This window comes from Micromonospora okii (genome assembly GCF_020884795.1).
In the GTDB taxonomy this organism is placed as follows: Bacteria; Actinomycetota; Actinomycetes; order Mycobacteriales; family Micromonosporaceae; genus Micromonospora; species Micromonospora okii.
This window is the reverse complement of the sequence record NZ_BBZF01000013.1, coordinates 375,791-433,218: the sequence shown is the minus strand read 5'-3', so window position 1 is coordinate 433,218 and position 57,428 is coordinate 375,791. Positions and strand designations below refer to the sequence as shown.

The window sequence follows — 57,428 nt, the reverse complement described above, 5'->3', positions numbered from 1 at the left end:
GGTTGTCAGCGCGGTGCCGTCCTTCTCGGCTTGGCATGGTTGTCCCCCTTTCCGTGGCGACTGGAGAGGGGGCCGCCCGCGCTTCGTGCGCAGGACCGACCGGGCGGCCCCCTCGACGAGCACGGGCCGGGGCGTACCTTCCCCAGCCGACCCGCGCCGTCCTGAAAACCAACCTGCCGCATCGTGATGGGACGCAGACACAGCGTTAGGGTAGGACTTCGGGGCGTTCGGGACGTCAATGCAGGAGGACGCGGTGAATCACGGACTCATAGCGGCCATGGCTCAGGCTGGCGAAACTGCGGAGAGCCTCGCCGCTCAGGTGGGGGTGGATCCAAAGACCGCTCAGCGATGGGTGAGCCTGGGGCGTATACCGAGACCCCAACGCCGCTCGCAGCTCGCAGCGATCCTCAGGCGGGACGTAGAGGACCTTTGGCCGGACGTTCTGAAGCGACGTGAGCCGGCGTGGTTCCGGCCGTGGGTGGAGATCGAGCGCGAGGCCGTCGCGCTGCGCGGATTCGAGCTTGCGTGGGTGCCGGGACTCCTGCAGACCGAGGCGTATGCGCGGGCGACGGTCGAGGGTGAGGGCCTGTCGCCATCCGAGGTCGATGAGTTGGCGGCGACGCGGCTCGCCCGGCAGGCGATCCTGCGACGGCACGGGGGGCCGCTCTACGTCGCCGTCGTCGACGAGGGCGTCCTGCGCCGCGCCCGCCCCGGCGACCGCGCGTTGATGGCGGCGCAGACGCAACATCTGGTGGAGTGCGCGCAGCTTCCCTCGGTGCAGATTCACATCGTGCCGGCGTCCGCCGGGATGTACCCGGGCTTCGGCGGCCCGTTCACGCTTGCCGAGTTGCCTGGCGGGGCGCGCGTGGCGTATGTGGACAGTCAGGCGCAGGCGCAGATCCTGGAGCAAGGGGCGGATCTTGTTACCCTGGAGCGACGGTGGGAGCGCATCCGAGGCGAGGCCCTGTCTCGGTCGCAGTCCCTGGACCTTCTGCGGGAAGCGGCGGCAGCATGGACATGAGCGGCGCGCAGTGGCGCAAGTCAACGAAGAGCGGCAACAACCAGGGCAACTGCGTCGAGGTCGCTGACAATCTGCCCGGCGTCGTCCTCGTCCGTGACACGAAGGACCGCGACGGCGGAACCCTCTCCTTCTCGCCGGCCGCGTGGCGTGGCTTCCTCGACCTCGCGAAGACCGTCGGCTGACCGCACGCGCCCCGCAAGAACTTCCATCCCGCAGGCCCTCGGCATACGCCGGGGGCCTCGGCCCGACACGGGCGCGCTGGCGGCTGCGGCTTGGCGGCCGACTCGTGGATGGCGGGTCATTCGTGGTTTCCTTGCCTCCGTCCCACCTTTTGGACGCCGCTGGAGGAGAGCATGATCGATTCGCTGCTGGTCGCCAACCGGGGCGAGATCGCCCGCCGGATCATCCGCACCGCACGGCGGCTCGGGATCCGCGCGATCGCCGTGCACTCGGAGGCCGACGCTGGCCTGCCGTTCGTGACCGAGGCCGACGAGGCGATCTGCGTCGGGCCGGCGAACCCGGCCGAGAGCTACCGCAACGTTGACGCCGTCCTCGCCGCCGCCAAGTCGACCGGCGCGCAGGCGATCCACCCCGGGTACGGCTTCCTGTCGGAGAACGCCGAGTTCGCCCGTACCGTGGAGGAGGCCGGCCTGATCTGGGTCGGGCCCGGCGCGGAGGCCATCACCGCGATGGGCGACAAGATCAACGCCCGGAACCTGATGGCGGCGGCCGGCGTGCCGGTCGCGCCCGGCACCACCGAGCCGGCCGCCGACCTGGCCGCGGCGCTCGCCGCCGCCGGCGGGATCGGCTACCCGGTGATGGTCAAGGCCGCAGCCGGCGGCGGGGGCATGGGCATGGCCGTGGCCGCCGACGAGGCCGCTTTGCGCACCGAGTACGACAAGGTGCGCGCGTTCGCCGAGCGGATGTTCGGCGACGGCTCGGTGCTGATCGAGCGGTACTTCCCCCGGGTGCGCCACGTCGAGGTGCAGATCCTCGGCCTGGCCGACGGCCGGGTGGTGGCGCTCGGCGAGCGGGAGTGCTCGGTGCAGCGGCGCAACCAGAAGCTCGTCGAGGAGTCGCCGTCCCCGGCGGTCTCCCCGGAGCTGCGCGAGCGCCTCCTCGGCGCGGCCGTGCGCGCGGGCGAGGCGGTCGGCTACCGCAACGCGGGCACGGTCGAGTGCCTGCTCGACGTGGCGACGGGTGAGTTCTTCTTCCTGGAGATGAACACCCGGCTCCAGGTCGAGCACCCGGTCACCGAGTGCGTCTACGGCGTCGACCTGGTCGAGGAGCAGCTCCGGGTGGCCGCCGGCCTCGCCCCGACGTTCGACCCGGACGCGCTGACGCCGCGCGGGCACGCCATCGAGCTGCGGATCAACGCCGAGGACCCGAAGCGCTTCCTGCCCGGCCCGGGGACGATCACCACCTGGAACGAGCCGGCCGGCGAGGGCGTCCGGGTCGACTCGGGCTACGTCGACGGCAACCCGGTCACCCCGTTCTACGACAGCCTGATGGCGAAGCTGATCGTCAGCGGCAGGGACCGGGCGGAGGCCCTGGACCGGGCCCGCGCGGCGGTGGCGGCCTTCGAGGTGGCCGGCCCGAAGTGCAACCTCCCGTTCTTCGCCGAGCTGCTGGAGAACGAGGAGTTCCGCTCCGGCGACTACGACACCGGCATCGTCGGCCGGATGCGCTGACGTTCCGACCGGGAGTCGCGGCCGGGGCCGCCGCCCCGACAGGGGGTTCGCGGCTCGCCCGCCGACGCGAACCCCCTGGTCAGGCCCGGGGCACGCCGCCGGGGAGGTGCGTGCGCGCGTCCAGCCGGTAGGTCGGGGCCCGGGTGCCCGGGTCGAGCCAGACCTGGTCCAGCCGGGGCATCCGGGAAGCGGGGGCGGCGGCGAACCGGCCCGGGTTCCGTCCCACGCGGGGAGGCCCGCCGTGGGCCGAGGAGTCCCGTTGCCGGGGCATGTCCTTCGGGAGGGGGCCCTCACCGAGCGGCCGGTGCCGTGAGGGCCCCTGACCGGCCTGCCGGCCGGGCGCGCGTAGCTGCGCGCGCAGCCGGTCGGCCTCGGCGCGGGTGGCGGCCAGCTCCCGCTCCAACGCGGCGATCCGCTGCCGCGCCCGGCGATAGAGGGCATCGTCGACGGCCCCCGGGCGGTTGCCGACGCCGCCCTCGGTCGTTCCGCCGTCCCCGGTCGTTCCGTCGGCGTGCGAGGGGGGCTTCTCCAGCCGGGCCGCCTCGTACAGCAGCCCGAGGCGGCGCAGCGTCGCGGCGCGGTCGGGCTCCGGCACGGTGTGCTTCACGACCAGCTCCACCGTCTGCCACGGGGGGCCCTTCGACTCGGTGGTGAAGTGCCGGGACAGCCTCTTGCGCCAGTTTTTCCGGTCGCGCGCGGCCCGACCCCGGCAGATCCGCTGGGCCAACCTGCTCCACGTGTCGACCGGCCCGATCTCCGGGCACTGCTCGACGAGGTCGCGGACCGCCAGGGCGTAGTCGGCGACGGCCGCCGAGCCGTACTCCTTCTCGTAGTCGGCGGCCAGCGTCTCTCGGGGGACGAGCCGGTGCCGCTGGTGCTGTTCCCTCGCCGGGAAAGGCGAGGTTCGATTCGATGTCATCGTTCCTTCCAGGATCGGGGGCGGTCACAGGTCCTTCCAAGAGCTCCATGACGCGGAACAGTATTTGTACCCCCTCTGATCAACCCTGGACGGACTTTCCCTGCGCCGGTGGACGGTTTCTGGCCGGGTGCTTGTCCGGGTTGGACGGTCCTATTCCTCGTGGCCGCCCCGCCTCGATCCCTTTTCGGCTCCGGGCCGCGTCGCGCGGGCGTGGGCCGTCCACTCTGGCCGGCCACCCGGGCGGCTACCCGGCCAGAACGGCGCGCGCCCGGCCGGTCCGCGTCGTTGTTCCCGGCGCGTAACCGACACGGGGGCGGGCGATCGGTGCTTCCCATTGTCGGTGCGTGCAATCGGCCGGTGGAAATTCCACCGCTGCATCTTGCCGCACTGGTGGGTGGAAATGACAAGAGGAAGACAGATCGACGGCGCCCGGCGCCGGGCCGCGCGTCCCGGGGCGGCCCGGGGACTCCGGGCGGTGTCGGCGGGCGTCGACGGGGCGGCGGCCCTGGCCGTGCTCCTGGGCCGAGAGGACGCCGCCGCGTGCGCCGGCGTCCTCTCGGCGGCGCTCCGGAGCGCTGCGGAGCTCTTGGAAGGACCGTCGCAGCCCTGATCCCCGGAGGCGGTGGCGAGGTGTCGGGTCGGTGCCCGGCGCCTCGCCGCTGCGGCCCGCCCTGGCGGTTGGGCCGTCCTCAACGCAACGATCCGGCGGGACTCCCGATCGGCACGGCAGGGTGGTTCCGACCGTACGGACTCCCGGTGCGACCAACGTGCTTCCGCAGTCGGCCGGAAGGGCCACTGCGGCGAAAGGCGGACGCACAGCAGGTCCGATCCCCTGGTCGCGCGGCCGGGTAGGGGCCGCCGGGCCTCGGCCCTCGGCGCGCCCGGCCTCGCCGCTCGGCCCGGCCCTGGCGGGTCGCCCCGGGGTTCTGGTTCCCTGGGGGGACCACCGGCCGTCCGGCGTCGCACGCGGGCCGCCCCCACGAGGGGCGGCGGCGCGGCGGTACCCGGGCGGCCCGACGTCACAGCGAGGTGACCATGAGCCAGATGCCAGCGGCGGTCTCGATCCGGGAGGTCGGGCCCCGCGACGGGCTCCAGAACGAGGAGCCGATCCCGACCGACGCCAAGGTGCGGCTGATCGACGCCCTCTCCGGCACGGGGGTCGGCCGGATCGAGGCCGTGTCGTTCGTGCACCCCAGGGCCATCCCGCAGATGGCCGACGCCGACGAGGTGTGGCGGCGGGCCGCGAAGGCCCCCGGGGTGCGCTACTCGGCGCTGGTGCCGAACACCCGGGGCGCGCAGCGCGCCCTGGCGGCCGGGTTCACCGAGATCGAGGTGGTGGTCTCGGCCAGCGACACGCACAACCGGCGCAACGTCAACCGGTCGACCGCCGAGTCGCTCGACGACATCGCCGAGCTGATCGACCTGCTGCACGGCGCCGGCGCGACCGCCGAGGTGATCGTGGCGACCAGCTTCGGCTGCCCGTACGAGGGGGACGTCGACCCTGCGCGGGTCGCCGGCATCGTCGACCGGGTGGTCCGCGACGGCGCGGACCGGGTCGCGTTCGGCGACACCACGGGCATGGGCACGCCCCGCCGGGTCCGCGAGCTGGTCGGCGCGGTACGCGACCGCAACGCGCACGTCCCCGTGCTGCTGCACTTCCACAACACCCGGGGCGCGGCGCTGGCCAACCTGCTGACCGCGCTGGAGCTGGGGGTGACCGAGTTCGACGCCAGCGTCGGCGGCCTCGGCGGCTGCCCGTACGCGCCGGGGGCCAGCGGCAACCTGGCCACCGAGGAGGCGGTGCACATGCTGCACGACATGGGCATCGACACCGGCATCGACCTGGCGGCCCTCGTCGAGGCGGCGGAGCTGGCCGAGCACCTGCTCGGCAAGAAGCTCCCCTCCGGCGTCCTGCGGGCGGGCCCGCGCACCCGGCTGACGCCGCTGCCGGCCTGACGGTTCGGGAAGCGGTGGAGGGGCCGGCGGCGTGCCGGCCCCTCCACCGTCGCTACTGCGACCACCAGGTCGGCTGCCGCGACCAGCGGTGCCGACGCAGGGCCGCCAGCACGCCCGGGTCGAGCGGCTGCCCGTCGCTCACGGCGGTGTTGGCCTCGACGTGCGGAACCCGACGCATCCCGGGGATGGTGGTGCAGACCCTCGGGTCCGCCAGGACGAAGCGCAGCGCCGCCTCCGGCATCGACATCCCGGCGGGCAGGTCCGCGCGCAGCGCCTCCGCCCTGGCCACGCTCGCGGCAAGGTTCTCCGGCACGAAGTACGAGTTCCGCCAGTCGCCCTCCGGCCAGGTCGAGTCGAGGGTCAGCGTGCCGGTGAGGGTGCCCTCGTCGAAGGGGACCCGGGCGATGACCGCGACGTCGTGCTCCACCGCCGCCGGGAACAACTCGTCCTCCGGATCCTGGTCGAAGATGTTGTAGATGACCTGGACGGCGTCGACGAGACCGGTCCCGACCGCCCGTACGCCGTTCCACGGCTCCCAGCGGTTGACCGAGATGCCGATCCCGCCGATCAGGCCCTGGTCACGCAGCCCGGTGAGCGTCCGCTGCCAGCGCGGGTCGTCCGCCCACGAGTCCTCCCAGACGTGCAACTGGAGCAGGTCGATCGACTCCAGGCCCAGGTTGTCGAGGCTCCTGTGGACGTACTCCTCGATGTGGTCGGGCGGGAAGACGTCGTCCAGGGCCGACGCGCGGGTCGACGGCCAGCGCAGGTCCTTGGGCGGCACCTTGGTGGCCACGTGCAGCCGGGTGCCCGGGTTGGCCCGGACCAGCTCGCCCAACAGCCGCTCGCTGTGCCCGCGACCGTAGATCCAGGCCGTGTCGAAGAGGTTGCAGCCGAGGTCGACGGCCCGCTGGAGGGCGGCGAACTTCTCGTCCTCGTCGACGCCGGTCCAGCCGTGGAGGCCACCGCCGACCCCCCACATGCCGTACGAGACCTCGCTGATCTGCCAGCCCAACCGGCCGAACCTGCGGTAGCGCATGGGTCACCTCTCTGGTCGCGGGGCGGGGACGTCCTCTCCCCAGGTCCGCACCGCCTGCCGGTGGTCGGAGCCGGGAACGGCGAAGGCACGCGCCAGCTCGGCGGAGACGCCCACCGGCGGCCGGACCAGCCCCGCCGTCCAGCGCGGCTCGGCGCCCCGGGCGCGCTTCGCGCCGTAGGTGCCGGCCCCGAGGTGCACCGAGGCAAGCCCGCGCGCCGCCGCCAGCTCCCGGGGCCGGTACATCGTCAGGTTGAAGTACGAGTACGGAGCGGCCCGCTCGGTGAACCCGGCGGCGCGGACGTACACCCCGTCGTGCCACAGGTAGTTCAGGCTGAACCCCACGACGGCGTCGCCGGCGTACTCCAGGAGCACGTGGCTGTACGCGTCGAGCGCCGGCACCTGCGAGGCGAAGTAGTGGTGCATGGCGGCGTCGGTGTCCGGCCCGCCGTACTTGCGTTGGGTGGCACCGAGCAGCGGCGCGACCACGTCGACGCACTCGGAGAGCCGCGCCGTCTCGACCCGGTCCACCGTGGCGTCGTACCGCCGCTGTTCGCGCCGCCACTCCCGCCGCTGCGCGGCCTCGGCCGCCCGCTCGGAGGCTCCGCGCCCGGGCGCGGTCAGCACCGCCTCGGCGGAGAGCGGCGCGGCCACCGGGCCGCGGCCGGACGGGCCGACCGCCCGGTCCCAGGCGGCCCGGTAGGCCGGGGCGTTCGCGGCCGGGGTGTAGAGCAGGGCGACGCTGGCCGCGCCGAGCCGCGCGGCCAGCGCCTCCACCTCGGTGAAGATCGCGGTGAGCACCGCGTCCCGCCGGTCGGCGGTGAGCGCGGCGGAGATCGCGACGGCGCCGTGGTAGCCGGCCCGCGAGCCCACCAGCAGGGCCGGCAGGAAGGACGCGTGTTCATCGGGCGACAGCGGCCGGCCCAGGTTCTCCTCGCAGATGTGGCCCGGGCTGTACGCCAGGTTCATCGACGGCACGCTCACGCCGCCCCAGAGGTAGGTCGCCACCGCCGCCAGCACGGCTCCCGTGGCGTCCCGGGCGACCAGGTAGGTGGTGACGAACGACGGGTCGGTCTCGGCCCAGGCCATCCAGGGGTAGCCCAGGTAGAACCCGTTGCCCTCGGCGAGGCTGTTCCACTGGTCCTCGCCGATCTCGGCGACCGATCGCAGGGCCGTGACCGACACGTCGCCGTCCATCACCCGTCCCGGTGGTCGCTGGTGTCGAGCAGTTCCAGGGCCACCAGGTCGGCGTACGTCTCCCGCCGCCGGACCAGCGTCACCTGGTCGCCCTGGACCAGCACCTCGGCCGGCCGGAGCTGGCTGTTGTAGTTGCTGGTCATCGTCATGCCGTAGGCCCCGGCGGTGAAGATCGCCAGGTGGTCGCCGGCCGCCAGCACCGGCAGCGACCGGCCCCGGGCCAGGTAGTCGCTGGACTCGCAGATCGGGCCCACCACGTCGTACGCCGTCAGGCCCGCGAGGCCCGACACGTCGCGGGAGACCGGCACGGCCTCCGCCGGGGGCAGCACCGGCCACATGAAGTGGTAGCTGTCGTACATGGCCGCCCGGGCCAGGTGGGTCATGCCCGCGTCGATCACGGCGAGCTGCTGGTCGCCGGCCTGCTTGAGGTAGCGGACCGTGCTGAGCAGGATGCCGGCGTTGGCGGCGATGGTCCGCCCCGGCTCGAAGATCACCTGGCCGCCGCCGCGGCGGAACCCGGCGAGCCGGTGCACGATCACCTCGGCGAAGTCGTCCCAGCTCGGCGCGGTGCGGTCGACGTACTCGGCGGGGAAGCCGCCGCCGAGGTTGAGGGTGGTGATGCGGTGCCCCTCGGCCTCCAGCCGGGCCACGAGGCCGAGCAGGCGGTCCAGCGCGGTGGCGTACACCTGGGGGTCGAAGATCGGGCTGCCGAGGTGGACGTGGAAGCCCTCGATGCGTAGCGACCGGTCGGCGGCGGCGTGCGCGAAGAGCGCCGCGGCGCGCTCGATGTCCACGCCGAACTTGCCGCCCCGGGTGCCGGTGGTGGTCCGGGCCGGGGTGCGCTGGTCCGGAGCGACATCCGGGTTGACGCGGATCGCCAGCCGTGGGCGCTCGCCCTCCTCCCGCGCGATCCGGGACAGCAGTTCCACCTCCGCCTCGGACTCGACGTTGATGCAGCGGATCTTTCTGCGCACGGCGTCGCGAAGCTCGTCCTCGGATTTGCCCACCCCGGCCAGCACGGTGCGCTCGGGATCGATGCCCGCCACCGTGGCCCGGTGCAGTTCACCGCCGCTCACCGCGTCGATGCCGGCGCCCTCCTGGCCCAACAACCGCAGGAGATGCACGTTGCTCAGCGCCTTCGCCGAAAAGCAGATCAGCGGGTTGACCGCGTCGAAGGCCTTCGCGAAACGGCGGTAGTGGTCGATCAGGGTGTTCGCGGAGTACACGTACGTGGGGGTGCCGAACCGGTTGGCGACCGAGGTCAGCGATACCCCCTCGCACCACAGCGAGCCGTCGCGATAAGTGAATTCGTCCATTGGATCCTCATTCAGCAGATAAGCGATCAGGATATCGCCAACTCAACGAAGATCCACCGCTACCTGTACCCGTACAGGGCGTTCGTCTCCAGGGCGCGAATTCGCTGGTAGTCCTCCTCCAACCGGGCCGGATCGTCGGCGATCAGGTAGAGATGACCGGGCGAGGTGAACAGATCCACCGTCCTGCGCACCGGGGTGCCCGGCCGCAGGTCCAGCGCCGATCCGCAGAAGACCGACGGCAGGGCGGCCAGCCGTTCCGCCGCGCCGTCGGCGACGAGACCGTCGTGCGGCGCGACCAGGCAGACGACCGTCATGGCCCGCTGCCGCTGGTAACCCCGGCCGATCCGGCGGGCGAAGCGGTCCGGAGCGACGTAGCGTTCGACGGTCAGCGAGAGTTGGCTCTCGCCGGTCGCCCGCTCGGGGCCGGCCGGGGTGACGCCGCCCTCCAGCCGGGCCCCGGACTCGATCAGCACCGGGCCCCGGTCGTCGACGAGGAGTTCGGTGTGGGCCGGCCCGTTGCGCACCCCGAGCGCGTCCAGCACCTCCTCGACGAACCTGCCCAGCAGCTTCTGGGTGTCGCCGCTGCCGTCGAGCAGCACCTGGCGGTCGTACACGGGCCGCCCGTCGACGAAGAACCGGTCGTCCTGCCAAACCTCGTGGATGTGGTGCCGGCCGTCGAGGCTCACGCTGTTGACGAAGTACTGCTGACCGACGAGCTGCTCCTGCACCAGCACCGACTCGATGGGCTGACCCATGGCGTCCGTCGTGCCGAGCAGCCTCGCCGTGGCCGCCCGCGCCTGTTCCGCGTCCGCACAGAAGTGCACCCCCTCGGAGCCGGCGCTGGACACGGGCTTCACCACCACCGGCAGCACCCGCGTCGAGGCCAGCCAGTCGGCGAGCTCCGCCACGCTGCGCACCGGCGCGCCGAGCGGCACCCGCAGCCCCGCGCCGCCCACCGCCCTCATCATCGCGGGCTTGTCCCGCCGGGGGCGGTCGGCCGAACGGGCGTTGCCGGGCAGCCCCAGCGCGTCGGCGAGGTCGTCGGCCAGGTTGACGCCCCACTCGCTTCCCGCGAGCACCTCGGCGGGGCGCGCCGGGGCGAGGAGCTCGGCGAGGTGACGGACGGCGTGCGGGGAGTCGCCCGGAGCGGTCAGCACGGTCAGGAAGTCGTCCGCGCGGAGACCGGCGGCGTACCTCTCGTTGATCGTGCCGCTGAGCACCGCGACGCAGCGCCGGCCGTGCCGGGCGAACGCGGGTGCCAGCAGGGCGCCGGTCGAGAACGGGTCGACGATCACGACGACCTCTCCCGCGTCGTCCGCCCGGTGCCGGCCCAGCGCTTCCGGCGCGGTCACCCCCGTGCTGCGAGCGCCGTGGTAGTCGCTCACTGATCCCCCCCCGTCGTCTCACCTCCCGCCCCGCCGGCCGGCGGGGCGGAACGTCACTGTCGGCTCTCCGCGCCGACCAGGTCGTCGACGCGGCTCAGCGTGCCCCGCACCAGCAGGACGGCCGCGAATGCGACGAACGCGGCCACCGGAGACAGCACGCGCGCCGTCATGGGACCGATTTCGCCCAGGACGGCACCGGCCGCCAGCGTTCCGGCGGCGCTGCCCACCGCCATCATCGTCGCGGCCAGCGCGAACGACTCGTTGATCACGGATTTGGGCACCAGGCTGCCGAGCAACCCGAACTCCTCCGAGCTGAGCGCCGCCAGCGGCAGGCCCGCGAGGAACAGACACGCGGCGAGCACCGCGACCGAGCTGGCGAAGACCAGCGGAACCATGCAGGCGAACGCCACCGCCAGCAGCACGAGGTACCGGTGGATCGGCAGCCGGGTGTGCCGCCGGGCCCCGTAGACCAGGCCGCCGAGGACGCTGGCCGCCGGCGGTATCGACAGCAGCGCCACGCCCGTCGCGGCCGAGTCGCCGCGCGCCGCGACGCTCGCGGGCACCGTGACCTCGAGTACGGCGAAGGCCGCGGCCGCACCGCCGGCGGCCACCATGATCGCCACGACGCCGGGAACCCGCCAGGGGCGCACGTCGCCCCGACCGCGCTCGGCTCCGCGCGCCGGGCCGGCCGGCCCGGACCGGCCGGCCTCCGGGCGTCGCGTCGAGAGCGCCGGCGCGGTGCCGTACAGGAGGGAGCCGACGACCAGCATGCCGCCGGCCAGCAGCGTGGTGGTGAGGGCGCTGAAGGAGCCGGTCAGCAGGCCGGTCGCTGCCGGCCCGATCACGAAGAAGACCTCGACCAGCACCGCCTCCAGGGCGTTGGCGGTGTTCAGCGCCGGCCCGGGCGGGAGGATCAGCGCCCAGGCCGCGCGGACGGTCGAGCCGACCGGGGCCAGGGTGAGCGCCACGGGCGCCACCGACGCCACCAGCAGCCAGGCCGGGCCGTCACGCACGGCGACGAACCCGGCCAGCGCCGCCGAGTGCAGGGCCGCCAGCGCCAGCAGCACGCCCCGCAGCCCGCGCCGGTCGATGAGCCGGCCGTGCAGCGGCCAGGCGACCGCGAGCGCGGCGGAGAACACGCCGAGGGCCGTCGCGCCGGCCGGGTAGGAGCCGGTCTCGGCGCTGATGTGCAGGAAGATCGCGAGCGGTTCGATGGCCACCGGCAGCCGGGCGAGCATGGCGGGCAACATCACCCGGGGAACGCCGGGCGTGCGCCAGAGCGCGGCGTAGCGCCCGACGGCTTCACCCAGCGACACTGGTGCCCAGCTCAGACAACGGGGACGGACTCCTTCTGCGTGGTTCCCGGTCGGTAGATCCCGTCGTACTGGTCGATCAGCGAACCGTTCAGCGCCTCGGTGAGGCGGAGGCGTTGCTCGAACAGCTCATAGTACGACAGGTGTTTCGAGGGCATCGGCGAGAGATAGACGCTGATCACCTCCGGCGTTTCCTCGATGTCGAACGATAGCCGATCGGCCTTCTTGCGGAAGTCCGCTGTTCCCGGCAGCAGTGTCCGGTTGAAGACATTGAAGTAGTTGATCGCCTCGGAGCTGGTCTCGGTGAGCCTCTCCTTGAGCTCCAGGCACCGGTCGAGATACATGTCGATCATCGGCAGGTCGTCGTCGTCGTGCCCGATCAGCATGTTGAAGGTGAGGTACCGCACGCCGAGGTCCAGCATCGACGTGATGATCCGCATCTGCTCCTGGAACGGCCGCAGCTTGTTGAACTTCTTGGTGGGCTCGTCACCGAGGTATTCCAAAGGGATCTGCACCCGGTAGCAGCCGATCCAGCGGTCGCCGCTGGTGTCGTTCCAGAACAGGGTCTCCATCAGCTCCCGGTCGACCTCGCCCAGGTCGAGGAACTTGCCGAATTCGAGGCCGTTGGCGAACTCCCAGGAGAACCCCATCTCGCGGGCGATCCGGAAGATCTCCAGGGTGTCCTCCCGCCCGCTGTCGTGCAGCAGCGTGCCCCGCCCCGACCGTTGGATCCGGGACAGCGTGTTGTCCTCCTGGAAGAGGATGTTCGAGATGCCCATCGACCTGAGGTGCTCAAGGTGCCGGCGGACCACGTCCGGCTTCATGTAGCGGTAGTGCCCCCGCATCGGGGTCGCGCAGAACGAGCAGGTGCGGTAGCAGCCGCGCGAGGTCTCGAAGCAGGTGAAGGGCGCGCGCACGGTCGCCGGTGGCTGCCCCTCGCCGGTGTCGTCGTACACCGACAGGTCGTCGATCAGGTCGAGCGCCATGGGCGGCAGCTCGGCCAGGTTGAGCTGGGGGCCGCCCATGATCACCAAGCCGTCGCCGACCCGCCGGGTCAGCACCGTCTCCTCGACGGGCCTGCCGGTCGCCCGGGCCTGGATCAGCCGGGCGAAGGTCTGCTCGCCCTCGAGCTGGATCACCACGTCGAAGCCGTTGGCCAGGTACCACTCCGGCCGGGCGGTGACGTCCATCCCGCCGCCGACCATCAGCGCCTCCGGGTTGGCCTGCTTGAGGAACTTGGCGAAGTCGGTCACCACACGCGCCGAATTGGTGAAGTTGTTCGAGATCCCGATGACGTCGGCGGCGCGGGCCTCGTCGGCGTACGCCTCGAACGCGCCGCCGTAGCGGTGGCAGTCGACCGTGCGCGGTCCGTACCGGAACGAGGCGTAGTGCACCGGCTCGCCGGCGTCGACCTGGGTGTCGACGATCCTGAACTCCGCCTCGACCCCCCATTCCCGCAGGTAGGCGCGAGTGCCGGCGGCCAGCGTGACGAGGGCGCTCTTCGGGTTGCGGACGCGCACCGGGCTGATGGTGGTGTCCGCGTCGCGGAACGACTGCCCCGGGTACGGGGCGTAGAACAGGGTGACGCGCATGGCCGGAACCTTCCCGTCAGCCGGCGTAGATGCCGTCGTAGAGACGGTGCATCTCGCGGTCGTTGAGCATGGTCGTCATCTCGAGGCGCTTCTGGTAGATGTCCCAGTAGGTGAAGTGCTCGGTGTTGATGGCCGACAGGAAGATCCCGATCACCTCCGGGTTCTCGTCGATGTCGAACTGGAGCAGGTGGTGCAGGGTGGTCCAGTCCCGCGCGCCGGGCAGCAGCGACAGGTTGAAGACGTTGAAGTACGGCTGGTACCTGCCCCGCCCGACCGCCGTCAGCTCCTCCTTGAGCCGCAGGCAGTAGTCGGTGAACATGTCGATGCCCTCATGGTCGTGCTCGGGATAGCCGATGAACAGGTCGTACGTCTGGTGGCCGACGCCGTGGTCGGTGAGCATCGTGGCCAGGACGTCCACCTGCTCGTCGAAGCCGAGCAGCTTGGGGAACCGGCGCTTCTTCACGTTCATGTTGTCCAGCGGGATCTGCACCCGGTAGCAGCCGACCCACCGGCCGTCGACCATCTTGCTGCCGAGCAGGGCCTCGGCCAGTTCGTGGTCGAACGTGCCGCCCTGCATGAACTTGCCGAACTCGATGCCGTTGGCGAACTCCCAGGCGAAGCCGTGGTCGCGGAACATGTGGAACATCGCGAGGACCTCCTCGCGCCCGGAGTCGTACAGGTACCGCCCCGCGCCGTTCTGCTGGATGCGGGAGAGGGGGTTGTCCTCCTGCCAGACGATCGTCTTGATGCCGTACGCCTGGAAGGTCTTCAGGTGTTTCTCCATCGTCGGCAGGCTCATGTAGCGGTACCCGCCCCGGGACGGCGCGGTGCAGAACGAGCACCGCCACGCGCAGCCCCGCGACGTCTCCCAGCAGATGAAGCTGCCCTGCACGCCCTCCGGCGGCGGCCCCTCGGCGGTGTCGTCGTAGACCGCCAGGTCGGGGACCAGGTCCAGGGCCATCGGCTCGATCGAGTCCATCGGCACGGTCTCGGAGGTGTCCACCTTGGTGGGGATCAGCCGGCCCGGCAGCGAGATGTTCGGCACCGTGCCCAGGTCCCGGCGCCGGTTGACCGCGTCGACGACCCGCGCGAAGGTCAGCTCGCCCTCGCCGCGCACCACGACGTCGGCGCCCCGGGCCAGGTAGTACTGCGGGCGGGCGGTGCAGTCGACCCCGCCCACCACGACCAGTGCCTTCGGGTCGACCCGCTTGATGTGCCGGGCCAGGTCGGCGACGATCTGCGCGCTGTTGGTGAAGTTGCAGGTGATGCCGTGCACGTCGGCCGACCGGATCTTCTCGTCGGCCTCCTCGAACGGGGTGCCGTACCGGAAACAGTCCATGACGCGGGGGCCGTACGGCAGCGACTTGTACTTCACCCGCTCCCCGCCGAGCTGGAGATCGACGATCTCGATGTCGCAGGAGTAGCCGAAGTGCGACGCGTACGCGCGCAGGCCGGCGGCGATCGTGGTCAGTGCGCTCTTGGGGTTGTGCGGCCGCTCGGTGTTGATCGGCTCGCTCTCGCCCTGGAAGATCTGGGAGGGGTACGGGGCGTAGTAGAGGTTGACCTTCATGGCGTCTCCTGGACCGGTTGGCCGCGCTTCACTGGGCGGTCGCGCTGGACAGGTGCGAACGATCCACCGACAGGGGAGGCGTCCCGACGAGACGGTCGATCATCGTGTCGATCTCCCGGCCCCGGCCCGTGTCCCAGGCGAGCCCCAGCTCCCGGGCCAGCCGAGCGGCCCGGATCGTGTCGGTGCCGACCAGGGCGTCGTGGCACACCCCGGCCAGTGGGTCGGACTCCGCGGCGTTGCGGGGCCGAAGAACAGCGAGGCAGCGAGCCGTCTCGTCATCGCCGACCGCGTCGGCGGCCCGGTCGAGGAACCGGTCGTACGGCACTTCCGGCAGCGCCCCGGAACCGGTGCGGAGCCGGGAGAGCAGGTCGGCCACGGGCACCGAGCCGGGCGCCACCGCGTTCAGGACGCCGCCGGGCGGGACGGGACGGTGCGGTTCGGTGAGCGCGGCCACCATCCGGGCGACCACGTCGACAGGGGTCCAGTCGACGCGTAGGCACGTCGGTGGTCGCACGCCGAGGCGCAGACAGAGCCGCATGAGCATCGTCAGCGAGGAGCGCGGGTTGGCGTGGCCGGTGCGCGAGTGCGGGGCCACCTCGCCGAGCCGCACGACGGCGGCCGGGACACCCTGCTCGGCGGCAACCCGCACGAGCTGCTCGCCGACCCACTTGGACTGGCTGTAGCCGTCGGCGGGAAGCGTCGACCAGGGTGCCAGGAAGGACTCCGCGAGCGGCGTGCCCGCAGCGCCGCGCACCGTCGTCGTCGACAGGGAGATGAGCCTCTTGCGGATGTGCGTGCCGGCGAGCCGGACGAGGGTGCGCAGGCCGTGGACGTTCGTGGCCCGCAGGTCGGCGTAGTCGCGGAGGGTGTCGACGTGGCCGCCGGCGTCGACGATCGTGCCGACCTCCCGGTGGAGCCGTCGCCACTGGCGCGGGGTCAGCCCGAGCTGGGGTCGGGTCAGGTCACCGGCGAGGGCGGACCAACCGCACGTCTCCCCGCGCCGGTGGCCGGCCGCCGCGAGCGCGGTCGCCACCCGGTGCCGGGCGGCCTCGTCGTCGGTGGCGCGGACCAGGCAGACGACCGGTCGGTCACCCCGCGTCGCGAGGGCGGCGAGCACCTGCGAGCCGATGAAGCCGGTCGCGCCGACCAGCAGGATCGCGCCCGGGTCGCCGGCCCGCCGCGCGCGGGCCGGGCCCAGGTCGTCGAGCCGCAGGTCCCCGGCCGGTACGCCCGGCGCGGCGGTGGGCGGCGGCAGGGGCCCGCCCCGGCGGACCAGCGCGGCCTGCGCGGGGATGGTGGCGGCCCGGAGCAGGTCGCGCACGTCCAGCCGGACGCCGAAGGCGCGTTCGAACTCCACCGTCAGCCGGGCCGCGCCGAGCGACGTCCCGCCCAGGGTGGAGAAGCCGTCGTCGTACGTGCTGAGGCCAAGCACCCGCGTCCAGATCCCGGCGATCCGCGCCTCGACGCTCTCCGGCGGGTACGCCGCCCCGGCGTCGGCGGTCCGTCCGCCGACACCCGTCAGCCGGCGGCGCAGTCGTTCCTGATCCACCTTGCCGTTGGCGAGCAGCGGGAGGGCGGCGAGCCGGACGAACCGGGCCGGCACCAGCGCGCCGGGCAGGGTGGCACCGGCGTGCTCGCGCAGTGCCGCCTCGGTGACCCCACGGTCCGCCGAGTAGAAGCAGACCAGGGCGGCCGTGGCACCGGCCTCGTCGACGAGCACCTTCACCTGGCGCAGGCCGGGCAGCGTGGTGACCGCGTGCTCCACCTCGCCGAGGTCCACCCTGACCCCGGCGATCTGGACCTGGGCGTCCCGGCGGCCGCTGAACATCAACAGCCCGTCCTCGCGCACCCAGCCGAAGTCTCCGGTGCGGTAGAGCAGGTCGCCCGGCACGCCGGCGTACGTGTTCGGCACGAAGACCTGGGCGGTCCGCTCGGCGTCGCCGTGGTAGCCCGCGCCCAGGCAGACGCCGGCGAGGTGGATCTCCCCGACGACGCCGGGTGGGGTGGGGTCGCCGTGCTCGTCGAGCAGCAGGACGGACGTGTTGGGCAGGGGCAGGCCGAGCGGGATGGCCTGCCGGTCGGCGTCACCCACGGCGTGGAAGACCGATCCGATCGACGCCTCCGTCGGGCCGTAGGTGTTGGTCACCCGCAGGCCCGGCAGCATCCGTCGGAAGGCCTGCACGGTGTGCGGCTTCGCGGCCTCGCCACCGATGAAGACCTGACGCAGCGAGGCCAGCAGGTGCCGGTCCTGCGGCCGGCCTCGCAACCGCTCGACCAGCAGGTCGAGGATGCTCGGCACGAAGTCGGTCATGGTGACCCCGTGTCGGTGGATCTGGGCCAGGGTCGCGTCGAAGTCGAGGATTCCGCCGCGGTCGGGAATGACCACGGTGGCGCCGCGGGTCAGCGGCCACAGCAGTTGCCAGATCGACGAGTCGAAGGTGTGCGCCGAGTTCTGCAGGACGACGTCGCCGTCGGCGGCGAACCGTTCGGTCATCGACAGGAAGCGGTTGACCAGCCCCCGGTGCAGGTTGACCGCGCACTTCGGCAGGCCGGTGGAGCCGCTGGTGAAGAAGGCGTAGATCGGGTCCCCCGGCCGGGGCGGGGTGGCGGGCGGGCGCGCCCGCGCCGGGCCCGGCCCGATCCGTACGCCGATCACCGGCGCGGCGGACCCGCCCGGCGGCGGGTGGGGCCCGAGGACCGCCGCCGGGCCGAGGCCGGTGAGCATCCGTGCCTGCCGCTGGGCCGGCCAGGCGCGGTCGAACGGCACGAAGGCCGCGCCCGAGCGCATGGTGCCGAGCATGGCGACGAGGATCTCCACCGGGTCGTCGAGCAGGAGCACCACGAAGCCACCCCGGCCCGCGCCCACGGCGTGCAGGTCGGCGGCCACCGTGTCGGCGAGCCGGTCCACGTCCCGGTACGTCAACGCGCCGGCCGGGTGGACGACCGCGACGGCGTCGGGGTGTCGTCGGACGCTCCGGTCGACGAGGTCCACCACGGTCATGTCGACCGGACGTGGCCGGACGGGCCCGGTGAGGAGGGCGCCGACCTCGGCGGGGCTCCGGCTCGCGCCGTCGGTCGCGGAGATCTTCACCGTGTTGCTGAGGAGACCACGGGGGCACCTCTCCCGAGCAGTTCTCTGGCCTGCCGGCGCGAGGGGCGGCCGACAAGATCGGTAAGTCCCCATTGACTGCATCGGATGGTAATTATGATCTTGGTCAATTGTCTATGCATAGGCGTCGATCGTCTGTCGGCGATGAAAAGGGCATAGCGATAATGTCCGACTGCTTCGCGTTTAGTAATGGTGGTGTGTGGCGCTGCGGGTGGTCGTCCGGGTGCCCGTCGGGGTGGTGGCGAGGTTCTTGATCTGCGGTCAAGCGGATGGGGTCGGCGTGTCAGGAAGATTGGCGTCAGTCGGTGAATCTTCCACATTCGGGATGGGATTCCCGCAGATAGTTATTTCGCCTAGGTGTGGCTCGCCTGATCGGGTACGGTCCCCCTGTTGCGACCCTGACTGCCCGATCTGCGGGGGAATCGAAGGGACATCGCCGTGAATTGTCTCAGCCCGGCCCGGAAGGCCGGCTTCTTGGTGACGATGGTCGCCCTGGTCGCCATCGCGGGATGCGCCAAGAAGGACGAGAGCGAGGTTCAGGCAGGCGGGGTCAGGCTCGTGCAGAAGGGCACGCTGACCGTCTGCACCCACCTGCCGTACGCGCCGTTCCAGTCCAAGGACTCCACCGGCAAGGTCGTCGGGTTCGACGTCGACCTGATGGACCTGGTCGCCAAGGAGTTGGGCGTCCAGCAGGCGATCGTCGACACGCCGTTCGAGGGGATCAAGTCCGGGCAGGACCTGAACACGGGCAAGTGCGACGCGGCTGCCGCCGGCATGACGATCACCGCGGAGCGGCAGAAGGTGATGGACTTCTCCGCCCCCTACTTCGACGCCACCCAGGCGCTGCTGGTCAAGACCGGCAAGACGTACCGGTCGCTGGACGACCTCCGCGGCAGGAAGGTCGCCGTCCAGGCGGCCACGACGGGCCGTGACTACGCCCGCAGGTTCGCGAAGGAGAAGGGCCTGCGGCTCGTGGAGTTCGAGGATCTCGCCGCCGAGCAGCAGGCCCTCGCCAACGGCCAGGTGGAGGCCGCCATCAACGACCTGCCGGTCTGGGCGGAGTACATCCGGGAGAACCCCGGCGGCTTCGTGGTGGCGGCCGAGTTCGACACCGGCGAGCAGTACGGGTTCTCGGTGCGCAAGGACGGCAACCCGGAACTGCTCAGAAAGATCGACGAGGTGTTGGCCAGGGCCAGGCAGGACGGCACCTACGACTCGATCTACGAGAGGTGGATCGGCAGGCGACCGAACCGATGAGGCTCAGACGTCGCCAGCGCGAGCGGCTGTCCCTCGGGTTGCAGTACCTCGCCTTCCTCGCCGTCGTCGCCACGGTGCTCGTCGCCGCGGACTGGGGCCGGCTGAGAGCCGCGTTCTTCCGCGTCGACATCGTCGAGGCGATGTTCCCGACGATCATCACCGTCGCGCTGCGCAACACCATCCTCTACACGCTGGGGGCGTTCGCCTTCGGCCTCGTGCTCGGCACCCTCCTCGCGCTGATGCGGCTGTCCCGGGTGGCCCCCTACCGCTGGGTGGCGACGGCCTACGTCGAGCTGTTCCGGGGGCTGCCCGCGCTGCTGGTCCTCTTCCTCGTCGGGTACGGCATCCCGATCGCCTTCCCGGAGCGGGAGATTCCGGGGGGCGTGTTCGGCGCGATCGCGATCGGGCTCGGGCTGACCGCCTCGGCGTACATGGCCGAGACCATCCGGGCCGGCATCCAGGCGGTGCCGAAGGGGCAGATGGAGGCGGCGCGCACCCTCGGCATGTCGCACGTCACCGCGATGCGCACCATCGTCGTCCCGCAGGCGTTCCGGATCGTGATCCCGCCGCTGACGAACGAGCTCATCCTGCTCACCAAGGACTCGTCGCTGGCCTACGTGCTGGGCGTGACGGCGCAGACCATCGAGGTCACCAAGTTCGGCCGGGACATGCTCAACGACCGGGTGAACGCCACGCCACTGCTGGTGGCCGGCCTCGCCTACCTGGTCGTCACCCTCCCCCTGTCCCAGGTGGTACGCCGCCTCGAACTCCGCTACGCCAAGGCCCGGTGATCCGCATGACGACCGCCGCCCGCCCCGCCGTCGAACTCCGTGGCCTGCGCAAGTCCTTCGGCAGGCTCGACGTGCTCAGGGGCATCGACCTCGAGGTCGGGCACGGCGAGGTGGTCTGCGTCATCGGGCCGTCCGGCTCGGGCAAGTCGACGTTGCTGCGCTGCGTAAACCTGTTGGAGGAGCCGACCGCCGGCCAGGTCTGGGTGGACGGGGTCGAGCTGACCGATCCCGATGTCGAGATCGACGCCGTACGTCGGGGCATCGGCATGGTCTTCCAGTCGTTCAATCTCTTCCCGCACCTGACCGTGTCGGCCAACCTCACCATCGCCCAGCGCCGGGTGCTCCGGCGCGGTCGTGCCGAGGCCGAGCGGATCGCCCGGGCCAACCTGGACCGGGTCGGGCTGACCGACAAGGCCGACGCGTTTCCGGCGCAGCTCTCCGGCGGACAACAGCAGCGGGCGGCGATCGCCCGGTCGCTGTCGATGGAGCCCAAGCTCATGCTCTTCGACGAGCCGACCTCCGCGCTCGACCCGGAACTGGTCGGCGACGTACTCACCGTCATGCGCGGGCTGGCCGAGGAGGGCATGACGATGCTGGTGGTCACCCACGAGATGGCGTTCGCCCGAGAGGTCGCCGACCGGGTCGTGTTCATGGACGGCGGCGTCGTGGTCGAGCAGGGGCCGCCACGGGAGGTGCTCGGCGCGCCACGCCACGAGCGGACCAGGTCGTTCCTCTCCCGGATTCTCGACCCCACCACGTCGCGCGGGTGGGGCGGCCCGACGTTTCCCCCGGTGGTTCGCCGGAGCGTGCCCTGATACGTTAGCCTAACGATCGTTTAGGTCGGTCTGGCGAGGGAGTCGGCGTGACGCTCGACGGTGAGGCACTGGAGCAACTGCGTAAGCGGGCCCGGGCCGGCGGTGCGGACAAGTACCACGCGGCGAACGCCGCCAAGGGCAAGCTCTTCGCCCGGGAGCGGGTGGCGCTCCTGGTCGACGAGGGCTCGTTCGTCGAGGACGGCCTCTACGCCAACGCCCTGGCCGACGGCCTGCCCGCCGACGGCGTGGTCACCGGCACCGCCACCATCGACGGCCGGCAGGTCTGCCTGATGGCCAACGACTCCACGGTCAAGGCGGGAAGCTGGGGCGCGCGGACCGTCGAGAAGATCATCAGGATCATCGAGCGCGCGTACTCGACCGGCGTGCCGATGGTCTACCTGGTCGACTCGGCCGGCGCGCGGATCACCGACCAGGTCGACCTGTTCCCCGGCCGGCGCGGCGCCGGGAAGATCTTCTGGAACCAGGTCCGCGCCTCCGGCTCCGTCCCCCAGGTCTGCGCCCTGTTCGGCCCGAGCGCGGCCGGCGGGGCATACATCCCGGCGTTCTGCGACGTGGTCGCGATGGTCGACGGCAACGCGAGCATGTACCTCGGCTCGGACCGCATGGTCGAGATGGTCACCGGCGAGAAGACGACCCTGGAGGCGATGGGCGGGGCCAAGGTGCACTGCGCCGAGTCGGGCGTGGGGCACTTCCTCTGCAAGACCGAGGCCGACGCGCTCGACGTGGTCCGGCGCTACCTGTCCTACCTGCCGGCGAACTGGACGCAGCCGCCGCCCGCCGCCGAGGCCGTGGCCGCGCCGGAGAAGGCCGATCTGGCCGCGCTCGTCCCGGCCAGCGAGCGGCAGGCGTTCGACATGCGCCGGTACGTCAAGGGCCTGCTCGACGACGGGTCCTTCTTCGAGATCCAGGCGCTCTGGGCCAAGGAGCTGACCATCGGCTTCGGCCGGCTCAACGGTGAGGTCGTCGGCGTGGTCGGCAACAACTCGATGTTCAAGGGCGGGGTGCTCTTCGTCGACTCGGCCGACAAGGCGACCCGGTTCGTGCAGCTCTGCGACGCGTTCAACGTGCCGCTGCTGTTCCTCTCCGACGTGCCCGGCTTCATGGTCGGCAGCGCGGTGGAGAAGCAGGGCATCATCCGGCACGGGGCGAAGATGATCACGGCGATCTCCGAGGCGACCGTGCCGAAGATCTGCGTGGTGGTGCGCAAGGCGTACGGCGCGGGCCTCTACGCGATGGCCGGCCCCGGCTTCGAGCCGGACGCCACGATCGCCCTGCCCACCGCGAAGATCGCGGTGATGGGCGCGGAGGCCGCCGTCAACGCCGTCTACGCCAACAAGATCGCGGCCATCGCCGACGAGGCCGAGCGGGCCGCCTACGTCGCCGCCAAGCGCGAGGAGTACGAGCGGGACATCGACGTCGTGCGCCTCGCCAGCGAACTGGTGGTCGACGCGATCGTCGAACCGCACGAGCTGCGCGCCGAACTGGTCCGCCGGTTCGCCGCCGCCCGCACCAAGGACCGGCACTTCTCCCGCCGTCGGCACGGCGTCACCCCGGTCTGACCGGCGGGCGACCGCCCCCACCCCCGGGCGGCACCGGCACCCCGGATTCGAGAACCACCCCACCCGTCGGCGTCACGAGCGCCCGGCGGAGGAACCCGTACCAGGAGGAACCGATGGACTTCCGGCTCACCGACGAGCAAGAGGCGCTGCGGTCCAGCGTGCGGGACTTCGCCCGCGAGGTGGTCGCCCCGGTCATCGCCGAGCACTACGAGAAGCACACCTTCCCGTACGAGGTGATCCGGCAGATGGGCAAGATGGGCCTGTTCGGGCTGCCCTTCCCGGAGGAGCACGGCGGCATGGGCGGCGACTACTTCGCGCTCTGCCTGGCGCTGGAGGAGCTGGCCCGGGTCGACTCCAGCGTGGCGATCACCCTGGAGGCGGCGGTCTCCCTCGGCGCGATGCCGATCTTCCGCTTCGGCACGGCCGAGCAGAAGGCGCGCTGGCTGCCGAAGCTGGTCAGCGGCGAGGCCCTCGCCGGCTTCGGGCTCACCGAGCCGGGCACCGGCTCCGACGCCGGCGGCACCCAGACCCGGGCCGTGCTGGACGAGTCCACGGACGAGTGGGTGATCAACGGCTCGAAGGCGTTCATCACCAACTCGGGCACCGACATCACCGCCCTGGTGACGGTCACCGCGGTCACCGGCACTCGACCGGACGGCGGCAAGGAGCTGTCCACGATCATCGTGCCGTCCGGCACCCCCGGCTTCACCGTCGCGCCCGGCTACTCGAAGGTCGGCTGGAACGCCTCCGACACCCACGAGCTGACGTTCGACGACTGCCGGGTCCCGGCGGCCAACCTGCTCGGCGAGCGCGGCCGGGGCTTCGCCCAGTTCCTGCGCATCCTCGACGAGGGTCGGATCGCCATCGCCGCCCTCGCCGTCGGCCTCGCCCAGGGCTGCGTCGACGAGTCGATCGGGTACGCGAAGGAGCGTCAGGCGTTCGGCCAGCCGATCGGTGCCTACCAGGCGATCCAGTTCAAGATCGCCGACATGGAGATGAAGGCGCACACCGCCCGCCTGGCCTACTACGACGCGGCGGCCCGGATGCTGGCCGGCGAGCCGTTCAAGCGGCAGGCGGCCATCGCCAAGCTGCACGCCACCACCATCGCGGTGGACAACGCCCGCGAGGCCACCCAGATCCACGGCGGCTACGGCTTCATGAACGAGTACCCGGTGGCGCGGTTCTGGCGCGACTCCAAGATCCTGGAGATCGGCGAGGGCACCAGCGAGGTCCAGCGCATGATCATCGCCCGCGACCTCGGCCTGAGCTGAAAGGAAGGGCACCTTCTTAACGCCCCCGGTGGAGAAGGGAACCCCTGTCACGGGCGACCGCCGGGGGGCCCATTGTCGGATATCCGCGCCGTCGGACGTCGTCAGGGCGACGGTTGCCTGCCGGCCGTCGGACCCGATCCGTAACCTTCCTGCCCATGACTCCCGATCATGACCGTCCGGCGGGCGCGGACGGTCGTACCGGAATGTCTGACCTGCTGCGGGCGCACCGGCGCGCCGCCGGCCTGACCCAGGCCGAGCTGGCGTCCCGGGCGGGCATCGGCGTGCGGACCGTCCGTGACCTGGAGCGAGGTCGGTCCGCGCGCCCGCAGCGGACCACCGTCGACCTGCTGGCCGGTGCGCTGGGCCTCACCGGGCCGGCGCGGGCGGCGTTCGAGGCGGCGGCCCGCGGCCCGGTCCCGCCCGCCGGCCCGGCCCGCGCGGCGTCCGCGTCGCCGGGCTCCCCGCACGTCCCGCCCGCCGGGCCGCCGCCGGTCGCCCATTCCGGCGGCACGCCGGGGGCGCTCCCGCCCCCGGTCGAGCTGATCGGCCGGGAGCGGGACGTGGCCGAGCTGGTCGACCTGCTCACCGCCGAGCACGGTCCCCGGGTGGTCAGCCTGGTGGGGCTGGCCGGGGTGGGCAAGACCGCGCTGGCCCTCACCGTCGCCCACGCCGTCGCCGCCCGCACCCCGGGCGACGTGGCCGGGGTGCTCGTCGGGGAGGGCTCGGACGCGACCGACGTGCTCTCCGCCGTGGCGACGGCGTTCGGCGCGGTCCGCCCGCCCGACCTCACCGTCCGGCTCGCGGCCCGGCCGGCGCTGCTGCTGATCGACGCCGTGGAGCGCGCGCCCGACCCGGTGGCCGAGGCGCTGGACCGGCTCGCCGGGGCGGTGCCCACCCTGCGGGTGCTGGTCACCGGGCGGCACCCGGCCGGGGTGTCCGGCGAACGGGTCCGGCCGGTGGCCCCTTTGGAGGTGCCCCCGCCCGAACTCGACCCGGCAGAGCCGGACGTGCTGGCCGGCTACCCGGCGGTGGCGCTGTTCACCGCCCGCCTGGCCCAGGTGCGGCGCGAGCCGCCGGACCCGGCCGAGCTGCCCGCCCTCGCCGCGCTGGCCCGCCGGCTGGGCGGGCTGCCGCTGGCCATCGAGCTGATGGCCGCCCGCGGGCGCATCCTCGACCTCAACGAGCTTCTCGACCGGTACGGCGACCGCGTCCTCGACCTCGCCACCCCGCCCGTGGCGTCGCCCGGTCCGGGCTGGGCGGCGGCCGAGCCGGGCGGCCGGGCGGGGCACGCGTCCCGGGGTCACCGACCGGCCGGCACGACGGGGGACGGGGCGACCGTCACCCTGCGGGACGCGGTGGCGGCCAGCTACCGCCTCCTCGCCCCGCACGAGCGCGCCGCCCTGCGCCGGCTCTCCACGTTCCGCAACCGCTGGTCCGTGGAGCTGGCCGAGGAGATGCTGGCCGACGACGGCGACCCGGAGGGCACGGTGTCGGTCGACCCGGTGCCGCTGCTGGACCGGCTGCTCCAGCTCGGGCTGCTCAGCGTCCGGGGCACCGGCCCGCTCCGGTTCCGGCTGCTCGACGCGGTCCGGGAGTTCGCGGCCGAGCAGGCTACCGGGGCCGGGGAGCTGCCGGAGGTACGGCGCCGGCACGCCGAGGTCGTCGCGCGGCTGGTGGCCGTGACGGCCGCCGAGGTGGCCGGGGCCCAGCTCCTCCCGGCGCTGCGCCGGCTGGACGAGGCGACCGGCGACATCACCGCCGCGCTGGCCCACGCGGCCGTCGACGATCCGGTGACCGCGCTGCGGCTGGCCGCCGGCCTGGCCCGCTGGTGGCGGTTCCGGGGCCGGGATGTCGTCGGGCGGCAGTGGCTCCGCCGGTTGCTGGCCGACCCGCGTACCGCCGACGCCGACCCCCGGCTGCGTGCGTGGGCGGCGATCGGGGCGGCCCGGCTGGCGGTCGAGCACGGCGCGGCGGCGCAGGAGCTGCCGGCGGCGCGGGACGCCTTGGAGGTCTTCCACCGGGCCGGCGACGTGGCCGGGGAGCTGGAGGCGCGAACGGTGCTCTGCGCGCTGCTGATCGCCACCGGCGGGCACGGGGAGGCGCGCGACCAGGCCGCCGCCGTCCTCGCCCTGGCCACCCGGCATCACCGGGCACGCGACATGGCCGTGGCGCAGAACAACCTCGCCTGGCACGACATCCGGGTGGGGGACCTGGCCGGCGCCCGCCGCCGGCTGGCCGCCGTGGACCGGCTGGCCGCCCAGGCGGGCGAGCGGCGGCTGCGCGTGCTGGCCCGGGCGAACCTCGCCGAGGTGGCCCGGCTGGCGGGCCGGTACGCGGACGCGGTCGCGCAGGGCCGCCGCGTGGTCGCCGGCCTGGCGGAACTCGGCGATCCCGGCCAGCGACGCCGGGCCCTGGGCACGGTCGGGCTGGCGCTGGCCCAGGGCGGGCGTCCGGAGGAGGCGGCCGAGGTGCTGTCGAGCCTGCGTTCCCGCCCCACCTGTGCGGCGGCCCTCCGCTCCGAGCCGGCGCGCGGCTGCCCGGGGCGGCGGCGGGAGGAGGGGGCGTGCGCACTGATCGAGGCGAACATCGCCCTGCGCCGGGGCGACCGGGAGTTGGCCGCGGAGTGGTTCGCCGCCGCGGCCGAGGCGGCGGTCGACGGCCAGGACCGGCGGGACGTGGTGGAGGCCCTGGTCGGGCTCGCGGCGAGCACCGGCGACCCGGACGTGCTCGACCGGCTCGACCGGGCCTGCCGGGAGGGCGGGATCAGCCTGCTGCCCCGGGAGGCGGCCCTGCTGAGCCGCGTCCCCCCGGGTGCCGCGCGGCCCTGAGGTCGGGCGGGGAGAAGGCCGTGGGCCCGTCGGGAAGTTGTCGCAGAAGGGCGGCGGGAGGTTGCCGCGGGGGCGGCGCGAGCGAAGAAGCCCCCTGGCGTTACCCCTCGCTCATCGCTCGCGCCGGCACCCCCCGGTGCGCCCCCGCTGAGATCACAGTAGCCACCGTGGATAGGGCTTTCGTCCCATGCGCCCGGATAGCTGCCGCTGAATGGGTCGGTTCTGCCGGTCTTTCTGCCGGTGGGCGTCGCCACCCGGTCGGACTCCGGCGTCACTTGACGGCCGGCTGCTCCTCCGGGGCCGACTCGACGCTGCCGGCGGTCGCCCCCGGGTGCACCGCGTCGCGCACCTGGCGGAGGCCGTCGAGCAGGGCGCGCAGCGCCGCCGGCTCCAGTTGCCCGGTGAACCACTGCTCGATGATCCGCAGGTGCCCCGGGAGGGTCTCGTCGAGGCGCTTCAGCCCGGCGACGGTGACGCAGGCGTAGGAGCTGCGCCGGTCGGAGGGGCAGGCCCGGCGGCAGAGCAGGCCGTCGCGCTCCATCCGGTCCACCACCCGGGTCACCCCGCTGGTGGAGAGGGAGGTCTGGGCGGCCAGGTCGGTCATGCGCAGTTGGTTCTCGGGCGAGCGGGCGAGGCGGGTGAGCACCTCGAACTCGACCGCGGAGAGGCCATGCTCCTCGAACTGGGCGGCGAACCGGGCCGACAGGCCGGCGTGCGCCTCGAAGAGCAGGCCGACCGCGGTGATCCGGGGGTCGTCGAACACGTTCTGGTCCACGCCTCCATCGTAGCAGTGCTTGACACAGGGAATGTTGTTTCGCTTATAGTTGCTTAGTCAGTCGTTGGGTTCTTAAACGATCTACCCTGGAGGCAGCACCATGACCAGCAGCACCGGACCGGCCACCCGCGAGTGGGACGGTCTCACGATCCCGGCCCCCGGCACCTACCTGCTGGACCCGGCGCACAAGCGGGTCGGCTTCGTCGCCCGGCACATGATGGTCAGCAAGGTCCGGGGTGAGTTCGCGGACGCGACGGCCACGATCACCGTCGCGGAGGACCCGCTGGCCTCCTCGGTGACCGCCACCATCCAGGCCGCCAGCATCGACACCAAGCAGACCGACCGGGACAACCACCTGCGCAGCCCCGAGTTCCTCGACGCGGAGGCGTTCCCGACCCTGGAGTACCGCAGCACGGGCGTGAAGTCCCACGCGGGCAACGAGTTCGTCCTCACCGGCGAGCTGACGGTCAAGGGCGTCACCCGCCCGGTGGAGCTGGAGGTCGAGTTCGAGGGCGCCGGCCGCAGCCCCTTCGGCCAGGACATCTTCGGCTTCTCCGCCTCGGCGGAGATCGACCGCGAGGACTTCGGCCTGACCTGGAACGTCGCCCTGGAGACCGGCGGCGTGCTGGTCGGAAAGAAGATCAAGATCGAGATCGAGGGCGAGGCCGTCCGCCAGGGCTGACCCCGCGCATCCATCGGACCCCGGGCCCGCGCCGCACCAGTCGGCGCGGGCCCGGTGCCGTCCGCCCCTCGGGTGGTGCACCGGGCCGTCGTCCGCCTTCGAGCGTGTCTCGGGTCGCCCGTCCGCCTTCGGGCCATGTCTCGGGCCGCTGTCCGCCCTCGGACCGGTCTCGGGCCGTCGGCCCCGAAGGTGCGAATTGTCACGGGTCATTCTCGGTCGCAACGGGTCGACAGCCGTCCCACCTGGGTAGAGAGCCGGTCGGGAGCGCTTTTCCGGGCCGGTCGCGGTCGCCGACACGGTGATCGTCCGGCGTCGGCCTCTGGCCGGGCGCGGTAGGGCGCTTTTACCGTAGATGTTTCACAATGCGCGCTGCGGGGCGGGATGCCCCGTCGCGCCTCGCGCCGGGAGGACACATGGGCAGGGACGTCGAGCAGGGCGCCTTCTCCCGAGAGGACCGGGTCCGCTACCGGCAGAAGGTCCGGCGGTGCCTGGACGTCTTCGCACTGATGCTGGACGACTTCGGGTTCGACTCCGACCGGCCCATGACCGGCCTGGAGATCGAGCTGAACCTGGTGGACCCGGCCGCCGAGCCGGCGATGCGCAACGAGCAGATCCTCGCCGACATCGCCGACCCGCTGTTCCAGACGGAGCTGGGGCAGTTCAACCTGGAGCTGAACGCCCAGCCCCGGCTGATCGAGGGCGCCGGTTTCACCGACTACGAACGGGACCTGCGCGACAGCCTCAACCGGGCCGACGAGCGGGCGGCGACCTCCGACGCCCGCATCGTCCTGGTGGGCATCCTGCCCACCCTCACCGAGCGGCACCTGGTGGCCGACAACCTCTCCACCGCCGCGCGGTACCGGGTGCTCAACGACCAGATCGTGGGTGCCCGCGGCGAGGACATCGAGCTGGACATCCGTGGGGTGGAGCGGCTGCGCACGCACACCGACTCCATCGCGCCGGAGGCCGCCTGCACCAGCCTCCAGTTCCACCTCCAGGTTGCGCCGGACAGCTTCGCCGACTACTGGAACGCCTCCCAGGCCATCGCGGGCGTCCAGGTGGCGGTCGGGGCGAACTCCCCTTTCCTGTACGGCCGCCAGCTCTGGGCGGAGACCCGGGTCGCCCTGTTCCAGCAGGCCACCGACACGCGGCCCGACGAGCTGAAGGCCCAGGGGGTACGCCCCCGGGTCTGGTTCGGCGAGCGCTGGATCACCTCGATCTTCGACCTGTTCGAGGAGAACGTCCGTTACTTCCCGCCGTTGCTGCCGATCTGTGAGGACGAGGACCCGGTCGAGGTCCTGCACGCCGGTGGCGTGCCCGAGCTGGCGGAGCTGCGGCTGCACAACGGCACGGTGTACCGCTGGAACCGGCCCGTCTACGACATCATGAACGGCCGCCCCCACCTGCGGGTGGAGAACCGGGTGCTGCCGGCCGGGCCGACCGTGGTCGACATGCTCGCGAACGCGGCCTTCTACTTCGGGCTGGCCCGGGGCCTCGCCGAGGCGGACCGCCCCATCTGGAGCCAGCTCACGTTCAGCTCGGCGGAGGAGAACTTCCACGCCGCCGCCCGGCGGGGCATGGACGCGGTCCTGCACTGGCCGCGCCTCGGGGAGGTGCCGGTGACGAAGCTGGTGCTCGACACGCTGCTGCCGAAGGCGGCGACCGGGCTGGACCGCTTCGGCGTCGCGCCGGCCGAGCGCGACCGCCTGCTCGGGATCATCGAGCAGCGCTGCCGCACCGGCCGCAACGGCGCGGTGTGGCAGACCGAGGCCGTCTGGGCCGCCGAGCGCCACCGGGGAATGGACCGCGACGCGGCCCTGCACCACATGGTGCAGCGCTACGCCGAACTCCAGCGGAGCAACGAGCCGGTCCACACCTGGCCGGTCGACTGAGCCGGGGTCAGCGGGCGCGCCGGGTGTCGCGGTGCCTCGGCCCCGCCGGCGGCCGGCGCTGCGTGGCCCCCTGAGCACCCTCCCCGGGTACGGGATCCGAGGCGGCCCCCGCCGCGACCCCGCCCCCGGCCGGGGCCACCGGCCCGGGTTCCGCCCCCGTCTCCGGTCCGGCCGTCGTCTCCGGTCCGGCCGTCGTCTCCGGTCCGGCCGTCGCGTCCGGGCGGGCCTCCGCGTTCGGGCCGGTCCTCGCCTCCAAGGCGGTCCCCGCGTCCGGGCCGGCCTCCGCGCCCTGGTCGGGCCCTGCCGGGACGGCGGCTGGCTCCGTCGGGGCCGGGTCGCTCCCGCCGGAGCGCTGCCGGGGGATCCACCGATCGGTCGGCCCGGTGCCGGCGGCCGGCGCGACGGCCCGCCGCCCGGCCGCGCGCTGGGCCAGCGCGGCGGTCAGCACCGACCCGGCGAAGCCGACGACGACGGCGTACGGGGCGACGAGGTGCGCCGAGACCTGCTCCCTGCCCAGCGTGGTCAGCCCGGGCACGGCCAGCAGGTACGCCAGCGCGACGAGCAGCGGGCCGGCCCCGCCCGAGGCGGCAGCCCCGAGCCGGTGCTCCGCCGACCGGGCGGCCCGGCGCGCGGCCAGCGCCCCGATCAGCAGCGCCGAGCCGAGCGCCAGCAGCGCGCCGGGCCAGTAGAACCAGTCCCGCAGCCAGAAGCCGGCCCGGTCGCCGCTGAACTGCCAGATGCCGAGCTGGGCGGCGGTGAGCCCGCGCCCGGCGAGCACCCCGTCCAGCACCGCGACCACGGCGAGCAGCCAGAGCCAGCCGACGGTGGCGATCACGTTGGCCGCCGCAGCCGGCGAGCGCAGCGCCCAGACCGCCACCAGCAGCCCGATCAGGATGCCCGCACCGGCGTACCCGGCGGCCACGGCCTGCGGGGCGGCGACGCCCGGCACGCTCGCCACCCGGGCCGGCGCGGCCACCAGCAGCGCGGCGACGAGGGCACCGAGCGCTGCGGCGGCCGCCAGCGCGGCGGCCCCGGGACCGCCCGCAGCACCGCGTCGCATGCGCCCGGCGCAGATCGCGCCCGCGACGGTCGAGGTGGCCGCGATCCAGCTCGCCCAGGCGAGGCTCGCCACCCAGGCCGCCTCGCCCGCGCCCGGGCCCGTCGCCGCCGCCCAGTCGATGATGCCCAGGCCGTAGCCGAAGCCCAGTTGGGCCGCGCCCGCGCCGGCAGCGACCCCGATCGCGGTGGCGATCGGTCCTCCCCAGCCCCGTCTGGCCATGCCGGGCAGCGTAACGTCCCGGGATCGGGCCGGCGAGCCTGGTTGAGAGACCGTTTCGGGACGCCTCGCGCAGTCCCGGTACGGTCAGCGATGGTGAGGTGATGGCGCGATGACGGACGGGAACACGGCCGTGTACCCCGGTGAGCCCGGCGCGGCCGGTCCGGGGCGCGGGGCGAAGGTGCTCGGCGGCGGCCTGGCCGCCGCGCTCCTCGCCACGATCGGCGCCGCCGGCGGCTGGGTGCTGGCCGGCGAGGACGCGTCGCCGCCCGTGCCACCGGTCGCGGAGGCCGGCGTCGCCGCCCCCCGGTCCTCCTCCGCCAGCCCACCCGCCCGGACGACCGCGCCGGCGCCCCGGACCAGCGCGCCCAAGCGGTCCACCGGCTTGACCGTCCCGCCCGTGGTGGGCACGGACTTCGAGGACGCCCGGGACGAACTGCGGGAACGGGGGCTGGGCTGGCGCCTGGTCTTCGGTTCGGGGACGGGCCGCGACGTGCAACGTACCGATCCGCCGGTCGGAGCCGAGGTGCGGCGGGGCGTCACCGTCGCCCTCCACGTCGCCGGGGCCGCCCCTGCGGTCGACGTGCCGGACCTGATCGGCGACGACTGCGACGAGGCCGCGGAGGACCTGGTCGAGGAGGGGCTCTACCCGCGCTACCCCACGGGCGGGGCCGGCACCGTCACCGCCCAGGACCCGGAGCCGGACAGCACGGCGTACTGGAACGACGAGGTGGCCCTGACCTGCGGCAAGAAGCAGAAGAAGCCGGACCGGCAGGGCAGCTCACCCCCGGACCGCGGCTCGCCGCGCTGATCCCGGCCGATCCCGTCGGCAGCCGCTAGCGTGGGACGTCGAGGCCCGCGCCGCGCGGTGGGGGAGAGGACGTGCGATGAGCGACGACCGCCAGGACCCGCCCTCCGACGACGCGACCCGTCCGCTACCGGAGCCGGCCGACGGCACCCCGCACGGGGAGCCCACGGACCGGACCCGCCCGCTGCCGCGCTCCGGGGAGACCACCCGCCCGGAGCCGCCCGCCCCGGCCGTGTGGTCCGGCCGCGCCGGGGTGCCACCGCCCCGGCCGGTGGAGTACCGGGAGCCAGCCGCGGGCGAGTGGTACGGCGAGGAGCAGCCCGGCCGGCGCTGGTGGACGCCGATCGCGCTCGGCGTCGTGGCGCTGCTGCTGCTCGGCCTGCTCGGCGGCGGTCTCTGGCTGGCGACGTCGGCCGACGACGGTGGCCCCGAGGAGACCCCTCCGGCGCGACCGACCACGGCCCCGGCGACGACCGGGGCGTCGACCACCGGGGCGACCGAGGCCCCGCCGTCCACGGCGCCTCCGTCCACGGCGCCGCCCTCCACCGAGCCGGTGGAGGTGCCGATGCCGCCGCTCGTGGGGCTGCCCCGGGCGACGGCCGAGCGGGTCCTGGACCGGCTCGGCGTCGACCACCGGGTCGAGACCCGGGTGTCGGACCGCCCGGCCGGCACGGTCGTCGAGACCGACCCGGAGGCGGGCGAGCCGGTGCCGCCCGGCGAGGTGGTCACCCTGGTGGTCGCGGCGGCCCCGACGCCCACGTCGGGCGCGGCCGGCCCGACGGCGGGGGCCACCCCGACGTCCTGAGGGGCGCTCACCACATTCGGCGTCTGGTCCCGACCAGGCCCAGCCCGGCCAGGGAGATGGCCAGGCCGAGGACGCCGGACCAGAACAGGGAGCGGCTCGTGCCGTCCCACCCGGCGGTCGGTGCGCCCGGGTGGCGTCCGGCCCCCACCAGCGTGTCCGCCCCGGCGCCGGCTCCCGCGCCGGCCGGCGCGTCGGTGACCCCGGTGGGGGCCGCCGCGCCGGGGCCGGAGGGGGCCGCCGGGTCGCCCCAGTCGAGCCCGGGTTCCCCGTCGAGAGGCCCGGGCTTCTCGTCGGTCACCGTGATCTCCGGCGCGGGCACCGGAACGGCCAGCTCGGTCGCGGACAGGGCGGGGTAGCGGACCACCAGCACGAGGGTGGTTGCGGCACCGAGGAGCGCCAGCAGCCCGAAGGCGTAGAGGGTGCGGGACCTGTGGTGCCGCCGCGCGGCGGGCAGAATGACCATGACCATCCCAGGTTCAGGGTCCGGGGCGCGCGGGGTGGAGACGTTCGCCGGGGTGGGCGTACCGATCCTATGTCAGCGGCACACCCCGGCACCGGGTTTCGGCGGGGTCAGTGCACCCGGGCGGGCACGCGGGCCGCAGGTCGGCGGGTTCGTGAGGTGTGCTGCCGGGGCTGCGGCGCGGACCGGAGTTGGCGCAGCCCGGCCGCCTGCACGTAGATCGACCGCCGGGTGACCGCCTCCCCCGCCGCGTTCAGCTCGTAGCCGTCGAGCCACACCCAACCCTGGTACGTGGGCCAGTCGTGCGCCTTGATCACCCGGAACATGATCGGTTTGAGGAACTGGACACTCGCCGCGCGCGTCACGTGCAGCACGTCACCTGGGCGGGGAAGCACAGAGGGCTCCTGGGAGGTTCGGCCGGCGGACTTGGCCGGCGGAGGGTGATTCGGGGGACTTCTCGCCCGGCGACGGGGTCGTGCCCCGGTGAACCGGTCTGCTGTGGTGGTGCTGGTCGGGCCGGGCCCGCTGGTGGCGTGCCGTCACCCGACCATCACCCGACCGCTCCCGGTCGTCGCTCCCGCCACCACAGCCAAACTGTCGTGCGGCAGCGGGGCCCTTCCTCCGGGGGCAGGTCTGTCGTGCGGTGCCGGACAGGGGTCGCTCGCCCGGGCGCTCCGTCGCGACGGGAGCGCCCCCGCCCGGCGGCCGACCGGAACGGTGAGTGATCCGAGCCCTACGGACAGATTGCATCAGTCGCGTGATCCTTGCAAGTTGCATGTCGACTTTTGCCGATACGCGAGCGACCCGCGGAAATAGACCTTGATGCCGCTGTCTCCGAAACGGCACACTGGACGCCGGTTTCGCCCGTCGCGGCCGGTCGACGACCGGCACCACCCCCGCCGCGAACGCTCGCCCGCCGATCGACGGTCGCGCCCCCCGGCTGGCGTCCCACCCCGGCGCGACCGACCGGAGGTAACCGGGTGAGCGCGAACAGCGAGCGACGCGGCCCAGCGGCCCACGGTGGGCTGTCGTGACCGAGCGGCGTGGCCCCACGATCCGGCGTCGGCGGCTCGGAGCGGAACTCCGCCGGCACCGCGACGCCGCCGGCATCACCATCGAGGCGGTGGCCGAGCGGTTGGAGTGCTCCGCGTCGAAGATCTCCCGCATCGAGACCGGGCACACCACCGCCAGCCCCCGCGACGTGCGGGACATGCTGCTGATCTACGGGGTGCCCTGCGGGGACATCGACGAGCTGGTGCAGATCGCCCGCGAGGCCCGGCAGAAGGGCTGGTGGCACCCGTTCAGCACGGTGCTCGCCGGGGCGTACGTCGGCCTGGAACAGGCCGCCAGCTCGATCCGCACGTACGAGCAGCAGGTGGTTCCGGGCCTGCTGGAGACCGAGGAGTACGCCTCGGCGATGATCCGCGCCGCCCGCCCGGACTTCACCGCCGAACAAATTCAGCGCCGGGTCCGTGTCCGACTCAACCGTCAGTCGTTGTTGACCCAGGACGATCCGGTCGATCTGTGGGTGGTGCTCGATGAGGCGGTGCTGAGCCGGCCGGTGGGCGGCGACGCGGTGATGCGTGGTCAGCTCAACCGGCTGGTGGAGGTGGCGCGCTTGCCGAACGTGACGCTCCAGATCCTGCCCTTCTCGGTCGGGGCGCACGCCGGCATGGACGGCCCCTTCACCATCCTCAGCTTTCCTGAGGCGGGTGATCCCGATGTCGTGTACGCGGAGAACGCCACGGGTGGGCTCTTCCTCGAGAAGAGCGACGAACTGCAGAAGTACGACTTCATCTTCGATCACATTCGAGCAGCGGCCACGCGACCGGAGGAATCCATCGCACATATCGCAGAACTGGCAGAGGAGCCGTTGTGGAAATGGCGACCAAGGGGTTCCATGGGGACCTGACGCAGGCGACGTGGTTCAAGAGCTCGAAGAGCGGGCCGAACTGTGACAACTGCGTCGAGGTGGCGTACGTGACCGACGCGGTCGGGGTACGGGACTCGAAGGACAAGAGCGGGCCCAACCTGACCTTCACGCCGGTGGACTGGCACGCCTTCGTCGCCGGGGCCAGGAACGGCATGTTCGCCCGGGACTGATCGGCACAGGCACACGACGGGCGTGGCCCTCCTCCGGCAGCGTGGCCGGCGGGCCGCGCCCGTCGCGTTCCCGCTGACCGCGCCCCCGCTCCGGCCACGGATCGGGGGCGCACCCGTCGCCACCGCCGCCCCGGTTCGTTGAACCCCTCGTTACGGCGCTGGTCACCACCGCCGCACGGACGGCAACCGAGCGAGGCAGGCGAGACGATGACGACGATCGGGTCAGAGAACCTCACCAACGGTCCGGGTAAGCCGGAGCGCTTCGGTGGCAAGTACCGCGGCGCCCGGCGGGACACCGTCCTGACCGAGGTGGTCGCCAACGACGAGATCGGCGTTCGGGAGGGCGCGTCGCCGGCCCTCGAACAGGCCGGCGCGCCGCTGTCGCTGCCGTCGCTGGACCCGAACCCGCTCACCGAGCCGTCGTTCCCGCCGTCCGGCTGGCCGGCGGGGCCGGCCGCCACCGAGTCGCTGGTCGACCACCCGCTGCTGCGCGGCCTGCTGCTGGAGCTGCCGCCCAGGGGCAGCGTGCCGCCCCCCGGCTGGCTGGACCGCTGGTTCGAGGCGACCCGGGCGATCCTGGAGCTGCTGTACGTGCAGGGGGCGGGCCGCTCGCGCTGAGCCCGGTGCGCCGCCCCGGTCGGGTCAGACGGCGAAGGTGGCGGGGCGCTCGGTCGCCGGGGCGGGCGGCTTCGCCTTCCACAGGCCGGTCTTCTGCGCGGCGAGCCGGGCCAGGTAGGCCGGGTTGAGGATCACGTACCGACGCCAGAGCCGCTTCGGCTCCAGGCCGAGCCGCCAGAACCACTCCAGGCCGGCCCGCTGCATCCACGGCGGCGGGTTGCGCAGCAGCCCCGCGTGGTAGTCGAAGGCCGCCCCGACGGCCATCAGCGGCATGTCCAGCAGGGGCCGCATCGCGTACGTGAAGACCTCCTGGCGCGGGCAACCCAGCCCGACCAGGACGAGCCGGGCCCCGCTGGCCCGGATGCGGTCGGCGATCCGGACGTCCTCGCCCGGCTGCACGGCGCGGAACTTCGACGCCTCGACCCCGGCGATCTTCAGCGCCGGGAACATCCGCTCCAGCGCCGGGATCAGCCGCGTGAGGGTCTCCTCCGTCGAGCCGTAGAGGTAGACCGGCAGGCCCTCCTCGGCGAACCGGCGCAGCACCTCCAGGGTGAGCTGCGGGCCGTAGACCCGGTCGGCGAGGCCGGCGTGGTGCAGCAGGTTCAGCGCCCAGCGCACCGGCTGCCCGTCGGGGGTGACCACGTCGAAAGAGTTGAGCCGGGCGTTGTGCGCGGGGTCGAGCACCCCGGTCATCACGCCGTGCACGGCCAGCGCGGTGAGCGCCAGCGGCCGGCGCTCGCGGCCCGCCGCCACCACCCGCTCGGTCGCGGTGGCGTAGTCGGTGGCGTCGACCAGGACGCCGAGGACGTTGCGCTTGCTGCCGTCGGTCATGCGCCCGGGACCCACTTGTCGACGTTGGCCTCGTAGATCTCCCGCATGATCATCGGTACGTCGTAGACCTGCTTCCAGTCCGGGTAGTCGGCCTGGAACGCCTCGTTCGAGCCGATCCACCACTTGTGGTCGCCGATCCGGTTCGCCTCGACGTACTCGGTGACCATCTCCTGGCCGGTGATCTGCTCGGCCAGGGCGAACGCCTCACGGTTGGAGGTGTTGGAGTGCCGGCCGCCGCCCAGGTTGTAGACGGCCGCCGAGCGCGGGGCGCGGAAGAACGCCTCGAACGCCGAGACGACGTCCGAGCTGTGGATCGCGTCCCGGACCTGCTTGCCCTGGTACCCGAAGATCTTGTACGTCCGGCGTTCCATGTTCGCCCGCATGACGTACCCGAGGAAGCCGTGCAGCTCGGTGGCGGAGTGCGCCGGGCCGGTCAGCGTGCCGCCCCGGAAGCAGGCGGTGCGCATGCCGAAGTAGCGGCCGTACTCCTGCACCATCACGTCGGCGGCGACCTTCGACGCGCCGAAGACCGAGTGCAGGCAGGCGTCGATCGACATGTCCTCGCGGATGCCCTGCTCGTACGGGTGCCCCGGCTCGATCTCCCAGCGGGTCTCCAGCTCGACCAGGGGCAGGCTGTTGGGGCGGTCGCCGTACACCTTGTTGGTGGAGCAGTGGATGACCGGCGCCTCGATGCAGTGCTCGCGCACGTTCTGGAGCACGTTGAGGGTGCCGCCGGCGTTGACGTCGAAGTCGGTGTACGGGTCCCGCACCGCCCAGTCGTGCGACGGCTGCGCGGCGGTGTGGATCACCACGGCGATGTCGCGGCCGTACCGGGCGAAGAGCCCGCCCAGCGAGTCGCGGTCCCGGATGTCGATGCTGTGGTGCGAGTACGCCCCGCCCAGCTCCTCGGACAGCCGCCGGACGTTCCACGCGGTCGACGCCTCGGCGCCGAAGAACTCCTGCCGCATGTCGTTGTCGATGCCGACGACGTCGAGACCGAGGCCGGCGAAGTGCCGGACCGCCTCGGAACCGATCAGGCCGCCCGACCCGGTCACCAACGCGACACTCACACGCCACTCCTGGTCCATCGGAGGCAGGGAAACGATCGGAGCATAGCGTGACGTCCGGCACCGACCGGACGCCACGGGAGCCTCGGAAAACGAATCGAGGGCCCCGCGTCGTCGCGGAGCCCTCGCTCTGGTGGGGAAGGGGGGAGTTGAACCCCCACGCCCTTTCGGGCACACGGACCTGAACCGTGCGCGTCTGCCATTCCGCCACTTCCCCGTGGCCTCGACCCGGATCACTCTAGCCTGCCCCGGTCCCGCTGTCTCCAGCGGGCTCGGCACATCCTACGGTGCGCCTGGCCTGCGCCGCGACCGGTTTACCGCCCGCGGCGGACGAAACTGTAGCACGGTCGGACGGGCCCTTCCGAGACGGCCTTCGCCGAGCGGCCGAGCGGCGTGTGAGCTGCGAGCGCGCCGGCCGGATACCATCATGTCCTCGGGACCCGAGGAGGAGCCGGTGAGCGTGCTGCAACGCTTCGAGAAGCGTCTGGAAGGCCTGGTGGAGGGAGCCTTCGCCAAGGTCTTCAAAGGGGTGGTACACCCCGTGGAGATCCTCAACGCCATGCAGCGGGAGGCCGAGGCGCACAAGGCGATCCTGGCCGGTGGGCGCACGCTCGTGCCCAACCGCTACGTGATCGATCTCTCGCCCTACGACCACAGCCGTCTGGCGCCGTACGCCGCCGCGCTGGCCCAGGAGCTGGCCCAGTCGCAGGCGGAGTTCATCGGCGAGCAGGCCTGGACGGTCTACGGCGACGTGATCGTCGAGATCGAGCGGGGCGAGGGCCTCGACACCGGGATGTTCCGGGTCACCGCCGAGGTCTACACCGGCGGTGACGTGGCCCCGGTCTCCGCGCCCGGCTACGACCAGGGCGGATACGACCAGGGCGGCTACGACCAGGGCCCGCCGGCGTACCCGGCGTACGACCAGGGCGGCGGCTACGGCCCACCCCCGGGGCACGGCGGCGGGCGCAACGTCCGGCTGGTCTCCGGTGACGGCCGCACCTACCCGCTCCAGATGGGCTCGACCGTGATCGGCCGGGGCGACCAGGCCAACCTGCGGCTGCCCGACGTCGGGATCTCCCGGCGACACGCCCGGCTGGACTTCGACGGCGGCCAGGTCGTGCTGACCGACCTCGGCTCGACCAACGGCACGATGGTCAACGGCCAGCGGGTCTCCGCCGTCGCCCTCAACCCGGGCGACATGATCCAGCTCGGCACCACCACCCTGACCTTCCGCGTGGACGGCTGATCCGCCTTGCCGGAACTCGTCATCACCGTCGCCCGGTTCGGGTTCCTCATCCTTCTGTGGATCTTCGTGTTCACGGTGGTCGGCGTCATCCGCCGGGACCTGTTCGCCGGGGCCCGGTCGGGCCGGCTGGTGGCCGCGCCGCGCACGGTGGGGGCCGCGACCGGGCAGCCGGCGCCCAAGCCGGCGAAGGCGAAGCGGGGCAGGGCCGCGCACCAGTTGGTGGTGACCGCCGGCCAGCTCGCCGGCACCCGGATCACCCTGGGCGAGGCTCAGATCACCATCGGGCGGGCCGAGGATTCGACGCTGGTCATCACCGACGACTACGCCTCGGCGCGACACGCCCGGCTCGTGCCGCGCGACGGGCAGTGGTTCGTGGAGGACCTCGGATCGACTAACGGCACCTACCTGGATCGCGCTAAGGTCACCGGACCGACCCCCGTTCCCCTCGGCGTGCCGATCCGCATCGGCCGCACCTCTCTCGAATTACGGCCATGACTCTGACCCTGCGCTATGCGGCCCACAGCGACCGCGGTCTGATCCGAGACGGTAACCAGGACTCCGTCTACGCCGGGCCGCGGCTTCTCGCCGTCGCCGACGGCATGGGCGGCATGGCCGCCGGTGACGTCGCCAGCAACATCGTCATCGGTGCCATGGAGCCGCTCGACCAGGACGTCCCCGGTGACGCCCTCGTCGACGCGCTGCGCTCGGCCGTGGGCACCGCCAACCAGCAGCTCCGCGACACCGTGGACGCCAACCCGCAACTGGAGGGGATGGGCACCACGCTGACCGCGACCCTCTTCTCCGGCACCAAGCTGGGCATGGTCCACATCGGCGACTCGCGGGCCTATCTCCTGCGCAACGGCGAGTTCGCGCAGATCACCAAGGACGACACGTACGTCCAGATGCTCGTCGACGAGGGCCGGATCAGCGCCGAGGAGGCGAGCAGCCACCCCCAACGCTCGCTGCTCACCCGGGCGCTGGACGGCCGCGACATCGACCCGGAGTACAGCGTCCGCCAGGTACGCCCCGGCGACCGCTACCTGATCTGCAGCGACGGTCTCTCCGGGGTGGTCAGCGCCGAGACCATCGCCGACACCATGCGCGAGTACGCCGACCCGCAGCAGTGCGTCGAGCGGCTCGTCCAGCTCGCGCTGCGCGGTGGCGGCCCGGACAACATCACGGTGATCATCGCCGACGCCACCGACCAGGACATCGTCGAGGCGAGCCCCATCGTCGGCGGCGCCGCCGCCCGGGACCGGGGCATGGCCACCTCTGCCGACGTCTCCACCCCCGCCGCGCGCGCCTCGGCGCTCTCCGCGCCCCGGCCGCCCGCGCCCGAGGAACCGGCCGACGACGAGGGCGACGAGCGCCCGAAGCGCCGCCCGTTGCGGACCCTGGCGACGCTGGCCGGCCTGCTGGTCATCCTCGGCGGCGCGCTCTTCGGCGGGTGGAGCTACACCCAGCGGCAGTACTACGTCGGGGCCACCGACGACGGCCGGGTGGCCGTCTTCCGGGGCGTCGAGGGGCAGATCGCCGGCCTGGACCTCTCGGCGGTGCACTCCACCAGCCCGGCCGAGCTGGACGACCTGACCCTGGCCGCGCAGGAGCAGGTCAAGCAGGGCATCCCGGCCAAGGACGAGCCCGACGCCGAGCGCCGCCTCGCCGAGCTGACCAGCGACGACCCGCTCAACCCGAACCTCAAGCCGATCTGCCAGCCGACCCCGACGCCGAGCCCCACCCCGGGCGCGGTGTCCCCGTCGGCCTCGAAGACGCCGGCCAGCCCCCGTCCGAGCGGCAAGGCGTCCAGCAGCGGCCGACCCGCCGCCACACCGACCACCGAGCCGACCGTCACACCCGACGTGCTTCCCACCGACACCGTGCCGCCGGTCGACCCGGCCGGGTGCCGGTCGGCCGAGTGAGCGTCGGGGCGAGAGAACCGAGGACATCGTCGTGACCGCAGCGGCCGCACCGGCAGCCTCGCCCGCCACGACGGGCGAGCAGCCCGGCGTGCGCCTGGCCCGGTCCCGGCGCAACGCCGAACTGTCGCTGCTGCTGCTGGCCCTGGTGCTGGTCGCCGCGTACGGCGCGACGGTGGAGGCGACCGTGCTCGACACGGTCACCGCGGACTTCTGGATGCCGACCGCCGTGCTGGCGGCGCTCTTCCTCGCCATGCACGTCGCCGTCCGGTTCCTGGCACCGTTCGCCGATCCCGCGCTGCTGCCCGCGGTGGCGCTGCTCAACGGGATCGGCGTCGGGTTCCTGCGCCGGCTCGACCTGGCCAAGGCCGACCCCGGCGACCGGGAGACGCTGGCGATCTTCGCCGGCAACGGCGGGCGTCAGCTCGCCTGGACGCTCGCGTCGGTGGCCCTCGCCGCCGGGCTGCTGGCGCTGATGCGGGACCACCGCTCGGTGTCCCGGTACGCGTACACCCTGGGCCTGGCCGGCATCGTGCTGGTGATGATCCCGGCGGTGCTCCCCGCGAGGTACTCGGAGATCTACGGCGCGAAGCTCTGGATCATCATCCCCGGGCTGGGGCAGATTCAGCCCGGTGAGTTCGCCAAGCTCGCGCTGCTCGCCTTCTTCGCCTACTACCTGGTGCGCAAGCGCGAGGTGCTCTCCCTGGCCAGCCACCGGTTCCTCGGCATCGACTTCCCGCGCGGACGGGACCTGGGGCCCGTGCTCGCGGTCTGGGCGCTGAGCGTGCTGGTGCTCGTCTTCGAGAAGGACCTGGGCACCTCGCTGCTCTACTTCGGCATGTTCGTGGTGACGCTCTACATCGCCACCGAACGGGTGAGCTGGCTGCTCATCGGCCTGATCCTGTTCTTCGGCGGCGCCTACCTCGCGTACGTGCTCGGGGGCGTCATCGGCGGGCCGTTCGCCAACTTCCACCTGCGCGCCGAGATCTGGCTGGACCCGTTCGCCGATCCCTACCAGGACGGCTACCAGCTCGTCCAGGGCCTGCTGGCGCTGGGCAGCGGCGGCCTGTTCGGGGCCGGGCCGGGCGGCGGCGAGCCGCTGGAGATCCCCGAGGTGCAGAACGACTTCATCTTCGCCGGCATCGGCGAGGAGATCGGCCTGTTCGGGCTCTCCGCCCTGCTGGTGGTCTACCTGCTGATCGTGGAGCGGGGGCTGCGCGCCGCGCTGGCCGTCCGGGACTCGTTCGGCAAGCTGCTCGCCGGGGGTCTCGCCTTCACCCTCGGCCTCCAGGTCTTCGTGATCGTCGGCGGCATCAGCAAGCTCATCCCGCTGACCGGCCAGACCACCCCGTTCCTCTCCGCCGGTGGCTCGTCGCTGATGGCGAACTGGCTGCTCATCATCGTGCTGATGCGCGTCTCCGACGCCGCGCGCCGGCCGATGACCGGGGGGCCCGGCGGCACGGCGGCCCGGCCCGGAGGCGGCCCGCCCGAGCAACTGCACGGTGCCCCCACGGAGGTGATCCGGCCGTGAACGCACCCCTTCGCCGCGTCGGCGTGGTCGCCATGGTCCTGTTCGGGTTGCTCTTCGCCAACCTGAACTGGATCCAGGCGTACAAGGCCGACGAGTACCGCAACAGCGACTACAACGGCCGGGTCCAGGTGGCCGAGTACGAGCGCCGGCGCGGCAACATCGAGGCCGGTGGCACCGCCCTGGCCACCAGCAAGGAGACCAGCGGCAAGCTGCGGTACCTGCGCACCTACCCGGGCGGGCAGAAGTACGCGCACGTGCTCGGCTACAAGCCGGTCAACCTCGGCGACACCGGCATCGAGCGGGTCGAGAACGACTTCCTGGCCGGCACCAGCGACGCGCTGATCGCCAACCGGATCAAGGACATGTTCACCGGCGACGAGACCGGCGGCGGCAACGTCCTGCTCACGCTCTCCAAGCGGGCCCAGGACGCCGCGTACAACGGGCTGGCCGACAACCGGGTCGGGGCGAAGAGGGGCGCGGCCATCGCGATCGACCCGCGCACCGGCGCGGTGCAGGCGCTGGTCTCGATGCCGAGCTTCGACCCGAACCCGCTGGCCAGTCACGACAGCGAAGAGGCGACGGCCGCGTTCAACAAGCTGGAGAACGCGCCGGGCGGCCCGCTGAAGAACCGGGCCCTGTCGGAGGTGCTGCCCCCGGGCTCCACCTTCAAGATCGTGGTCGCCGCCGCCGCGCTGGAGAACGGCGTCGGCAAGGACACCTCGATCCCGGCGGGGCCGAGCTGGACGCCGCCGACCTCGGGTGCCCCGATCCGCAACGCCGCCCCGGGAATCTGCCCCGAGCCCGAGGTCACCCTCATCAACGCGGTCACCGAGTCCTGCAACACCGGCTTCGCCCAGCTCGGCGTCAAGCTCGGGGCCGACAAGGTGAAGGAGAAGGCCCGCCAGTTCGGCTTCGAGCAGGACGACCTCACCGTCGGCCAGCTCGGCGAGGGCGGGCTGCCGACGGCGCCCAGCCGCACCGGGTCGATGGAGGCGCCCGACGGCGCCACCGACCCGGCCGCCTTGGCGCAGTCCTCCATCGGGCAGCGCGACGTGAAGATGACCCCGCTCCAGGGGGCGTTGATCGCCGGGGCGATCGCCAACGGCGGCAGCCAGATGCGCCCCCACCTGGTCCGGCAGCTGCTCGCACCCGACCGCACCACCAGCTACTACACGGCGAAGCCGAACAAGCTGCGCCAGCCGGTCAGCGGGCAGGTCGCGTCGGACCTGCGCGACATGATGGTCAGCGTGGTGAAGAACGGCACCGGCCGCAACGCGAACTTCGACGGCTACCAGGTCGGCGGCAAGACCGGCACCGCGGACGTCAGCCCCGGCACCCCGCCGCACGGCTGGTTCATCGGCTTCGCGCTCGACAAGAACGGCACCCCGGTCTCCGCGGTCTGTGTGGTGCTGGAGGAGGCGGGCGACGGGGGCAGCGGCGAGGCGGCGAGGATCGCCGGCAAGATCATGCAGGCGGCCGCCGCCGATTCGGGGGGCCGCTGACATGCTCAGCCCCGGCGTCCAGCTCGGCAACCGCTACCGCCTGGACGAGCGGATCGCGAGTGGCGGCATGGGTGACGTGTGGCGCGGCACCGACCAGGTGCTGGGCCGTACGGTCGCGGTGAAGAGCCTGCTCCCGGCGCTGCTGGACGAGCCGGGCTTCGCCGAGCGGTTCCGGGGCGAGGCCCGCACCATGGCGACCATCAACCACCCCGGCGTGGTTGACATCTATGACTTCGGCAGCGACCAGCAGGTCGCCTTCCTGGTCATGGAGTACGTCGAGGGCGACGCCCTCTCCTCGGCGCTGAGCCGGGTCGGCCGGCTCACCCCCGCCCGCACCATGGCGCTGCTCGCCCAGGCCGCCGACGCCCTGCACGCGGCGCACTGCAAGGGCATCGTGCACCGCGACGTGAAGCCCGGCAACCTGCTCGTCCGGCCCAACGGCACGCTCGTGCTCACCGACTTCGGCATTGCCCGCTCCGACCTGGTCGGGCAGCTCACCGCCGCCGGCTCGGTGCTCGGCACCGCGTCGTACATCTCGCCGGAGCAGGCCACCGGGGCGGTCGCCACGCCCGCCTCCGACGTGTACGCCCTCGGCGTGGTCGCGTACCAGTGCCTCGCCGGCCGACGCCCGTTCGAGGGCGACAACCCGCTCGAAATCGCCATGAAGCACGTCCGGGACGCTCCCCGCCCCCTGCCGGCGGACATCCCGCCGCAGGTCCGGGCGATCGTCGAGCGGGCGATGGCCAAGGACCCGGCCGCGCGCTGGCCCAGCGCCGCCGCCCTGGCCGGGGTGGCCCGGCAGGCGAAGCTCTCGCTCGGGCAGCAGTCGCGCGGCGGCGGCCACCTCGGCCAGGTCTCGGCCGCGCCGGCGTCCCCGCCGACCCGGCAGGCCCGTGCCCAGGTGCCGCTCGCGTCGCGGCAGCCGCCCCGCCCGCCAGCGGCGGCACAGCGGCCGGTCCCGACGTCCGCCCCGCCGCAGCCCCCACCGCCGGTCAGCCCCGCGGTGGCCGCGCCCCGGCCGCCGGCCGCCCCGCCGCAGCCCGCCCCCCGCCCTCCGATGACGGCAGCCCCGCCGCAGCCCGCGCCCCGCCCTCCGGCGACGGCCGCGCCGGCCTACCCGCGCGCCGCTGCGGCCGTGCCGTCGGCTCCGGTCCGCCACCCCGGCCCGGTCGGGTACGCGCGCCAGCCCACCCTGCCCCCGCCCCCGCCCCAGTCCCCCGGGTCCAGGCCGGGGGCGGTGCTGGTGATCGTGCTGCTGGCCGCGCTGGTCCTGCTCTGCTCCGGCGTGATTTCCTACAACGTGCGGAAGAACTCGGCGGCCGGTGACCCCGGCGCCTCCGGCCCCCGGGCCGTGGCCTCCGGCGCGCTGCGGGGCTGCTGGGGCGACGATTCGTCCCGGACGCCGTACCGTCGGGTGGAACGGCTCCTGCCGGGCGGCGGCGAGACGACGACGAGCGAAGGACGACAGACGCGATGACAGCGCAGGCCCGCCTGCTCGGTGGCAGGTACCAGGTCGGCGAGCTGCTCGGCTACGGCGGCATGGCCGAGGTGCACCGCGGCCGCGACCTCCGGCTCGGTCGGGACGTCGCGATCAAGATGCTCCGGGCCGACCTGGCCCGCGACGCGACGTTCCAGATGCGGTTCCGCCGGGAGGCGCAGAACGCCGCCTCGCTCAACCACCCGGCCATCGTCGCGGTCTACGACACCGGCGAGGAGACCGGGCCGACCGGCGAGACGCTGCCGTTCATCGTGATGGAGTTCGTCAACGGGCGGACGCTCAAGGAGGTGCTGGGCGTCGAGGGGCGTCTCCAGCCGCGCCGGGCGCTGGAGATCTGCGCCGACATGTGCGCCGCGCTGGAGTTCAGCCACCGGCACGGCATCATCCACCGGGACATCAAGCCCGGCAACGTGATGCTCACCCAGACCGGCCAGGTCAAGGTGATGGACTTCGGCATCGCCCGGGCCCTGGCCTCCGGCGCCACCACGATGACCCAGACCAGCGCGGTCATCGGCACGGCGCAGTATCTCTCCCCCGAGCAGGCGCGCGGCGAGGCCGTCGACGCCCGCTCCGACGTGTACGCGGCCGGCTGCGTGCTGTTCGAGCTGGTCTGCGGGCACCCGCCGTTCGTCGGGGACAGCCCGGTCAGCGTGGCCTACCAGCATGTCCGGGAGGCCCCGCCGACCCCGAGCGACATCAACCCGGACGTCAACCCCGCCGTCGACGCGATCGTGCTCAAGGCGCTGTCGAAGAACCCGCTGAACCGCTACCAGAGCGCCGGCGAGATGCGGGCGGACCTGCTCCGGGCCGCCGCCGGCCGGCCTGTGCTGGCCACCCCGCTGATGCGCGAGGCCGAGACCACGCCGATGGCGACCGCCGCCTCCGGGTACCCGACCCAGGTCGTCGGTGGCGCGACCACCCCGCAGCAGCCGCCGGCCCGGGTCGGCGACCCGCGCCAGCGCAAGGCGTCCTCCTGGGTGATCGCCGTCTTCGCCGCGCTCGGCGTGCTCGCGGTGATCGCGCTGGTCGCCGCCATCCTGATGAACCAGAGCGGCCCGGACAAGGTCGCCGTGCCCGACCTGGCCAACCAGACCCAGGAGGCGGCGACGGCAGCGATCGAGAAGGCCGGCCTGGTCCCCACGGTCGGCGACCCGGTCTTCAACAGCACCTGCAAGAAGGGCACGGTCGCCCAGCAGGACCCGCCGCCGAGCACCCAGAGCGAGAAGGGCCGGGGGGTCACCATCCAGCTCTGCGGCGGCAAGCCGGAGGTGACGATTCCGAACGGGCTGGTCGGCTCCCAGTTCAAGAACGTCGAACAGCAGCTCCAGGGCCTCAACCTGAAGGTGGACAAGGAGGAGGTCTCCAGCCCCCAGCCCGAGGGCGTCGTCACGAACGTCGACCCGGACTCGGGCACCAAGGTCGCCGAGCAGACCAAGGTGACGGTGAAGGTCTCCAGGGGCAACGTCCGGCAGGTGCCGAACGTCATCGGCTCGTCGGCGAACGACGCGAAGCGGGAGCTGGAGCAGGCCGGCTACGTGGTGCGGATCGTCGACGGTGACGAGGTGCCCGCCGACCAGGCCGGCAAGGTGTCCGGCCAGAACCCCCGCGGCGGCACCCAGTTGGAGCGGGGCAAGCGGGTGACCATCGAGGTCGACGTCCCCGAGCCCACCCCGGACCCGACCGACTCGGCCGAACCGTCGTCCCCGAGCCCCACCACCACGCCGACCGCGCCCGGAGGCGGTGGCGGGTTGCCGCTCTTCCCGACCCCTCCGGCCCGGGAGTCCGAGCGCTGACCGGTACGACCTGCGCCCGTCACGCCGTGGCGAAGGCGGCGCGGCGGCGGGCGTCGACCTCGGCGGCCAGCTCCGGCGCGCGCTCCAGCGCCTCCGGGTGGCCGCAGCTCGCCAACCAGTTGGCCAGCACGAGGTGCCCGCCCTCGGTGAGCACCGACTCCGGGTGGAACTGGACGCCCTCGACCGGCAGCGTCCGGTGCCGCATGGCCATCACCACGCCCGAGCCCGTCCAGCCGGTGGCCTCCAGCTCGTCGGGAAGCGTCTCGGGCAGCACGGCGAGGGAGTGGTAGCGGGTCGCGGTGAACGGGTCCGGCAGCCCGGCCAGCACGCCCACCGAGTGGTGCCGCACCTCGGAGGTCTTGCCGTGCAGCAGCTCCGGCGCGCGCGCCACGGTGGCCCCGAACGCCTCGCCGATCGCCTGGTGGCCGAGGCAGACGCCGAAGATGGGCAGCTCGCCCGCGTACCGTCGGATGACGTCGAGGCAGACGCCCGCCCGGTCCGGGCTGCCCGGCCCCGGGGAGAGCAGGACGCCGGCCGCGCCGACCCGCCCCACCTCCGCGACGTCGATCTCGTCGTTGCGCCGGACCTCGCAGTCGACGCCGAGCTGGCCGAGGTACTGCACCAGGTTGAAGACGAACGAGTCGTAGTTGTCGATCACCAGGACGCGCATCGGCTCACCTGTCGGGGGTGGGGGGCGGGGAGTTGTTCTGTTCGGTGTCGTACGGCAGGTCGTGCTCGTCGCCCGCGGGGGCGTCCGGGGCGCCGCTGCCGGGCTCGCCGCCCGGCACGCCGGAGTCCTGGGTGACCTGCACGTCGTCGAAGGGGAGCAGCGGCTCCGCCCAGGGGAAGACCACGTACCAGAGCAGGGCGACCGCCGCGCTGGCGAGCAGCAGCGAGCCGACCAGCTTGCCGGGCAGCCCGAGCGGCAGCCTGCGCCAGATCCAGCCGTACACGTCAGCCTCCCAGCTCCGCCGGGCGGCCCGCCGACTTGGGCTGCGCGCGCTCCAGCTCGGCGTGCACGATCAGCCGCTGGTAGTTGTCGAACTTCGGGTTGCAGGTGGTGAGGGTCAGCAGCTTCCGCTTCGGCTTCGCGCCCGGCTGCATCGGCACCGGCGCGACGACCTCGACCTGGTTCGGCCGGACGATCCGCGTCTTGTCGACCCGGTAGACGTACCACTCGGTCCTGCCCTCGACGACGATGACGTCGCCGTCGGTCAGCTCGTCCAGCCGCCAGAAGGTGGCCCGGTTGCGGTGGCCGGCGATGGAGAAGTTGCCCACCTCGCCGGGCATGGCGCTGTCCGGGTAGTGGCCGGGGGCGTACCGGATGTCCTCCTGGCCGACCCCCTCGACGACGATCCAGTTCTTGTCGAGCCGGGGGATGTGGAGCCCGGCGATGGGCTTGCCCCGCACGGGCGGCTTCGGCGTCGCGGCGGCACGGGCGCTGGGGGCCACCGTGCGGTCGCCGGTCGGGCCCCACTCGCGGGCGAGCTGGTTGCTGAGGTCGTCCCGGTGGGCGTCGACGATGGCCGACTTGCCCCACACCTCGTAACCGGCGAAGAGGAGCACCACCAGGCCGAGGGTGATCAGCACCTCGCCGGTGAACCGGACCCCGGCGCGCAGCCGGGCCCCGAACGACGGCCGGGTCAGCTCGGAGTAGACGCTGCGGTAGCCCTCGGCGGTCTGCTCGGGCCGGAGCTGCACCACCCGCTCGCCGCGGCGCGGCCGGGGCGGTTCGCCCGGCTCGGCGTCGGTGGGCGCGCCCGTCTGCGGCGTGCGGGGCACCGCGCCCATCAGCGCGGTCGAGTCGAGGGCGGGATCGTGGGCGGGCGGACGGCCGTGCCCTGCGGGGACCAGTGCGGGGGCGGCCGGGTCCGGGGCCGGCCAGGGGCCGGTGGGGCCGGGTGGCCGGGGCGCCGCCGGGGTGGAACGGTCGAGCCGGGGGAGGAAGGCGGTGGGGTCCTCGCCCCGGCCACGGTGCCCGCCGTCCGTGTGGTCGTCGGGCGGCCGGTTCATCTCGGCACCGTCGCGGAGCGCAGGGCTGTGGAGTCCTCGAAGGCCGGCACGGTGACCGTCGAGACGGTCTCGCGGTAGCCGAGCTGGTAGTCGTCGACCGCGCCCTTGAACATCTTGACCCCCTCGGAAGCGGCGAGGGCCTGCTGGAGCGCAGCGGGGTCGCCGATTGCAACGATCTTGAACGGAGGGGAGTACACCCGACCGTGCAGCAGCAGGGTGTTACCCACGCAGCGTACCGCGCTGGTGGCGAGGACGCGGACGTTCATGATTGACATGGCCTCCGCGCCGCCGGCCCAGAGCGCGTTCACCACGGCCTGGACGTCCTGCTGGTGGACGACCAGGTCGTCGTTGGTGGCCCCGTCGGGCATCCCCTGGTCGGGCCGGCCGGGGGCGTCGTTGAGCTCGACGGTGACCCCGCTGCCGGTGAGCGCGGTGAACCCGGCGGACTGCCGGCTGCCGGCGGCGCGGTCCTGCTGCTCCTTGATCGGCCCGTCGGAGTGGGCGAGGGCGGCGGTCTCGTCCTCGACCTCGTCCCGTAGCTGGGCGGCCCGGCGCTCGCTCGCCGCGACCTGCTCCCGGCGGTCCTCGATGAGCTGGGTGAGCTGGGGGCGGCGGTCCTCCCGCAGGGCGGTGCCCCCGGCGGTGGTGGCGGTCGTGGTGAAGAGCAGCCCGGCCGCCGCGGCGATCAGCGGCACCCCGATCGACCAGCCCCGCCGCCGCTGCCGCCGACGCCGGGGCAGGAGGGCGACGACCGCCCGCCGGAGGGCCTTCTGCCAGGAGGTCGCGCCGGACGTGTACTCCACCGAGCGTTCCTTCCGCCTCGTCTGGTCGTCTGGGGTCGGCCCGCGAGGGCGCGAGCCGGGGCGAGGACCGGAACAGTCCCGCCTTTTTCGGTCACTGGGCGCATCGGCCTGACCCCATTCATGGCTTGAACGGGTCTTCCGGACTACGCTAGCTGTCGAACATTATTGGCCATGGACCGTCGCCCCCGCGCCCGGTTGTCAGGCCGGACGAGGTCGTCACCCCCTCTGGAGAGCGTCGTGCCCAAGTCTCAGGTCCGTAAGAAGAAGGTGTACACCCCGCCGACGGACGTGCGTCCGACGGCGACGGCGGCGACGCGCAAGCCCAGCCCGGTCTGGCTGCCCGTCACGGCGGTCGCGCTGATCGTCGCCGGCATCGCCTGGCTGGTCGTGTACTACCTGTCCGAGCAGGAGTACCCGGTCATGGCGTGGGGTTACTGGAACCTCGCGGTGGGCTTCGGCGCGATGGTCGCCTCCCTGGTCCTGCTCTCCCGCTGGCGCTGACCGCGCGCCCCGCGTCGGGGCGCGCCGCGTCACCCCGCCGAGCCCCTGCCCGGCGCTTCGGCGCCGGGCATCCTAAGGTGTCGGCAGGGCGGCGTGGCCCGTGCGAGAAGACTCACGTTACCGATGGGTAACCTTGCGCGTAGGCTGCACTGCATGACCGAGCGGAGCGAGGTCATCGACCGGTCCGGTCGGGGTGCGGTGACGGCGGAGCGCCGGGCCCGCCCCTGAGCCGACCCCCGGTCGCCGAGCCGCTCGACCAGGCAGCAGACCGGGAGGCCAACTCGATGGGCAGCGTCCAGATCGTCACCACGATCCTCGCAGCCGCCATCACCGCCGTGGCGGTGTGGCTTGCGGTGCGCGCGGTCATGAAGATGGTGGCAGTCGTCCGGCTCGGGCAACCCGCCCCGGAGCGGTTCGCCGACAAGGGCGCCCGCACGAAGAAGATGCTGGTGGAGACCGCAGGTCACACCCGGATGTTCAAGTGGGGCGTGGTCGGCGCGGCGCACTGGTTCGTGATGGTGGCGTTCGTCGTGCTGTCGCTGCTGGTGCTCGAGGCGTACTTCGAGGTGGTCAGCACCACCGCCGGACTGCCGGTCATCGGGCACTGGACGGTCTTCGGCCTGGCCACCGAGTGGATCGGCATCCTGGGCCTGGTCGGCATCGTGGTGCTCATGGCGATCCGGCTGCGCAACCGGCCGACCCGGCCCGGCGGGAAGTCCCGGTTCACCGGCTCGACCATGTGGCAGGGCTACTTCGTCGAGTGGGTCGTGCTGCTGGTCCTGATCTTCGGCTTCCTGATCCGGGGCTTCAAGGTCGCCACCGACCACTTCGAGTACCCGGCCTGGGCCACCCCGCTCAGCCACGCGGTCGGCAACGCCCTGCCGGCCTGGGAGGCCGGCGTCAGCGTGGCCGCCCTCATCAAGATCACCATCTCGATGACCTGGCTCATCGTGATCTCGCTGAACGTCACCATGGGCGTCGCCTGGCACCGCTTCCTGGCGTTCCCGAACATCTTCTTCAAGCGCGACCCGGCGAAGCCGGCCGGCTCGGGCCTCGGCCCGCTGCGGCCGATGACCAGCGAGGGGAAGCCGCTGGACTTCGAGGAGGCCGACCCCGAGAAAGATCAGTTCGGTGTCGCCCAGGTCGAGCAGTTCACCTGGAAGGGCCTGCTGGACTTCAGCACCTGCACCGAGTGCGGCCGCTGCCAGTCGCAGTGCCCGGCCTGGAACACCGGCAAGCCGCTGTCGCCGAAGCTGCTCGTGCTGAGCCTGCGCGACCACGCGTACGCCAAGGCGCCGTACCTGCTGGCCGGCGGCGGCAAGGACCTGACCGGCGAGGAGAAGGCCACCGCCGCCCAGCTCGCCCACGTCGACGTGCTGGCGCTCGCCGAGGCCGAGAAGCCGCTGATCGGCACCGCCGAGGAAGGCGGCGTCATCGACCCGGACGTGCTCTGGTCCTGCACCACCTGCGGGGCCTGCGTCGAGCAGTGCCCCGTCGACATCGAGCACGTCGACCACATCGTCGACATGCGCCGCTACCAGGTGCTCATCGAGTCGAGCTTCCCGTCCGAGGCCGGCGTGATGCTGCGCAACCTGGAGAACAAGGGCAACCCGTGGGGCGCGCCGCAGAACACCCGCGAGGACTGGACCAAGGGCCTCGGCTTCGAGGTGCCCCGCGTCGGCGAGGTGGAGGACTTCGAGTACCTCTTCTGGGTCGGCTGCGCCGGCGCGTTCGAGGACCGGGCCAAGAAGACCACCCGGGCGGTCGCCACGCTGCTCAACGAGGCGGGCGTGAAGTTCGCGATCCTCGGCGAGGGCGAGACCTGCTCGGGCGACCCGGCCCGCCGGATCGGCAACGAGTTCGTCTTCCAGATGCTCGCCCAGCAGAACGTGGAGACCCTGAACGAGGCGTTCGAGGGCCGGGAGAAGAGCAAGCGCAAGATCGTCGCCACCTGCCCGCACTGCTTCAACACCCTGGGCAACGAGTACGGGCAGCTCGGCGGCGAGTTCGAGGTGGTGCACCACACCCAGCTCCTGGCCCACCTGGTCAGCACCGGCAAGCTCACCCCGGTGCAGCCCGTCGACGGCGGCGTCACCTACCACGACCCCTGCTACCTGGGCCGGCACAACCGGGTCTTCACCCCGCCGCGCGAGGTCCTCGGCTCCTCGATCGAGGGCGAGGTCACCGAGATGCCGCGCAACAGCGAGCGCTCCTTCTGCTGCGGCGCCGGCGGCGCCCGGATGTGGATGGAGGAGAAGATCGGCAAGCGGATCAACGTGGACCGGGTCGAGGAGGCCATGTCCACCGGGGCGAAGACCATCGCGGTCGGCTGCCCGTTCTGCTCGACGATGCTCAGCGACGGCGTGAACGGCAAGGGGGCCGGCGAGCAGGTCGAGGTGATCGACGTGGCCAGCGTGCTGCTCCGCTCGGTCAAGCCGGAGCCGGCGTCGGGCGAGAAGCAGCCGGCCCCGGCCGCCGGCTGACCGCCACCCACCGTCCGCCGACGCGGCGTCGCCCCGACGAGGGTGACGCCGCGTCGCCGTCTTCCGGTACGGCGTGGTGCCGTCTTCCCGGTGCCGTGCCGTTGCTCAGCCGAGCGGCGCGGCGGCGCGCGGCGGGTGGACGGACGACCGCTCTCCGACGCCGTCCCGACAGCCGTCGACGGCCGATCGGCGCGAGGGTGTCGGCCGGACGGATGACTCCGCGCAACGCCTGGTGCATCGGTGTCTGTCAGGGTGTGACGGTGGGTCGGCCCGCCTTGATTCCGTGCCTTCGCTTCCCTAATGTGGGGCGCTGACCGCTGTGGGTCGTCTGCCTCGATCTTCCCTCTCGCGAGGCGCCCGGCGGTCGGTTGCGAAGGAGTCGGTGCCGGTGGCAACCACGCCCCCTCATCGCCATGCCCCGGAACGGTCGCCCGCCCGCCCACGCGGTGCCCGCCGGTTCGTACACCGCCTGCTCACCCTGGCGGCGGCGGTCGCCGTGGGCGCCGGGATGCTGACCGCGCCCGCGTACGCGGAGCCGTCGGTCGACGAGATCGAGGCGCAGATCGACAAGCAGTGGGAGCGGCTCGAACCCACCATCGAGCAGCACAACAAGGTGCGCGCCCAGCTCAAGACAAACAAGAAGAAGTCGGAAGAACTCCAGAAGAAGATCGAGCCGCTGTCGCTGGAGACGGAGCTGGCGATGAACCGGGTCGGCGACCTCGCCTCCCGGTACTACATCTCCGGCCCGCCGCAGGACCTCGGCGCGCTGCTGGTCAGCACCAAGCCGGGCACCCTCGCCGAGCAGCTCACCATCCTGGACCGGCTGGCCGCGCAGGAGCGCAAGCAGGTCGAGGGCGTGCTCGAGGTCCGGGCCCGGTACGACCGCGAGAAGCAGAAGCTCGACACGCTGATCGCCACCCAGGAGAAGCAGACCAAGGAGCTGGCGGAGAAGAAGAAGGAGATCAACTCCGAGATCAAGCGGCTCCAGGCGTCGATACCGAAGACCGTGGTGTCCAGCCCGGGCTGCCCGACGATCACCGGCGTGGTCAGCGCGGCGGCGCGCACGGCCATCAGGACCGCCTGCGCCCAGGTCGGCGACCCGTACGTCTGGGGCGCCACCGGTCCGAACGCGTTCGACTGCTCCGGCCTGACCCAGTTCGCCTACCGGGCGGCCGGGATCTCGCTGACCCACTTCACCGGCGCGCAGTGGAACGAGGGCCGGGCCATCCCGCGCTCCGAGGCCCGCCCCGGCGACCTGGTGTTCTTCTTCAGCGACCTGCACCACGTCGGCCTCTACCTGGGCAAGGACATGATGGTCCACGCGCCCCGGGCCGGCAAGCCGGTCCAGGTGGCGAGCATCAACCACATGCCGATCGCCGGCTTCCGCCGACCCGGCTGACGCTCGGCACAGCCCCGAGCGCCCCGGCGCGGCCCCCGCGAAGGCCGCCCGGACGCGGCGCACGACGAAGGCCCCCGGTCTCACCGACCGGGGGCCTTCGTGGTGCGGGGGCGACCGTCAGCGGGGCGCGCCCACCGGCGACGGCCGCAGGTCGACGTCGGCGCGGTCGACGTACATGATCCGGTGACCGAACTGGATCTGCACGTACTGCTTCTCGCCCCGGATCACCGTCCAGTCACCGGGCGCGGAGCCGTCAAACGTGGTGGCCCGGTAGTACTCGCCGGGCAGGACGCCGCCGACGGCGTACCGCTGGCCGGCGGAGAGGGTGTACTGCAACGGCGAGATCGGCTGGTACGGCACGCCGGCCGGGTAGGCGGCCTCCTCCGGGTACGCCCGCCCGTACACCGGGATCGTCGCCTTCCCGGCCTTCGGGGTGGCCACCAGGCCGTTCGTCCACGCCGCCGTGGGCGCGGAGGCGGGGTTGTGGAACCACGCCTTCTGCCCGAGGTACCAGATCGCCGTCCAGTCGCCCTCGCGGCCCGCCAGCGCGTACGTCTGGCCGGACGAGGCGCGGGCCCCGTGGTCGGAGATGTGCATCGTGGCAGGCGAGCCGTCGGGCCGCAGCGCGACGTCGTTGACCAGCGGCGCGTCGGCGCGCGGCGCGCTGCGCAGCACCACGGACGAGGAGCCGCGCGGGGTGCAGGGCACGCCCGCCGTCACGCAGCCGGTGAACGCGGGCTGGTTGGCGGCGAAGTCCGGGTCGATGCGGACCAGGCCGGTGCGCGGGCTGCCGGTGCTCCGCTCGGGCGCGCCCAGCAGGTCGAAGTAGTGCGACCAGTCCCAGTACGGCCCCGGGTCCCAGTGCATGCCCTTCACGGTGGAGGCGACGGTGCCGGGCACGTTGTCGTGGCCGATGATGTGCTGCCGGTCCAGCGGGACGTCGTACCGCTGCGCCAGGTAGCGGACGAGCTTCGCCGAGGTGCGGTACATCTTCTCGGTGTACCAGGTGCCCTGGGCGGCGAAGCCCTCGTGCTCCAGGCCGATGCTCTTGGAGTTGACGTACCAGTTGCCGGCGTGCCAGGCGACGTCCTTGGTCTTGACGTGCTGGGCGATGTGCCCGTCGGACGAGCGCAGCGTGTAGTGCCAGCTCACGTACGTTGGGTCCTGCACCATCTTGAGGGTGCCGTCGTAGCCGCCCTCGGTGTCGTGGATGAGGATGTACTCGACCTTCTGCCGCTTCGGCCGGTCGGACAGGTCGTGGTTGCCGTAGTCGCCGGGGTCGGCACCGAGCGACTGGTAGGGGGCGGGAATCCACTCGCAGGAGATGCCCGTCGGGCACTCGACGCCGTCGGGCCGCTGCGGCGGGCGCAGGCCCAGCCGGTCCAGCCAGGACCGCTGCGGGGTCACCGCGCGGGCGGCGAGGGTGACCCGCTGCCCGTCGTCGGTCACCCGGCTCTCGCCCTTGGCGATGGTGCCGAAGACCTCGTCGGCGAAGGCCGCCGCCGCGTCGGCGCTGTCCGCGCCGGCGTACCGGGCCACCGCGCCGTACCAGGCCGCGGGGTCGGTGTGGGCGCCGACGGGGGCGCCGATCCGCTTCTGGTACGACGCGAGCAGCGCCGCCCCGCCGCGGATGTTCGTGGGCGCGTCGGCGCGCAGGGCGGCCTCGTCGGCGCCGGTGAGGGTGGCGGCGGCGTCGAGGGTGCGCAGGGACTCCGCGTCCGGGCCGTCCTCGGCCGGCGGCTGGGCGGCGGGGGTGCGGGCGGGGCGGGAGTCGTCCCCGCGCGGGTCCTCGTCGCCGGAGTCGTGGTGCGTGCCGGTGGGCAGGCTCGCCACGTACGCGGCGTCGGTGAGGTGCATCGGCCCGTAGCCCCCGCTGGTGCTGGGGGTGCCGGCGTTGGTGTCCCAGCGGGACTGGAGGTAGGAGACGCCGAGCAGCACGCTCTCGGGCACGCCGTACTCGGCGGCGGCGTCCGCGTACTGCTGCTGGCGGTCGGGGGGCGTCTCGGCCGCTGCCGGGGCGGCGGTGAGGGGCGTCAGCGCCGTGGCGGCGGCCACGGCGGCGCCGAGCAGGACGCGCCTGCTCGGCGACACGGTGGAGCGGGGCATCGAACCTCCTGGTAGGTGCGGATGTGGCCACCCTCCCGCCGCCGTCCGGCCCACGTCAATACTTTTCCATTGGTTATAGGTAGGCGAAGAAAATTTCCGGGGTGGATTCGTGCGGCGTGGCGCGGCCCGGCGGGTTGCGAATCGATAACGGTCGTCTCTACCCTGGTCAATCGTCGACCGCTAGCTGCACCGCCAGCCGGGCGGTGACGGTCCGACACCGCCGAGTCGCCTTCCCGGGGCGAGCCGGGGACCCAGGTACGCCGGGGTGAATCCGCAGCACCCGCCGCGGTAGGGCGCTCCCTTCCCGCCCGAACCCGTCAGCTAACCCGGTAGGCGGAGAGGAAGAAGGAGAACCGAGCCCGGTGGCACACCCTGCCCCGCGGCATCCGGCACGCCCGTCGGCCCCGGCCGACCGGACGCCGGCCGCGCCGCGCCCACGCCGGTCACGCCTCACCGCCGCCGTCGTCGCCCTGGCCGGCACCGCCGTCGTCCTGACCGGCGCGCCGACCGTGGCCCACGCCGACCCCACGGTCGCCGAGATCGAGCGGCAGCTCGACGAGGACTGGAACACGCTCGAACCGCTCATCGAGCGGCACAACGCCACCCGTCAGGACCTCGCCGCCAAGCGCCGGCAGGCCGACGCGCTCGCCCAGCGGATCGGGTCGCTGCAACGCCG

Annotated in this window: 47 protein-coding genes, 1 tRNA gene, 1 pseudogene and 1 riboswitch; of the genes and pseudogenes, 28 read left to right on the top strand and 21 right to left on the bottom strand. The window is 72.9% G+C overall.

From position 1 onward, the window contains the following. Positions 1-253: 253 nt before the first annotated feature. The 3 genes from LPU43_RS05065 to LPU43_RS05055 all read left to right on the top strand — a co-directional run bounded on the left by LPU43_RS05065 (position 254) and on the right by LPU43_RS05055 (position 2,712). Positions 254-1,021 (top strand): DUF5753 domain-containing protein, encoded by a 768-nt coding sequence (locus LPU43_RS05065; protein ID WP_229399032.1) that lies wholly within the window; start codon positions 254-256, stop codon positions 1,019-1,021. After that, positions 1,018-1,203, top strand: a complete 186-nt coding sequence (locus tag LPU43_RS05060; protein ID WP_229399031.1) for a DUF397 domain-containing protein — start codon at positions 1,018-1,020, stop codon at positions 1,201-1,203. Before LPU43_RS05065 ends, LPU43_RS05060 begins: the two co-directional genes overlap by 4 nt. Positions 1,204-1,374: 171 nt before the next feature. Continuing rightward, positions 1,375-2,712, top strand: coding sequence for an acetyl-CoA carboxylase biotin carboxylase subunit (locus LPU43_RS05055; RefSeq protein ID WP_229399030.1), 1,338 nt, complete (start codon positions 1,375-1,377; stop codon positions 2,710-2,712). A gap of 79 nt (positions 2,713-2,791) precedes the next feature. Here LPU43_RS05055 and LPU43_RS05050 read toward each other — a convergent pair whose 3' ends face one another. After that, a complete protein-coding gene (locus LPU43_RS05050) occupies positions 2,792-3,631 on the bottom strand; it encodes a hypothetical protein (protein WP_229399029.1) in 840 nt (279 codons plus the stop codon). Between the two features lie 1,035 nt (positions 3,632-4,666). Here LPU43_RS05050 and LPU43_RS05045 point away from each other — a divergent pair. Then, positions 4,667-5,587: a hydroxymethylglutaryl-CoA lyase gene (locus LPU43_RS05045; RefSeq protein WP_229399028.1), complete on the top strand. Its 921-nt coding sequence runs from the start codon at positions 4,667-4,669 to the stop codon at positions 5,585-5,587. Between the two features lie 52 nt (positions 5,588-5,639). Here LPU43_RS05045 and LPU43_RS05040 read toward each other — a convergent pair whose 3' ends face one another. The 8 genes from LPU43_RS05040 to LPU43_RS05005 are packed head-to-tail and all read right to left on the bottom strand — an operon-like array spanning position 5,640 to position 18,084. Next, the gene (locus tag LPU43_RS05040; protein ID WP_229399027.1) at positions 5,640-6,623 is read right to left on the bottom strand and encodes an aldo/keto reductase; all 984 of its coding nucleotides are present in this window, start codon (positions 6,621-6,623) and stop codon (positions 5,640-5,642) included. Between the two features lie 3 nt (positions 6,624-6,626). Continuing rightward, positions 6,627-7,817 carry a GNAT family N-acetyltransferase gene (locus LPU43_RS05035; RefSeq protein WP_229399026.1) on the bottom strand — a complete coding sequence of 397 codons (1,191 nt, stop codon included), beginning with the start codon at positions 7,815-7,817 and terminating at the stop codon, positions 6,627-6,629. Continuing rightward, positions 7,817-9,133 carry a diaminopimelate decarboxylase gene (lysA, locus tag LPU43_RS05030; RefSeq protein WP_229399025.1) on the bottom strand — a complete coding sequence of 439 codons (1,317 nt, stop codon included), beginning with the start codon at positions 9,131-9,133 and terminating at the stop codon, positions 7,817-7,819. Before lysA ends, LPU43_RS05035 begins: the two co-directional genes overlap by 1 nt. Before the next feature lie 59 nt (positions 9,134-9,192). Beyond that, a complete protein-coding gene (locus tag LPU43_RS05025; RefSeq protein WP_229399024.1) occupies positions 9,193-10,518 on the bottom strand; it encodes an ATP-grasp domain-containing protein in 1,326 nt (441 codons plus the stop codon). 53 nt (positions 10,519-10,571) lie between these two features. Next, the gene (locus LPU43_RS05020) at positions 10,572-11,834 is read right to left on the bottom strand and encodes an MFS transporter (protein WP_229399023.1); all 1,263 of its coding nucleotides are present in this window, start codon (positions 11,832-11,834) and stop codon (positions 10,572-10,574) included. Between the two features lie 11 nt (positions 11,835-11,845). Continuing rightward, the gene (locus LPU43_RS05015) at positions 11,846-13,423 is read right to left on the bottom strand and encodes a B12-binding domain-containing radical SAM protein (protein WP_229399022.1); all 1,578 of its coding nucleotides are present in this window, start codon (positions 13,421-13,423) and stop codon (positions 11,846-11,848) included. Between the two features lie 16 nt (positions 13,424-13,439). Further along, positions 13,440-14,993: a B12-binding domain-containing radical SAM protein gene (locus tag LPU43_RS05010; RefSeq protein ID WP_229399021.1), complete on the bottom strand. Its 1,554-nt coding sequence runs from the start codon at positions 14,991-14,993 to the stop codon at positions 13,440-13,442. 28 nt (positions 14,994-15,021) lie between these two features. After that, complete coding sequence (locus LPU43_RS05005; protein ID WP_229399020.1) at positions 15,022-18,084, bottom strand: amino acid adenylation domain-containing protein; 3,063 nt, start codon at positions 18,082-18,084, stop codon at positions 15,022-15,024. A gap of 456 nt (positions 18,085-18,540) precedes the next feature. Here LPU43_RS05005 and LPU43_RS05000 point away from each other — a divergent pair, with 456 nt between their 5' ends. The 6 genes from LPU43_RS05000 (at position 18,541) to LPU43_RS04975 (ending at position 26,644) form a co-directional block, all read left to right on the top strand. Next, positions 18,541-19,359: a basic amino acid ABC transporter substrate-binding protein gene (locus LPU43_RS05000; RefSeq protein ID WP_229399019.1), complete on the top strand. Its 819-nt coding sequence runs from the start codon at positions 18,541-18,543 to the stop codon at positions 19,357-19,359. After that, positions 19,356-20,150, top strand: a complete 795-nt coding sequence (locus tag LPU43_RS04995; RefSeq protein WP_229399018.1) for an amino acid ABC transporter permease — start codon at positions 19,356-19,358, stop codon at positions 20,148-20,150. The genes LPU43_RS05000 and LPU43_RS04995 overlap by 4 nt, the downstream gene beginning before the upstream one ends. Positions 20,151-20,155: 5 nt before the next feature. Next, a complete protein-coding gene (locus LPU43_RS04990) occupies positions 20,156-20,965 on the top strand; it encodes an amino acid ABC transporter ATP-binding protein (protein ID WP_229399327.1) in 810 nt (269 codons plus the stop codon). Between the two features lie 47 nt (positions 20,966-21,012). Beyond that, on the top strand, positions 21,013-22,545 hold the full coding sequence (locus tag LPU43_RS04985) for an acyl-CoA carboxylase subunit beta (protein ID WP_229399017.1): 1,533 nt from the start codon (positions 21,013-21,015) through the stop codon (positions 22,543-22,545). A gap of 113 nt (positions 22,546-22,658) precedes the next feature. Beyond that, the gene (locus LPU43_RS04980) at positions 22,659-23,816 is read left to right on the top strand and encodes an acyl-CoA dehydrogenase family protein (RefSeq protein ID WP_229399016.1); all 1,158 of its coding nucleotides are present in this window, start codon (positions 22,659-22,661) and stop codon (positions 23,814-23,816) included. 155 nt (positions 23,817-23,971) lie between these two features. Beyond that, positions 23,972-26,644 (top strand): ATP-binding protein, encoded by a 2,673-nt coding sequence (locus LPU43_RS04975; protein ID WP_229399015.1) that lies wholly within the window; start codon positions 23,972-23,974, stop codon positions 26,642-26,644. Between the two features lie 271 nt (positions 26,645-26,915). Here LPU43_RS04975 and LPU43_RS04970 read toward each other — a convergent pair whose 3' ends face one another. After that, a complete protein-coding gene (locus LPU43_RS04970; RefSeq protein ID WP_229399014.1) occupies positions 26,916-27,419 on the bottom strand; it encodes a MarR family winged helix-turn-helix transcriptional regulator in 504 nt (167 codons plus the stop codon). Positions 27,420-27,519: 100 nt separating this feature from the next. Here LPU43_RS04970 and LPU43_RS04965 point away from each other — a divergent pair, with 100 nt between their 5' ends. Together LPU43_RS04965 and LPU43_RS04960 are read left to right on the top strand one after the other, a co-directional pair. Continuing rightward, positions 27,520-28,101, top strand: a complete 582-nt coding sequence (locus LPU43_RS04965) for a YceI family protein (RefSeq protein WP_229399013.1) — start codon at positions 27,520-27,522, stop codon at positions 28,099-28,101. A 413-nt stretch (positions 28,102-28,514) separates the two neighbouring features. Continuing rightward, positions 28,515-29,993 (top strand): glutamate-cysteine ligase family protein, encoded by a 1,479-nt coding sequence (locus LPU43_RS04960; protein ID WP_229399012.1) that lies wholly within the window; start codon positions 28,515-28,517, stop codon positions 29,991-29,993. A 7-nt stretch (positions 29,994-30,000) separates the two neighbouring features. On the opposite strand, the gene LPU43_RS04955 is transcribed toward LPU43_RS04960, so the two are convergent. Next, positions 30,001-31,272 (bottom strand): hypothetical protein, encoded by a 1,272-nt coding sequence (locus LPU43_RS04955; RefSeq protein ID WP_229399011.1) that lies wholly within the window; start codon positions 31,270-31,272, stop codon positions 30,001-30,003. 109 nt (positions 31,273-31,381) lie between these two features. Here LPU43_RS04955 and LPU43_RS04950 point away from each other — a divergent pair, with 109 nt between their 5' ends. After that, positions 31,382-32,080, top strand: coding sequence for a PASTA domain-containing protein (locus LPU43_RS04950; protein WP_229399010.1), 699 nt, complete (start codon positions 31,382-31,384; stop codon positions 32,078-32,080). A gap of 76 nt (positions 32,081-32,156) precedes the next feature. Then, positions 32,157-32,882, top strand: coding sequence for a PASTA domain-containing protein (locus tag LPU43_RS04945; protein WP_229399009.1), 726 nt, complete (start codon positions 32,157-32,159; stop codon positions 32,880-32,882). A 7-nt stretch (positions 32,883-32,889) separates the two neighbouring features. Here LPU43_RS04945 and LPU43_RS04940 read toward each other — a convergent pair whose 3' ends face one another. Next, entirely contained in the window at positions 32,890-33,351 is a 462-nt protein-coding gene (locus LPU43_RS04940) for a hypothetical protein (protein ID WP_229399008.1), read from the bottom strand. Between the two features lie 101 nt (positions 33,352-33,452). Beyond that, a complete protein-coding gene (locus LPU43_RS04935; RefSeq protein WP_229399007.1) occupies positions 33,453-33,737 on the bottom strand; it encodes a hypothetical protein in 285 nt (94 codons plus the stop codon). A 635-nt stretch (positions 33,738-34,372) separates the two neighbouring features. Between LPU43_RS04935 and LPU43_RS04930 the strand changes: the two genes are divergently transcribed. From LPU43_RS04930 to LPU43_RS04920, 3 genes are all read left to right on the top strand, one after another. Next, complete coding sequence (locus LPU43_RS04930) at positions 34,373-35,254, top strand: helix-turn-helix domain-containing protein (protein ID WP_229399006.1); 882 nt, start codon at positions 34,373-34,375, stop codon at positions 35,252-35,254. After that, positions 35,224-35,445: a DUF397 domain-containing protein gene (locus LPU43_RS04925; protein WP_229399005.1), complete on the top strand. Its 222-nt coding sequence runs from the start codon at positions 35,224-35,226 to the stop codon at positions 35,443-35,445. Before LPU43_RS04930 ends, LPU43_RS04925 begins: the two co-directional genes overlap by 31 nt. Before the next feature lie 207 nt (positions 35,446-35,652). Beyond that, positions 35,653-36,063: a hypothetical protein gene (locus LPU43_RS04920; RefSeq protein WP_229399004.1), complete on the top strand. Its 411-nt coding sequence runs from the start codon at positions 35,653-35,655 to the stop codon at positions 36,061-36,063. A 24-nt stretch (positions 36,064-36,087) separates the two neighbouring features. Here LPU43_RS04920 and LPU43_RS04915 read toward each other — a convergent pair whose 3' ends face one another. From LPU43_RS04915 to LPU43_RS04905, 3 genes are all read right to left on the bottom strand, one after another. Then, on the bottom strand, positions 36,088-36,894 hold the full coding sequence (locus LPU43_RS04915) for a WecB/TagA/CpsF family glycosyltransferase (RefSeq protein ID WP_229399003.1): 807 nt from the start codon (positions 36,892-36,894) through the stop codon (positions 36,088-36,090). Next, on the bottom strand, positions 36,891-37,964 hold the full coding sequence (locus LPU43_RS04910) for an NAD-dependent epimerase/dehydratase family protein (protein ID WP_229399002.1): 1,074 nt from the start codon (positions 37,962-37,964) through the stop codon (positions 36,891-36,893). The genes LPU43_RS04915 and LPU43_RS04910 overlap by 4 nt, the downstream gene beginning before the upstream one ends. A 128-nt stretch (positions 37,965-38,092) precedes the next feature. After that, a tRNA-Leu gene (locus LPU43_RS04905) sits at positions 38,093-38,178 on the bottom strand. 210 nt (positions 38,179-38,388) lie between these two features. On the opposite strand from LPU43_RS04905, the gene LPU43_RS04900 reads away from it, so the two are divergent. Genes LPU43_RS04900 through pknB form a run of 7 tightly spaced genes read left to right on the top strand, consistent with a single transcriptional unit; the run spans position 38,389 to position 47,447 of the window. Further along, the gene (locus tag LPU43_RS04900; protein WP_229399001.1) at positions 38,389-39,207 is read left to right on the top strand and encodes an FHA domain-containing protein; all 819 of its coding nucleotides are present in this window, start codon (positions 38,389-38,391) and stop codon (positions 39,205-39,207) included. Between the two features lie 6 nt (positions 39,208-39,213). Beyond that, positions 39,214-39,702: an FHA domain-containing protein FhaB/FipA gene (locus LPU43_RS04895; RefSeq protein ID WP_229399000.1), complete on the top strand. Its 489-nt coding sequence runs from the start codon at positions 39,214-39,216 to the stop codon at positions 39,700-39,702. Beyond that, entirely contained in the window at positions 39,699-41,126 is a 1,428-nt protein-coding gene (locus tag LPU43_RS04890; protein ID WP_229398999.1) for a PP2C family protein-serine/threonine phosphatase, read from the top strand. Before LPU43_RS04895 ends, LPU43_RS04890 begins: the two co-directional genes overlap by 4 nt. Before the next feature lie 31 nt (positions 41,127-41,157). Then, positions 41,158-42,654 carry an FtsW/RodA/SpoVE family cell cycle protein gene (locus tag LPU43_RS04885; protein ID WP_229398998.1) on the top strand — a complete coding sequence of 499 codons (1,497 nt, stop codon included), beginning with the start codon at positions 41,158-41,160 and terminating at the stop codon, positions 42,652-42,654. Then, on the top strand, positions 42,651-44,156 hold the full coding sequence (locus tag LPU43_RS04880) for a peptidoglycan D,D-transpeptidase FtsI family protein (RefSeq protein WP_229398997.1): 1,506 nt from the start codon (positions 42,651-42,653) through the stop codon (positions 44,154-44,156). The genes LPU43_RS04885 and LPU43_RS04880 overlap by 4 nt, the downstream gene beginning before the upstream one ends. Before the next feature lies 1 nt (position 44,157). After that, entirely contained in the window at positions 44,158-45,633 is a 1,476-nt protein-coding gene (locus LPU43_RS04875; RefSeq protein WP_229398996.1) for a serine/threonine-protein kinase, read from the top strand. Next, entirely contained in the window at positions 45,630-47,447 is a 1,818-nt protein-coding gene (gene pknB, locus LPU43_RS04870) for a Stk1 family PASTA domain-containing Ser/Thr kinase (RefSeq protein ID WP_229398995.1), read from the top strand. Before LPU43_RS04875 ends, pknB begins: the two co-directional genes overlap by 4 nt. A gap of 19 nt (positions 47,448-47,466) precedes the next feature. On the opposite strand, the gene LPU43_RS04865 is transcribed toward pknB, so the two are convergent. The 4 genes from LPU43_RS04865 to LPU43_RS04850 are packed head-to-tail and all read right to left on the bottom strand — an operon-like array spanning position 47,467 to position 50,263. Continuing rightward, complete coding sequence (locus LPU43_RS04865) at positions 47,467-48,117, bottom strand: aminodeoxychorismate/anthranilate synthase component II (protein WP_229398994.1); 651 nt, start codon at positions 48,115-48,117, stop codon at positions 47,467-47,469. A gap of 4 nt (positions 48,118-48,121) precedes the next feature. Continuing rightward, the gene (locus LPU43_RS04860; RefSeq protein WP_229398993.1) at positions 48,122-48,400 is read right to left on the bottom strand and encodes a hypothetical protein; all 279 of its coding nucleotides are present in this window, start codon (positions 48,398-48,400) and stop codon (positions 48,122-48,124) included. Between the two features lies 1 nt (position 48,401). Continuing rightward, a complete protein-coding gene (locus tag LPU43_RS04855; RefSeq protein ID WP_229398992.1) occupies positions 48,402-49,460 on the bottom strand; it encodes a class E sortase in 1,059 nt (352 codons plus the stop codon). Beyond that, positions 49,457-50,263 carry a DUF881 domain-containing protein gene (locus LPU43_RS04850; protein WP_229398991.1) on the bottom strand — a complete coding sequence of 269 codons (807 nt, stop codon included), beginning with the start codon at positions 50,261-50,263 and terminating at the stop codon, positions 49,457-49,459. The genes LPU43_RS04855 and LPU43_RS04850 overlap by 4 nt, the downstream gene beginning before the upstream one ends. 237 nt (positions 50,264-50,500) lie before the next feature. On the opposite strand from LPU43_RS04850, the gene LPU43_RS04845 reads away from it, so the two are divergent. From LPU43_RS04845 to LPU43_RS04835, 3 genes are all read left to right on the top strand, one after another. Continuing rightward, positions 50,501-50,764 carry a cell division protein CrgA gene (locus tag LPU43_RS04845; RefSeq protein ID WP_229398990.1) on the top strand — a complete coding sequence of 88 codons (264 nt, stop codon included), beginning with the start codon at positions 50,501-50,503 and terminating at the stop codon, positions 50,762-50,764. 284 nt (positions 50,765-51,048) lie between these two features. Continuing rightward, the gene (locus LPU43_RS04840; RefSeq protein ID WP_229398989.1) at positions 51,049-53,247 is read left to right on the top strand and encodes a (Fe-S)-binding protein; all 2,199 of its coding nucleotides are present in this window, start codon (positions 51,049-51,051) and stop codon (positions 53,245-53,247) included. A gap of 382 nt (positions 53,248-53,629) precedes the next feature. After that, entirely contained in the window at positions 53,630-54,646 is a 1,017-nt protein-coding gene (locus LPU43_RS04835; RefSeq protein ID WP_229398988.1) for a C40 family peptidase, read from the top strand. A 117-nt stretch (positions 54,647-54,763) separates the two neighbouring features. On the opposite strand, the gene LPU43_RS04830 is transcribed toward LPU43_RS04835, so the two are convergent. Beyond that, a complete protein-coding gene (locus LPU43_RS04830) occupies positions 54,764-56,752 on the bottom strand; it encodes an N-acetylmuramoyl-L-alanine amidase (protein WP_229398987.1) in 1,989 nt (662 codons plus the stop codon). Positions 56,753-56,960: 208 nt separating this feature from the next. Continuing rightward, positions 56,961-57,102: riboswitch (cyclic di-AMP (ydaO/yuaA leader) on the top strand. Positions 57,103-57,114: 12 nt separating this feature from the next. On the opposite strand from LPU43_RS04830, the pseudogene LPU43_RS04825 reads away from it, so the two are divergent. Beyond that, a pseudogene (locus tag LPU43_RS04825) lies at positions 57,115-57,428 on the top strand (C40 family peptidase); the annotation flags it as partial.

Bases quoted from the DNA above. Each gene is read 5' to 3' on its own strand.
- LPU43_RS04990 (WP_229399327.1), top strand. From the start codon at position 20,156: ATGACGACCGCCGCCCGCCCCGCCGTCGAACTCCGTGGCCTGCGCAAG.
- LPU43_RS04920 (WP_229399004.1), top strand. From the start codon at position 35,653: ATGACGACGATCGGGTCAGAGAACCTCACCAACGGTCCGGGTAAGCCG.
- LPU43_RS04975 (WP_229399015.1), top strand. From the start codon at position 23,972: ATGACTCCCGATCATGACCGTCCGGCGGGCGCGGACGGTCGTACCGGA.
- LPU43_RS04875 (WP_229398996.1), top strand. From the start codon at position 44,158: ATGCTCAGCCCCGGCGTCCAGCTCGGCAACCGCTACCGCCTGGACGAG.
- LPU43_RS04965 (WP_229399013.1), top strand. From the start codon at position 27,520: ATGACCAGCAGCACCGGACCGGCCACCCGCGAGTGGGACGGTCTCACG.
- LPU43_RS04925 (WP_229399005.1), top strand. From the start codon at position 35,224: ATGGCGACCAAGGGGTTCCATGGGGACCTGACGCAGGCGACGTGGTTC.
- LPU43_RS04830 (WP_229398987.1), bottom strand. From the start codon at position 56,752: ATGCCCCGCTCCACCGTGTCGCCGAGCAGGCGCGTCCTGCTCGGCGCC.
- LPU43_RS05045 (WP_229399028.1), top strand. From the start codon at position 4,667: ATGAGCCAGATGCCAGCGGCGGTCTCGATCCGGGAGGTCGGGCCCCGC.
- LPU43_RS05050 (WP_229399029.1), bottom strand. From the start codon at position 3,631: ATGACATCGAATCGAACCTCGCCTTTCCCGGCGAGGGAACAGCACCAG.
- LPU43_RS05040 (WP_229399027.1), bottom strand. From the start codon at position 6,623: ATGCGCTACCGCAGGTTCGGCCGGTTGGGCTGGCAGATCAGCGAGGTC.
- LPU43_RS05055 (WP_229399030.1), top strand. From the start codon at position 1,375: ATGATCGATTCGCTGCTGGTCGCCAACCGGGGCGAGATCGCCCGCCGG.
- pknB (WP_229398995.1), top strand. From the start codon at position 45,630: ATGACAGCGCAGGCCCGCCTGCTCGGTGGCAGGTACCAGGTCGGCGAG.
- LPU43_RS04980 (WP_229399016.1), top strand. From the start codon at position 22,659: ATGGACTTCCGGCTCACCGACGAGCAAGAGGCGCTGCGGTCCAGCGTG.
- LPU43_RS05035 (WP_229399026.1), bottom strand. From the start codon at position 7,817: ATGGACGGCGACGTGTCGGTCACGGCCCTGCGATCGGTCGCCGAGATC.
- LPU43_RS05015 (WP_229399022.1), bottom strand. From the start codon at position 13,423: ATGCGCGTCACCCTGTTCTACGCCCCGTACCCGGGGCAGTCGTTCCGC.
- LPU43_RS04890 (WP_229398999.1), top strand. From the start codon at position 39,699: ATGACTCTGACCCTGCGCTATGCGGCCCACAGCGACCGCGGTCTGATC.
- lysA (WP_229399025.1), bottom strand. From the start codon at position 9,133: ATGGACGAATTCACTTATCGCGACGGCTCGCTGTGGTGCGAGGGGGTA.
- LPU43_RS04865 (WP_229398994.1), bottom strand. From the start codon at position 48,117: ATGCGCGTCCTGGTGATCGACAACTACGACTCGTTCGTCTTCAACCTG.
- LPU43_RS04945 (WP_229399009.1), top strand. From the start codon at position 32,157: ATGAGCGACGACCGCCAGGACCCGCCCTCCGACGACGCGACCCGTCCG.
- LPU43_RS04915 (WP_229399003.1), bottom strand. From the start codon at position 36,894: ATGACCGACGGCAGCAAGCGCAACGTCCTCGGCGTCCTGGTCGACGCC.
- LPU43_RS05060 (WP_229399031.1), top strand. From the start codon at position 1,018: ATGAGCGGCGCGCAGTGGCGCAAGTCAACGAAGAGCGGCAACAACCAG.
- LPU43_RS04940 (WP_229399008.1), bottom strand. From the start codon at position 33,351: ATGGTCATGGTCATTCTGCCCGCCGCGCGGCGGCACCACAGGTCCCGC.
- LPU43_RS04855 (WP_229398992.1), bottom strand. From the start codon at position 49,460: ATGAACCGGCCGCCCGACGACCACACGGACGGCGGGCACCGTGGCCGG.
- LPU43_RS04995 (WP_229399018.1), top strand. From the start codon at position 19,356: ATGAGGCTCAGACGTCGCCAGCGCGAGCGGCTGTCCCTCGGGTTGCAG.
- LPU43_RS04955 (WP_229399011.1), bottom strand. From the start codon at position 31,272: ATGGCCAGACGGGGCTGGGGAGGACCGATCGCCACCGCGATCGGGGTC.
- LPU43_RS05010 (WP_229399021.1), bottom strand. From the start codon at position 14,993: ATGAAGGTCAACCTCTACTACGCCCCGTACCCCTCCCAGATCTTCCAG.
- LPU43_RS04960 (WP_229399012.1), top strand. From the start codon at position 28,515: ATGGGCAGGGACGTCGAGCAGGGCGCCTTCTCCCGAGAGGACCGGGTC.
- LPU43_RS04840 (WP_229398989.1), top strand. From the start codon at position 51,049: ATGGGCAGCGTCCAGATCGTCACCACGATCCTCGCAGCCGCCATCACC.
- LPU43_RS04900 (WP_229399001.1), top strand. From the start codon at position 38,389: ATGTCCTCGGGACCCGAGGAGGAGCCGGTGAGCGTGCTGCAACGCTTC.
- LPU43_RS04950 (WP_229399010.1), top strand. From the start codon at position 31,382: ATGACGGACGGGAACACGGCCGTGTACCCCGGTGAGCCCGGCGCGGCC.